This window comes from Nonomuraea sp. NPDC004186 (assembly GCF_053603495.1).
Genome location: NZ_JBSGFQ010000020.1, coordinates 1 through 55,325 on the forward strand (window position 1 = coordinate 1; position 55,325 = coordinate 55,325).

54 protein-coding genes and 1 tRNA gene (1 of these 55 running past the window's edge) are annotated in these 55,325 nt (G+C 70.6%); 31 read left to right on the plus strand and 24 right to left on the minus strand.

All coding sequences use genetic code 11. The features are described 5' to 3' along the window. A partial coding sequence (locus tag ACWEPL_RS18400) for an MBL fold metallo-hydrolase (RefSeq protein WP_452436898.1) occupies window positions 1–710 on the minus strand: 710 nt, incomplete at its 3' end. Next, on the minus strand, window positions 707–1,525 hold the full coding sequence (locus ACWEPL_RS18405; protein WP_452436899.1) for an NUDIX hydrolase: 819 nt from the start codon (window positions 1,523–1,525) through the stop codon (window positions 707–709). The genes ACWEPL_RS18405 and ACWEPL_RS18400, both read right to left, overlap by 4 nt. A gap of 276 nt (window positions 1,526–1,801) precedes the next feature. Between ACWEPL_RS18405 and ACWEPL_RS18410 the strand changes: the two genes are divergently transcribed. Then, window positions 1,802–3,802, plus strand: a complete 2,001-nt coding sequence (locus tag ACWEPL_RS18410; RefSeq protein WP_452436900.1) for a zinc ribbon domain-containing protein — start codon at window positions 1,802–1,804, stop codon at window positions 3,800–3,802. A gap of 7 nt (window positions 3,803–3,809) precedes the next feature. On the opposite strand, the gene ACWEPL_RS18415 is transcribed toward ACWEPL_RS18410, so the two are convergent. Continuing rightward, window positions 3,810–4,271 carry a RidA family protein gene (locus ACWEPL_RS18415; protein WP_350732705.1) on the minus strand — a complete coding sequence of 154 codons (462 nt, stop codon included), beginning with the start codon at window positions 4,269–4,271 and terminating at the stop codon, window positions 3,810–3,812. Next, on the minus strand, window positions 4,268–4,423 hold the full coding sequence (locus ACWEPL_RS18420; RefSeq protein ID WP_217708645.1) for a DUF4177 domain-containing protein: 156 nt from the start codon (window positions 4,421–4,423) through the stop codon (window positions 4,268–4,270). The genes ACWEPL_RS18415 and ACWEPL_RS18420 overlap by 4 nt, the downstream gene beginning before the upstream one ends. A gap of 149 nt (window positions 4,424–4,572) precedes the next feature. Here ACWEPL_RS18420 and ACWEPL_RS18425 point away from each other — a divergent pair, with 149 nt between their 5' ends. Beyond that, complete coding sequence (locus tag ACWEPL_RS18425) at window positions 4,573–5,574, plus strand: ArsA-related P-loop ATPase (RefSeq protein WP_350732703.1); 1,002 nt, start codon at window positions 4,573–4,575, stop codon at window positions 5,572–5,574. Continuing rightward, window positions 5,571–6,698, plus strand: coding sequence for an ArsA family ATPase (locus ACWEPL_RS18430; RefSeq protein WP_363976962.1), 1,128 nt, complete (start codon window positions 5,571–5,573; stop codon window positions 6,696–6,698). The genes ACWEPL_RS18425 and ACWEPL_RS18430 overlap by 4 nt, the downstream gene beginning before the upstream one ends. A gap of 51 nt (window positions 6,699–6,749) precedes the next feature. On the opposite strand, the gene ACWEPL_RS18435 is transcribed toward ACWEPL_RS18430, so the two are convergent. Next, window positions 6,750–7,046, minus strand: a complete 297-nt coding sequence (locus ACWEPL_RS18435; RefSeq protein WP_090771382.1) for a WhiB family transcriptional regulator — start codon at window positions 7,044–7,046, stop codon at window positions 6,750–6,752. A gap of 243 nt (window positions 7,047–7,289) precedes the next feature. Here ACWEPL_RS18435 and ACWEPL_RS18440 point away from each other — a divergent pair, with 243 nt between their 5' ends. Further along, on the plus strand, window positions 7,290–9,536 hold the full coding sequence (locus tag ACWEPL_RS18440; protein ID WP_452436901.1) for a transglycosylase domain-containing protein: 2,247 nt from the start codon (window positions 7,290–7,292) through the stop codon (window positions 9,534–9,536). A 258-nt stretch (window positions 9,537–9,794) separates the two neighbouring features. Here ACWEPL_RS18440 and ACWEPL_RS18445 read toward each other — a convergent pair whose 3' ends face one another. After that, the gene (locus tag ACWEPL_RS18445) at window positions 9,795–10,250 is read right to left on the minus strand and encodes a GatB/YqeY domain-containing protein (RefSeq protein ID WP_363976969.1); all 456 of its coding nucleotides are present in this window, start codon (window positions 10,248–10,250) and stop codon (window positions 9,795–9,797) included. Window positions 10,251–10,348: 98 nt separating this feature from the next. Here ACWEPL_RS18445 and ACWEPL_RS18450 point away from each other — a divergent pair, with 98 nt between their 5' ends. The 5 genes from ACWEPL_RS18450 (at window position 10,349) to ACWEPL_RS18470 (ending at window position 13,932) form a co-directional block, all read left to right on the plus strand. Beyond that, entirely contained in the window at window positions 10,349–11,212 is an 864-nt protein-coding gene (locus ACWEPL_RS18450; RefSeq protein WP_350732739.1) for a metallophosphoesterase, read from the plus strand. 64 nt (window positions 11,213–11,276) lie between these two features. Beyond that, a tRNA-Pro gene (locus ACWEPL_RS18455) sits at window positions 11,277–11,350 on the plus strand. Window positions 11,351–11,468: 118 nt separating this feature from the next. After that, window positions 11,469–12,299: a phosphotransferase family protein gene (locus ACWEPL_RS18460; protein ID WP_452436902.1), complete on the plus strand. Its 831-nt coding sequence runs from the start codon at window positions 11,469–11,471 to the stop codon at window positions 12,297–12,299. A gap of 77 nt (window positions 12,300–12,376) precedes the next feature. Then, window positions 12,377–13,138, plus strand: coding sequence for a GntR family transcriptional regulator (locus tag ACWEPL_RS18465; protein ID WP_363976975.1), 762 nt, complete (start codon window positions 12,377–12,379; stop codon window positions 13,136–13,138). Between the two features lie 38 nt (window positions 13,139–13,176). Continuing rightward, a complete protein-coding gene (locus ACWEPL_RS18470; RefSeq protein ID WP_452436903.1) occupies window positions 13,177–13,932 on the plus strand; it encodes a hypothetical protein in 756 nt (251 codons plus the stop codon). A gap of 129 nt (window positions 13,933–14,061) precedes the next feature. Here the strand turns inward: ACWEPL_RS18470 and ACWEPL_RS18475 are convergent, their stop codons facing one another. From ACWEPL_RS18475 to ACWEPL_RS18490, 4 genes are all read right to left on the minus strand, one after another. Then, window positions 14,062–16,161 (minus strand): hypothetical protein, encoded by a 2,100-nt coding sequence (locus ACWEPL_RS18475; protein WP_452436904.1) that lies wholly within the window; start codon window positions 16,159–16,161, stop codon window positions 14,062–14,064. Further along, entirely contained in the window at window positions 16,158–16,523 is a 366-nt protein-coding gene (locus tag ACWEPL_RS18480) for a hypothetical protein (protein WP_363976984.1), read from the minus strand. Before ACWEPL_RS18480 ends, ACWEPL_RS18475 begins: the two co-directional genes overlap by 4 nt. A 139-nt stretch (window positions 16,524–16,662) precedes the next feature. Further along, window positions 16,663–17,799 carry a 5'-methylthioadenosine/S-adenosylhomocysteine nucleosidase family protein gene (locus ACWEPL_RS18485; protein ID WP_452436905.1) on the minus strand — a complete coding sequence of 379 codons (1,137 nt, stop codon included), beginning with the start codon at window positions 17,797–17,799 and terminating at the stop codon, window positions 16,663–16,665. Beyond that, entirely contained in the window at window positions 17,796–18,554 is a 759-nt protein-coding gene (locus ACWEPL_RS18490; RefSeq protein WP_363976989.1) for an NUDIX hydrolase, read from the minus strand. Before ACWEPL_RS18490 ends, ACWEPL_RS18485 begins: the two co-directional genes overlap by 4 nt. A 160-nt stretch (window positions 18,555–18,714) precedes the next feature. Between ACWEPL_RS18490 and ACWEPL_RS18495 the strand changes: the two genes are divergently transcribed. After that, on the plus strand, window positions 18,715–19,164 hold the full coding sequence (locus tag ACWEPL_RS18495) for a leucine-rich repeat domain-containing protein (protein WP_452436906.1): 450 nt from the start codon (window positions 18,715–18,717) through the stop codon (window positions 19,162–19,164). Here ACWEPL_RS18495 and ACWEPL_RS18500 read toward each other — a convergent pair. Continuing rightward, a complete protein-coding gene (locus ACWEPL_RS18500; protein WP_452436907.1) occupies window positions 19,161–21,416 on the minus strand; it encodes a WD40 repeat domain-containing protein in 2,256 nt (751 codons plus the stop codon). The two genes, ACWEPL_RS18495 and ACWEPL_RS18500, sit on opposite strands and share 4 nt — an antisense overlap. 144 nt (window positions 21,417–21,560) lie before the next feature. Here ACWEPL_RS18500 and ACWEPL_RS18505 point away from each other — a divergent pair, with 144 nt between their 5' ends. The 4 genes from ACWEPL_RS18505 to ACWEPL_RS18520 all read left to right on the plus strand — a co-directional run bounded on the left by ACWEPL_RS18505 (window position 21,561) and on the right by ACWEPL_RS18520 (window position 24,465). Then, window positions 21,561–22,052: a cupin domain-containing protein gene (locus ACWEPL_RS18505; protein WP_350732684.1), complete on the plus strand. Its 492-nt coding sequence runs from the start codon at window positions 21,561–21,563 to the stop codon at window positions 22,050–22,052. Beyond that, a complete protein-coding gene (locus tag ACWEPL_RS18510; protein WP_363977001.1) occupies window positions 22,052–22,681 on the plus strand; it encodes an ArsR/SmtB family transcription factor in 630 nt (209 codons plus the stop codon). The genes ACWEPL_RS18505 and ACWEPL_RS18510 overlap by 1 nt, the downstream gene beginning before the upstream one ends. A gap of 101 nt (window positions 22,682–22,782) precedes the next feature. Further along, on the plus strand, window positions 22,783–23,547 hold the full coding sequence (locus ACWEPL_RS18515) for an SDR family NAD(P)-dependent oxidoreductase (protein ID WP_363977004.1): 765 nt from the start codon (window positions 22,783–22,785) through the stop codon (window positions 23,545–23,547). A gap of 27 nt (window positions 23,548–23,574) precedes the next feature. Beyond that, window positions 23,575–24,465, plus strand: a complete 891-nt coding sequence (locus tag ACWEPL_RS18520) for an alpha/beta fold hydrolase (protein WP_452436908.1) — start codon at window positions 23,575–23,577, stop codon at window positions 24,463–24,465. A gap of 4 nt (window positions 24,466–24,469) precedes the next feature. Here ACWEPL_RS18520 and ACWEPL_RS18525 read toward each other — a convergent pair whose 3' ends face one another. After that, window positions 24,470–24,889, minus strand: a complete 420-nt coding sequence (locus tag ACWEPL_RS18525; RefSeq protein WP_363977010.1) for a hypothetical protein — start codon at window positions 24,887–24,889, stop codon at window positions 24,470–24,472. Window positions 24,890–25,271: 382 nt separating this feature from the next. Continuing rightward, on the minus strand, window positions 25,272–27,185 hold the full coding sequence (locus tag ACWEPL_RS18530; RefSeq protein ID WP_452436909.1) for an amino acid transporter: 1,914 nt from the start codon (window positions 27,183–27,185) through the stop codon (window positions 25,272–25,274). A gap of 252 nt (window positions 27,186–27,437) precedes the next feature. Between ACWEPL_RS18530 and ACWEPL_RS18535 the strand changes: the two genes are divergently transcribed. Both ACWEPL_RS18535 and ACWEPL_RS18540 read left to right on the plus strand, forming a co-directional pair. Continuing rightward, the gene (locus ACWEPL_RS18535; RefSeq protein ID WP_363977019.1) at window positions 27,438–28,454 is read left to right on the plus strand and encodes a hypothetical protein; all 1,017 of its coding nucleotides are present in this window, start codon (window positions 27,438–27,440) and stop codon (window positions 28,452–28,454) included. A 48-nt stretch (window positions 28,455–28,502) separates the two neighbouring features. Further along, entirely contained in the window at window positions 28,503–30,452 is a 1,950-nt protein-coding gene (locus ACWEPL_RS18540; protein WP_452436910.1) for a histidine kinase, read from the plus strand. On the opposite strand, the gene ACWEPL_RS18545 is transcribed toward ACWEPL_RS18540, so the two are convergent. Further along, entirely contained in the window at window positions 30,449–31,057 is a 609-nt protein-coding gene (locus ACWEPL_RS18545) for a response regulator transcription factor (protein ID WP_363977025.1), read from the minus strand. The genes ACWEPL_RS18540 and ACWEPL_RS18545 overlap by 4 nt on opposite strands. A gap of 90 nt (window positions 31,058–31,147) precedes the next feature. On the opposite strand from ACWEPL_RS18545, the gene ACWEPL_RS18550 reads away from it, so the two are divergent. Together ACWEPL_RS18550 and ACWEPL_RS18555 are read left to right on the plus strand one after the other, a co-directional pair. Continuing rightward, complete coding sequence (locus ACWEPL_RS18550; protein ID WP_363977028.1) at window positions 31,148–31,879, plus strand: ABC transporter ATP-binding protein; 732 nt, start codon at window positions 31,148–31,150, stop codon at window positions 31,877–31,879. Beyond that, window positions 31,879–34,212, plus strand: coding sequence for an FtsX-like permease family protein (locus tag ACWEPL_RS18555; protein WP_452436945.1), 2,334 nt, complete (start codon window positions 31,879–31,881; stop codon window positions 34,210–34,212). The genes ACWEPL_RS18550 and ACWEPL_RS18555 overlap by 1 nt, the downstream gene beginning before the upstream one ends. A gap of 10 nt (window positions 34,213–34,222) precedes the next feature. Here ACWEPL_RS18555 and ACWEPL_RS18560 read toward each other — a convergent pair whose 3' ends face one another. Genes ACWEPL_RS18560 through ACWEPL_RS18570 form a run of 3 tightly spaced genes read right to left on the minus strand, consistent with a single transcriptional unit; the run spans window position 34,223 to window position 38,268 of the window. Next, window positions 34,223–35,191, minus strand: a complete 969-nt coding sequence (locus tag ACWEPL_RS18560; RefSeq protein WP_452436911.1) for a DUF2332 domain-containing protein — start codon at window positions 35,189–35,191, stop codon at window positions 34,223–34,225. A 56-nt stretch (window positions 35,192–35,247) separates the two neighbouring features. Then, complete coding sequence (locus ACWEPL_RS18565; protein WP_452436912.1) at window positions 35,248–35,919, minus strand: polysaccharide lyase family 7 protein; 672 nt, start codon at window positions 35,917–35,919, stop codon at window positions 35,248–35,250. 9 nt (window positions 35,920–35,928) lie between these two features. Continuing rightward, window positions 35,929–38,268, minus strand: a complete 2,340-nt coding sequence (locus tag ACWEPL_RS18570) for a polysaccharide lyase 8 family protein (protein WP_452436913.1) — start codon at window positions 38,266–38,268, stop codon at window positions 35,929–35,931. A gap of 128 nt (window positions 38,269–38,396) precedes the next feature. On the opposite strand from ACWEPL_RS18570, the gene ACWEPL_RS18575 reads away from it, so the two are divergent. The 3 genes from ACWEPL_RS18575 (at window position 38,397) to ACWEPL_RS18585 (ending at window position 40,581) form a co-directional block, all read left to right on the plus strand. Beyond that, window positions 38,397–39,416 carry a LacI family DNA-binding transcriptional regulator gene (locus ACWEPL_RS18575; protein ID WP_363977037.1) on the plus strand — a complete coding sequence of 340 codons (1,020 nt, stop codon included), beginning with the start codon at window positions 38,397–38,399 and terminating at the stop codon, window positions 39,414–39,416. A 110-nt stretch (window positions 39,417–39,526) separates the two neighbouring features. Next, on the plus strand, window positions 39,527–39,979 hold the full coding sequence (locus tag ACWEPL_RS18580) for a VOC family protein (RefSeq protein ID WP_363977040.1): 453 nt from the start codon (window positions 39,527–39,529) through the stop codon (window positions 39,977–39,979). An 86-nt stretch (window positions 39,980–40,065) separates the two neighbouring features. Then, complete coding sequence (locus tag ACWEPL_RS18585) at window positions 40,066–40,581, plus strand: DinB family protein (protein WP_363977043.1); 516 nt, start codon at window positions 40,066–40,068, stop codon at window positions 40,579–40,581. On the opposite strand, the gene ACWEPL_RS18590 is transcribed toward ACWEPL_RS18585, so the two are convergent. Together ACWEPL_RS18590 and ACWEPL_RS18595 are read right to left on the minus strand one after the other, a co-directional pair. Further along, a complete protein-coding gene (locus ACWEPL_RS18590) occupies window positions 40,575–41,012 on the minus strand; it encodes a GNAT family N-acetyltransferase (RefSeq protein ID WP_363977046.1) in 438 nt (145 codons plus the stop codon). The two genes, ACWEPL_RS18585 and ACWEPL_RS18590, sit on opposite strands and share 7 nt — an antisense overlap. 23 nt (window positions 41,013–41,035) lie before the next feature. Then, window positions 41,036–42,148 (minus strand): ROK family transcriptional regulator, encoded by a 1,113-nt coding sequence (locus ACWEPL_RS18595; protein WP_363977049.1) that lies wholly within the window; start codon window positions 42,146–42,148, stop codon window positions 41,036–41,038. 90 nt (window positions 42,149–42,238) lie between these two features. Here ACWEPL_RS18595 and xylA point away from each other — a divergent pair, with 90 nt between their 5' ends. The 7 genes from xylA (at window position 42,239) to ACWEPL_RS18630 (ending at window position 49,270) form a co-directional block, all read left to right on the plus strand. Continuing rightward, the gene (xylA, locus tag ACWEPL_RS18600) at window positions 42,239–43,390 is read left to right on the plus strand and encodes a xylose isomerase (RefSeq protein WP_350732653.1); all 1,152 of its coding nucleotides are present in this window, start codon (window positions 42,239–42,241) and stop codon (window positions 43,388–43,390) included. Next, window positions 43,387–44,130, plus strand: coding sequence for a sugar phosphate isomerase/epimerase family protein (locus tag ACWEPL_RS18605; protein ID WP_452436914.1), 744 nt, complete (start codon window positions 43,387–43,389; stop codon window positions 44,128–44,130). The genes xylA and ACWEPL_RS18605 overlap by 4 nt, the downstream gene beginning before the upstream one ends. Continuing rightward, window positions 44,127–45,227 (plus strand): Gfo/Idh/MocA family protein, encoded by a 1,101-nt coding sequence (locus ACWEPL_RS18610; protein WP_452436915.1) that lies wholly within the window; start codon window positions 44,127–44,129, stop codon window positions 45,225–45,227. Before ACWEPL_RS18605 ends, ACWEPL_RS18610 begins: the two co-directional genes overlap by 4 nt. A 127-nt stretch (window positions 45,228–45,354) precedes the next feature. Further along, on the plus strand, window positions 45,355–46,971 hold the full coding sequence (lysS, locus tag ACWEPL_RS18615; protein ID WP_363977057.1) for a lysine--tRNA ligase: 1,617 nt from the start codon (window positions 45,355–45,357) through the stop codon (window positions 46,969–46,971). Then, entirely contained in the window at window positions 46,968–47,498 is a 531-nt protein-coding gene (locus ACWEPL_RS18620) for an AAA family ATPase (RefSeq protein ID WP_452436916.1), read from the plus strand. Before lysS ends, ACWEPL_RS18620 begins: the two co-directional genes overlap by 4 nt. 62 nt (window positions 47,499–47,560) lie before the next feature. Beyond that, window positions 47,561–48,295: a glycosyltransferase family 2 protein gene (locus ACWEPL_RS18625; RefSeq protein ID WP_449962165.1), complete on the plus strand. Its 735-nt coding sequence runs from the start codon at window positions 47,561–47,563 to the stop codon at window positions 48,293–48,295. 12 nt (window positions 48,296–48,307) lie between these two features. Continuing rightward, window positions 48,308–49,270 carry a ketopantoate reductase family protein gene (locus tag ACWEPL_RS18630; protein ID WP_350732643.1) on the plus strand — a complete coding sequence of 321 codons (963 nt, stop codon included), beginning with the start codon at window positions 48,308–48,310 and terminating at the stop codon, window positions 49,268–49,270. Here the strand turns inward: ACWEPL_RS18630 and ACWEPL_RS18635 are convergent. Further along, window positions 49,245–49,772, minus strand: coding sequence for a DUF6886 family protein (locus tag ACWEPL_RS18635; RefSeq protein WP_363977066.1), 528 nt, complete (start codon window positions 49,770–49,772; stop codon window positions 49,245–49,247). The genes ACWEPL_RS18630 and ACWEPL_RS18635 overlap by 26 nt on opposite strands. 74 nt (window positions 49,773–49,846) lie before the next feature. Here ACWEPL_RS18635 and ACWEPL_RS18640 point away from each other — a divergent pair, with 74 nt between their 5' ends. After that, the gene (locus ACWEPL_RS18640) at window positions 49,847–50,203 is read left to right on the plus strand and encodes a hypothetical protein (RefSeq protein ID WP_350732641.1); all 357 of its coding nucleotides are present in this window, start codon (window positions 49,847–49,849) and stop codon (window positions 50,201–50,203) included. A 1-nt stretch (window position 50,204) separates the two neighbouring features. On the opposite strand, the gene ACWEPL_RS18645 is transcribed toward ACWEPL_RS18640, so the two are convergent. Next, a complete protein-coding gene (locus tag ACWEPL_RS18645) occupies window positions 50,205–50,618 on the minus strand; it encodes a hypothetical protein (RefSeq protein WP_313044104.1) in 414 nt (137 codons plus the stop codon). A gap of 62 nt (window positions 50,619–50,680) precedes the next feature. Between ACWEPL_RS18645 and ACWEPL_RS18650 the strand changes: the two genes are divergently transcribed. Next, window positions 50,681–52,582: a sensor histidine kinase gene (locus ACWEPL_RS18650; protein WP_452436917.1), complete on the plus strand. Its 1,902-nt coding sequence runs from the start codon at window positions 50,681–50,683 to the stop codon at window positions 52,580–52,582. A 3-nt stretch (window positions 52,583–52,585) separates the two neighbouring features. On the opposite strand, the gene ACWEPL_RS18655 is transcribed toward ACWEPL_RS18650, so the two are convergent. Genes ACWEPL_RS18655 through ACWEPL_RS18665 form a run of 3 tightly spaced genes read right to left on the minus strand, consistent with a single transcriptional unit; the run spans window position 52,586 to window position 54,437 of the window. Further along, a complete protein-coding gene (locus tag ACWEPL_RS18655; protein ID WP_452436918.1) occupies window positions 52,586–53,509 on the minus strand; it encodes a hypothetical protein in 924 nt (307 codons plus the stop codon). 25 nt (window positions 53,510–53,534) lie between these two features. Further along, window positions 53,535–54,254, minus strand: a complete 720-nt coding sequence (locus tag ACWEPL_RS18660; protein ID WP_363977077.1) for an MBL fold metallo-hydrolase — start codon at window positions 54,252–54,254, stop codon at window positions 53,535–53,537. Window positions 54,255–54,284: 30 nt separating this feature from the next. Continuing rightward, window positions 54,285–54,437 (minus strand): hypothetical protein, encoded by a 153-nt coding sequence (locus ACWEPL_RS18665; RefSeq protein WP_363977080.1) that lies wholly within the window; start codon window positions 54,435–54,437, stop codon window positions 54,285–54,287. Window positions 54,438–54,847: 410 nt separating this feature from the next. Between ACWEPL_RS18665 and rho the strand changes: the two genes are divergently transcribed. Beyond that, on the plus strand, window positions 54,848–55,325 hold the beginning of the coding sequence (gene rho / locus ACWEPL_RS18670) for a transcription termination factor Rho (RefSeq protein WP_452436919.1). Its footprint extends 629 nt past the window's final position; the window shows 478 of its 1,107 coding nt (coding positions 1–478); the start codon lies at window positions 54,848–54,850; its stop codon lies off the right edge, out of view.

The window sequence follows — 55,325 nt, forward strand, 5'->3', positions numbered from 1 at the left end:
AAACAGAGCCCCCCACACCCCCGGCGCGCCCCGCCCCGGGCCGCGCCCCCCGCCCTGATCTGGTCGAGGCGCTGCCGCCGGTGCGCGATGTAGCCGTCGAGCGCGGCGATCGGGTCGGGCAGCACGGGACCGTGGCCGGGCAGCAGCGCCCGCGCCTCCAGGCCCTCCGCGGCCGCCCTGAGCCGGTCGAGGCTGCGGAGATAGTCGGCCAGGCCGCCGTCGCGGGCGATGATCGTGGTGCCCCGGCCGAGCACGGTGTCGCCGGTCAGCATCGCGCGGTCCTGCGGCAGCCAGAAGCAGAGCGAGTCGAACGAGTGGCCCGGCGTGCCGTACACGTGGATCTCCAGGCCCGCCACGCTCACCACGTCGCCGTCGGCCAGCCCCTCCTCGCCCAGCCGGTGCCGCGGATCGAGCGCCCGGACGGGGGCGCCCACCATCTCGGCGAAGCGCCTGGCGCCGCCGCTGTGGTCGAAGTGCCCGTGGGTGAGCAGGATCTCGGTGACGCGCCGCTCCCCGAGGTGATCGCGTACGCGGCGCAGATGCGACTCGTCCTCCGGCCCCGGATCGATCACCACCACCTCGTCCCCGCCGATGACCCAGGTGTTGGTGCCGTCGAGCGTCATGGCGGACGGGTTGGGCGCGAGCAGGTTCTCGGCGTGCTCGGTACGGGAGCCGTCGGGCGTCCCGATCGGGATGTGCAGCCCGCTCACCGGGTCACCAGCCGCATCTCGCCCTGGATCTCCACGGCCTTCGGCATGATCGGCACGATCTCCCTGGACTCGGCCAGGATCCCCGCCATGCCGTCGTGGGCCGCCAGCTCGCTCAGCGTGTGGTACGTCGGCGGCATCAGGAAGATCTCCCCCCGGTGCGCCAGCTCGATCGCCTCCGCGGGGCGCTTCCAGGCCACCTGGTCGGCCTCACCGCCGACGTCACGGGTGCGCTGGCCCTCCGGGAGCACGGCGACGAAGAACCGCGTGTCGAAGCGCCTGTGCTCGATCTCCGGGGTGATCCAGTGGGCCCACGGTTTGAGCAGGTCGGACCGGAGCACCAGGCCGCGCCCGGCGAGGAAGTCGGCGAAGCCCAGGCTCCTGTCGATCAGCGCCAGCCGGTCGGACTCCCAGTCGTCGCCCGTCGTGTCGGCGACCACGGAATCGGGCCCGGGACCCGCCAGCAGCACGCCGGACTCCTCGAACGTCTCGCGTACGGCCGCGCACACCAGCCCGCGCGCGACCTGCTCGCTCGCGTTGAAGACCGTGCCCCACTCGGCCGGTGACGGGCCGGCCCAGGCCACGGCCTGGTCGGTGTCGCGGGCGTCCACCGAGCCGCCGGGGAAGACGTACGCGCCCGCCGCGAAGGCCATCGTGGCCTTCCGCCGCAGCAGGTAGACCTCCGGCGAGGCGCTCCCTCGCAGGATCACCACGGTGGCGGCGTCGCGGGTCGGGACCGGCTCGACCCGCCCCTCGAGGAGGTCCCGCGCCCGCGCGGCTAGCTCGGCTGGAAGCGGCAATCCGGTCACATCGGTCATAGTGCCTCAGGGTATGAACTGTTTCTCATATTCGCCATGCAGGTCTGTAGTTCTGCCGCAATCCTTTGCCGCCCTCTTTGAGTCGGCGACGCAGGCGCATGGGGCGCGGTGCGTCGAGAGACGCGTTGGGTGTCCGGCAAATAAGCATCGCTCATACGTTCGACAGCGTACAAACTCTTGGTAGTATTGCGGTCACAAATTGTGGCGATGGGGTGGGTGAGGTGCAGGTCTCGCAATACACAGGTCGGTGCCGCCTCTCAGCCCAAGGAGCGGTGCATGAGTAAGCTCACCGCGACCGCGCCGTGCACCGCTCATACCGCGATGGTGGAGAAGACCGGCGAGGTCGTTGCTCAGCCGCTGCTGGTACGACGAGTGGCCTGGCTGACCTGCCTGGCGCGGGAGTTGGCCGCGCGTCTTGTCGCGGCCCGATGGAACGGGCCGGATCTGGATGCCCTGGCTTGCGGGGTTGGGCTGGACGGGCGGGCATTGCCGGCGAAGGGCTGGATGGCCGTGCGGAGGCTCGGCTGGGCGGTGGCTCCGGCTGTCGGCGTGTACGTCTGCGATCGGGTGCTGCGGTGCGCACAAGAGCAGGCCGCACGGGCGTTGCGGCTGGCGCTGCACCGGCGTCGCCTGGTGGCGGCGATCGTGACCACCTGGCCGCAGGATCCGCCGGAGCGTACCAGCGCCGAATGGGACGCGCTGCGCATGGCGTTGCCTGACGGGGTGAGCGCGGCGGAGGTGCGTAATCGGACCAGGCAGATCCGCGTCTACCACGGCGAGCACGGCGCACTGCCGGCCGATCTCACCGATCTGGAGGAGCCGCCGAAAGTCGCGGCGCAGATCGTGCTCGCCGCGGCCGATCGGCAACTGGTCACCCTGGAACGCGCCGGCAGCCGAGGCGCCCGTTTGCGGGTGCGGCTTCCCCTGGTCGCATCTCCCACTTCCGCCAAGGACTGGGCCTGGCACCTGCTGCCGATCTCTTTGCCACCGACCGTCCCGCCGCAAGGGACGTTGTGCACGCCCACTCTGCGGGTGGTCAAGGGCCGGGTGCGCGTCGATCTGCCGTTCCAGATCCCCGTCGATGTCGCACCCGCCACCGGTCATACGATCGGCTGCGGGTTCGACTGGGGCGTCAACACGCTGCTGACCGGCACCGCCGCGCGGCTGGCGGACGGCCGGGTCCTGTCCGACGGACGGCCATTGACCTACGACGCAACCGGCATCTCCGCCAAGCTGCACCGGCTGCGGGCCGAACGTGCGCATCTGGCCACCAAACACCAGCACCAGCAGCGGCTCCTGGCCGGGATCACGCTCGCCGACCCCCGCCACGAGAAGCTGGCGGCGGCCTACCGTCGCATCGGTGTCGAGCACGAGCGGGTGTGCGCACGCATCCGCAATCTGAACCGGGCGCTGGCCTGGTCGGCGGCACGCTGGGCGGTCGACCAGGCCAGAGCCGCCAAAGCTACGGTCATCTACCTGGAAGACCTGGCCACCCTGCAAGCGCGTGGGCGCAGAGGACGAGCGAACGCGAGGCTGTCGGGACAGGTGCGCGGGCAGATCGTTGCAGCGATCCGGCACCTGGCGGCCAAGCACACCATCGCCGTGGTCACCGTCCCAGCCCGCGGCACCTCCAAATACTGCCCCCGGTGCGGGAACGGCTCGTCGGTGCTCCGGCACTGCCCGGCCCCCGACCGGCTCACCGAGAAGGGCTGGACATGGGCGTACTGCCCGGCCTGCGGTCTTTCCTGTGATCGGGATTGGGGGGCGGCTGAGCGGATCGCCTCCCGTGGCCTGCTCGGCCAGCACGCCACCCGCACCCACCGCACCACCGGCGCCCGCACGATCCCCACGGCGGTGGAGGGCAACGTGGCCCGCGCCCGCCGGCCGCGCCGGCCCACTCGGGCGGCCCGGCGCGCCCGCCGCACCCAAACCGATCTGCACCCCCGACCGGCGGCACGCGACAGATCCAAGAACCGTCCCACCCCGAAACGGCCCAGACGCGCCCCGAACAACTCGGGGAACGATGCGATGGCCTCCAGCCGTGTGCCCGACCGGCGCACGGTGCCCGCCCCAACCCCCACAGGGAACGGACAGCGTCCGGCGGGCCGTGCACCTCAGCCGGAACGGCACCAGCCGTACCCGGCAGGGCATGTCAGGAATTCTCACCACCGGACCGGCTTCCACCACACCAAAGCCACCCCTGTGCTCGCACTTGCCGAACACGGGAGCGGCTCATGCTACGCCCGTCCGAGTTGCCTGATTCCTTCAGGGAGCTAAAGGGAATTCAAGACGCTACTTCGGCGATCAGCTCCACTTCCACAGGTGCGTCCAGCGGGAGGACGGCCACGCCCACGGCGCTGCGGGCATGCCTGCCCGGCTCACCCAGCACCTCGGCGAGCAGCTCGCTGGCGCCGTTGCCGACCTTGGGCTGCTCGGTGAAGGACGGATCGCTGGCCACGAACACCACGACCTTGACGATCCGCACGACCTTCTGCAGGTCACCGACCTCGGCCTTCAGGGCGGCAAGCGCGTTGAGCGCGCAGATGCGGGCCTGCTCCGCGCCCTCCTCGGTGGTCAGGTCGGCCCCGAGCTTGCCGGTCCGCAGCAGCTTGCCGTCCACGAACGGCACCTGGCCGGAGGTGTAGACGAGGTTGCCCGTGCGCACGGCCGGCACGTAGGCGCCCGCCGGCGCCGCCACCTCGGGCAGCGTCAGGCCGAGATCCGCGATCTTCTGCTCGGGGGTCACTGCTTCTCCCTCTTGAAGTAGGCGACGAGCTGCTCCGGCGAGGCACCCTGAACGATCTGGACCAGCTCCCAGCCGTCGGCGCCGAAGTTGTCCAGGATCATCTTGGTGTTGTGGATCAACACCGGGGCGGTGAGGTACTCCCATTTCTTCATGAAGGTCAGCTTCTCATAAGAAACCCGCCCGCCGGCCTGCCTTGTGCCTGCTCAAGACCGTGGTCGCCGTCAAGTTCCCGTCTGGGTGTGAGCAATCTCAAACGGTGGTCGTCGGCCTCCGGCAAGTGACCCTTCGGTAGCCTCGAATAGTGGACTCTCCGGACACGGATTGGGCCGGTGTGCGGCTGCACGTCGTCACCGGCAAGGGCGGCACCGGCAAGACGACCGTGGCCGCCGCTCTCGCGCTCGCGCTGGCCGCGGGCGGTCGCAAGGTGCTCCTCGTCGAGGTCGAGGGCAGGCAGGGCATCGCGCAGATCTTCGACCTGCCGCCGCTGCCCTACGAGGAGCGCAAGATCGCCGTGGCGCCCTCCGGCGGCGACGTGTACGCGCTGGCCGTCGATCCCGAGGAGGCCATGCTCGAGTACATGGAGATGTTCTACGGGATGCGCCGCGCGGGCCGGGCGCTGACCAAGATGGGCGTCGTCGACTTCGCCACCACCGTGGCCCCCGGCTTCCGCGACGTGCTCGTCACGGGCAAGACGACCGAGGCCGTGCGCAGGCGGGGCAAGAACGGCCGCAGGATCTACGACGCGGTCGTGCTCGACGCGCCGCCCACGGGCCGCATCACGCGCTTCCTGAACGTCACCCAGGAGGTGGCGGGCCTGGCCAAGGTCGGGCCGATCAAGAACCACTCCGACCTGGTCAACGGGGTCGTGAAATCTCCTGAGACGGCGGTGCACTTCGTGACGCTGCTGGAGGAGATGCCCGTGCAGGAGACGCTCGACGGCATCACCGAATTGCGTTCGGCCGGGCTCCCCGCAGGGGGAATTTTCGTCAATATGGTGCGCGAATCACTGATCCCGCAGGCCGCTCTTGACACAGCTGTCAAGGGCCGCTTCGACCCCGGGGAGCTGGTGCTCGGGCTGAAGGCCGCCGGGGTGGCCGACGGGGCGGAGGCCTCGGCGATCGCCGAGGCGCTCGCCGAGGAGATCTCCGAGCACGCCCACCGCACCGAGCTGGAGCGCGCCGAGCGCGAGTCGCTGGGCGAGGCCGGGCTGAAGAGCTACGAGCTGCCGCTGCTGGCCGACGGCGTCGACCTGGCCGGCCTGTACGAGCTGGCAGAGAGCATGCGCACCCAAGGAGCAGCGTGAAGAAGCCCGCCGCACTCGACATCGACGCGATACTCGACGACCCCGGCACCAGGATCATCGTCTGCTGCGGAGCCGGCGGGGTGGGCAAGACCACGACCGCCGCGGCGCTCGGGCTGCGGGCCGCCGAACGCGGCAGGTGCGCCGTCGTGCTCACCGTGGACCCCGCGCGCCGGCTGGCCCAGTCGATGGGACTGACCGAGCTCGACAACACCCCGCGCCTGGTCAGCTCGCCCGAGGGCGGCGGCCAGCTCTACGCGATGATGCTCGACATGAAGCGCACGTTCGACGAGATCATCGAGGCGCACGCCGATCCCGTGCGGGCCCGCCAGATCCTGTCGAACCCCTTCTACCAGTCCCTCTCCTCCAGCTTCGCCGGCACGCAGGAGTACATGGCCATGGAGAAGCTGGGCCAGCTGCGCCGGTCGGACGAGTGGGACCTGATCATCGTGGACACGCCGCCGTCGCGGTCCGCGCTCGACTTCCTCGACGCGCCCGAGCGGCTCGGGCGCTTCCTCGACGGACGGTTCATCCGGCTGCTGACGGCACCGGCCAAGGCCGGCGGACGCAGCGCCTTCCGGCTCCTCAACGCCGGGTTCGGGTTGATGGCCGGAGCGATGACCAAGCTGCTCGGCGCGCAGGTGATCAAGGATCTGCAGACGTTCGTGTCCGCGCTCGACGCCGTCTTCGGCGGCTTCAGGCAGCGGGCCGAGATGACGTACCAGCTGCTGCAGGCCCCCGGCACGGCCTTCCTCGTGGTGGCCGCGCCCGAGCGGGACGCCATGCGGGAGGCGTCCTACTTCGTCGAAAGGCTCGCCGAAGAGCGCATGCCACTGGCCGGCCTTGTGGTCAACCGTGTGCACATGTCACCCGCCTCGGTCCTCTCGGCCGCCCGTAGCGCCGCGGCCGCCGAAGACCTGGAGGCGCGGGGCGAGCATGAGCTGACCGCCGCCGTGCTGCGGCTGCACGCCGGGCGAATGCAGCTCACCGCTCGCGAGCATCGCGAGCAGGAGCATTTCGTCTCGGCCCACCCCACGGTGCCCGTGGTGCAGGTTCGCGCCATGTCCGAGGACGTCCACGATCTCACTGGTCTGCGGCAGATCGGGGACTTGCTGGCGAGCGCATGAAAGTACGGCCGGCGGACGGCGCCGGCCGTACTACGGCTCGCCGGGCTTGGATCAGCCCGCGATCAGCTCGTTGGTTCGTTCGTACTCTTCCTTGGCCGACTCGAGCAGGTCTCGCCACGAGTCCACGTCAGGCCGCCGTCGAAGCAGCGCACGCCGTTCGCGCTCGGTCATACCGCCCCACACCCCGAACTCGATGCGGTTGTCCAGCGCATCGGCGAGGCATTCAGTACGAACCGGGCAACCCCGGCAGATGAGCTTGGCCCTGTTCTGCGCGGCGCCCTGCACGAACAGGGCATCCGGATCCGCACCCTTACAGGCGGCACGGGAGGTCCAATCCGTGATCCACATTGTTCGACCCCACTCCCCTTAGGTGGTCAGTCGTCATTTGGGGCCGACGGGCGCGGGCGCCGAGCCTCCGTATTCAGTTGCCGCAGAGGAGAACGTACGCAACTTCACGTTCGGGCCGACAGACCCCAGAGGACCAATTTCTCGCGGCCATCTTGACCGGGAATGACTAGTCACCCCCATCAGTCAAGGCGAAATGGTGTCGCGCTACCGATTCGGTCAGTCTTTCCACGTACTCTTGGTAGCGTGCAAGCGCAGCGCAAAGATCGCTCCAACCCCGTCCTCGCCATCCTGCGTCTGATCATCGCCGGATCGGTCGCCGGGGTGCTGGCCGCAGCCGTGGCCCTGCCTGCGGTCGGAGGGGCGGGGATCTCCACGAAGAGCGCTGTGGAAAGCCTCAACCTCAAGCCTGAAGAGCTCGACGAACCCCCTCTTCCTGAGCGCACCATCCTGAAGGACGCCAACGGCAAGCAGTTCGCGCAGTTCTACTTTGAAAACCGGCAGTCTGTCCGCCTTGACCAGGTCGCCCCGATCATGCAAACGGCGCTGATCGCGATCGAGGACTTCCGTTTCTACCAGCACGGGCCGATCGATGTTGAGGGAACGGCCAGAGCGCTCGTGAAGAATTTGTCGGGCGGCGGCGTGATGCAGGGCGGCTCGTCGATCACCCAGCAGTACGTCAAGCAGGTGCTGGTCAACGCGGCCGAGACTCCCGAGGAGCAGGCGGCGGCCATCGCCCCGACGCTCTCCCGCAAGCTGTCCGAGTTGCGTAACGCGATGGCGATCGAGAAGAAGTACTCGAAAGACCAGATTCTCGAGAAATATCTGAACATCGCCTACTTCGGCGCGGGCGCCCACGGCATCCAGGCCGCGGCCCGGCGCTTCTTCGACAAGCCCGCATCCGAGCTCAGCCTCGTCGAGAGCGCCACCCTGGCCGGCGCCGTCCAGAACCCCGCCCGCACCGACCCGAGCGTCGGCCCCGAGTCGCGGGCGCGGCTGCTGCAGCGGCGCAACATCGTGCTCGACCGGATGGCCGAGATCGGCAAGGTCTCGCGGCAGGAGGCCGACGAGGCCAAGGCGAAGAAGCTGGGCTGGAAGAACATCAAGGCGCCCGGCGGCTGCGAAGCCAGCAAATATCCGTACTTCTGCCTCTACGTCCAGTACGAGATCCTCAACAACGAGGACTTCGGCAAGAACCAGGACGAGCGCAAGAAGCTGCTCCAGCGGGGCGGTCTGACGATCAAGACCACGATCGACCCGAAGATGCAGGCCGCCGCCGACAAGGCGATCAAGAAGTACGTCTCCAAGAAGGACAAGCCCGTGGCCTCGCAGGCCATGGTCGTTCCCGGCACCGGCGAGATCAAGGCCATGGCCGCCTCGCGGAAGTTCGGCGGGAGCAAGAAGAAGAACGAGATGAGCTACAACATCGTGGCCGACGCGGCGCACGGTGGCGGTCGCGGGTTCCAGCAGGGCTCGACGGCCAAGGTCTACACGCTGGCCGCGGCGCTGGAGGAGGGCCTGAAGTACGGCGACGGCTTCCCGGCGCCGGCGGGCTACCAGGCCGGCGGCTACAGCACGTTCAAGAACTGCAAGGGCGACAACGTCGGCGACCCGTCCCACACCGTGCACAACTCCAGCGAGGGCGGCGGCGGCTTCAAGACGCTGCAGACCGGCACCTGGGGCTCGGTCAACACGTTCTTCCTCAAGCTCGAGGAGAAGGTCGGGCTCTGCAGCGTGGTCAAGATGGCCAAGAAGCTCGGGGTCAAGCGGGCCGACGGGCAGAAGCTGTCGGAGGTGGAGACGTTCACGCTGGGGGTCAACGAGGTCGACCCCGTGACGATCGCCAGCTCGTACGCCGTCTTCGCCTCGCGCGGGCAGTACTGCAAGCCGCTGGCGATCACGGAGATCAAGGACAGGAACGGCAAGGCGAAGCAGTACAAGCCGAAGTGCTCCCAGGTCCTGGAGGAGGAGGTCGCCGACGCGGTCAGCGGCATCCTGTCCGGCGTGTTCACCAAGGGCACGATGACGGAGGTGGGCGGCATCGGGCGCGACGCGGCCGGCAAGACCGGCACGACCGACAACTACGCGTCGGCCTGGTTCGCCGGTTACACCCCCAACATGTCGTCGGCCGTCAGCCTGGGCGACCCGCGCGGCACCAGGGGCAACGAGCTGATCGGGGTCACGATCGGGGGCCGCTACTACTCGTACGTGTACGGGGCCTCCATCTCCGGGCGGATCTGGAAGGACGCGATGCTGACCGCCCTGAAGGGGGTCGAGGCCGCGGAGTTCATGCCGGTGGACCAGTCGCGATTCGGCGGGTGCACGGAGAACTGCGCGCCGAAGAAGCCCGAGAAGAAGGACAAGGACGAGGAAGGGCCGCCCACCGGGGACGGCGACCCGTTCGACATCTTCGACCCGCCGAACGGGGACCGTGGGGACGGGCCCGGCAACGGTCGCGGCGGCGACGGCCCGGGCAACGGCCGCGGCCGCTGACTCCACCACTTCGGGTCCCCGCCGTGTGACGGGCCTGAGGCTCGCTCCGGGCCCCGCCGCCTACCCGTGCGGCGGGGACCCGCCGCACGGCCCGCTGAGACCGCCTACAGGCCCTTCTGAGGGCCCAGCGGTCCGATGGCCCTCCAGGACCCCACGCAAGCCGCCAAGCCAAGCCCTGAGCCCTCTGGGGCGCCACGGGCCCCGGCGCCGAGCGGCGCGACGCCCGGCGGCGGGCGATGGAACACCCGGGAGGCTGCTCTACCCCGCCAGTCGGGCGCGGACGATGGCGGCCACGCGGCCACCCTCGGCCCGCCCGGCGATCTTCGGGTTGACCACCTTCATGACCTGCCCCATGGCCTGCGGCCCGGCGGCGCCCGTCTCCGCGATGGCGGCGTCGACGATGACGCCCAGCTCCTCGTCGCTGAGCTGCGCCGGCAGGTACTCCTCCAGCACCGCCTGCTCGTCCAGCTCGGCCTGCGCCTGCTCGGCCCGCCCCGCGTTACCGAACGCCTCGGCGGCCTCCTTGCGCTTCTTGGCCTCCTTGGTCAGCACCTTGATGACCTCGTCGTCGGTCAGCTGCCTGGCCTCCTTGCCGGAGACCTCCTCGACGTTCACCGCGGCCAGTGCCATCCGAATCGTCCGGAGACGCAGCTCGTCCCGGCTCTTAAGCGAGGCCGTCAGATCGGCCTTCAGCTTGTCCTTCAATGCGCTCATGCGCTCCATCTTGCCGTCTGCGCGGACTGTCCGGACGCCGCGCACCCGATGTCGGGCATCATGAGTAGGTGAGGAAAGCCGTCGCAGTGCCATTGTCCATGCTCGGTCTCGGCCTGGCCGGGCTGGGTTACGCCTCTGTGGTGGAGCGCAACTGGTTCCGCCTGCGCCGCTTCGACGTGCCGGTGCTGGAGCGCGGTCAGCGTCCCGTACGCATTCTCCATCTGTCGGACCTGCACCTGACGCCGCGCCGTACGATGCTGATCAACTGGGTCCGCTCCCTGGGCTCGCTGAAGCCGGACCTGGTGGTCAACACCGGCGACTCGATCGCGCACCTGGACGCCGTCCCCTCGCTCCTGCACGCCCTGGAGCCCCTGCTGTCCCGCCCGGGCCTGTTCGTCTACGGCTCCAACGACCTGTACGCGCCCAAGCCCAAAAACCCGGCCCGCTACCTCTGGCGCACCTCCAAGAACGACCGCCGCCAGCACGTGCCCTCCCTGCCCTGGGAGGAGCTGGGGGCCGGCATGGCGGCCGAGGGCTGGCTCGACATGAACAACACCACGGCCCGCATCAAGGTGGGCGACCTCGACGTGGCGGTGGCGGGCATCCACGACTCCCACATCAACCGCGACCGCTACGACCTCGTCGCCGGCCCGGCCCCCGCCGACGCCGACCTCCGGCTGGGCGTCATGCACTCCCCCGAGCCCCGCAACATGACCCGCTTCGCCGCGGACGGCTACCAGTTCCTTCTGGCCGGCCACACCCACGGCGGCCAGCTCTGCATCCCGTTCTACGGCGCCCTGGTGACCAACTGCGGCATCGACCGGGCCCGCGTGAAGGGTCTGAGCCGCCACGACAACGCCTGGCTCCACGTCTCGGCCGGCCTCGGCACCTCCCCTTACGCCCCCGCCCGCTTCGCCTGCTTCCCGGAGGCGTCACTGCTTACCCTTGTTCCTCGCCGTTGAGGCGGTCACAACTACCTCTGGAGTCCGCTAGACTTTTCCAAGCACGCGCAAGACCGGCGTGCACCGGGGTGTAGCGCAGCTTGGCAGCGCGCTTCGTTCGGGACGAAGAGGTCGTGGGTTCAAATCCCGCCACCCCGACCCAGGTAGAAGGCCGCTTCCGATTTTCGGAAGCGGCCTTTCTCGTTGGCCGGGTGCCTGGAGAGACATCCGGCCCTTTCTCTGGACGGCCTCGCCGCGACACGGATGTTGGTGAAACATGACCGAAAGCCCCATGTCCGCCGGCGAGCTGCTGGAGATCGCCGACGCCCTCCTCCCCGGCCGCTCCCTCGACTCCGCCCGGGTCACCGAGGGCAATCTCCATCACGTCGTGCTCCTGCCGGGAACCGCGGCCGTACGGGTGAGCAAGCGACCGTCGTCGGCGGAGGCGATGCCGCGCCGCATGGAGGTGTTGCGGGAGATCGCCGGCGCCGGGCTGCCCTTCGCGATGCCGGAGCCGCTCACACCCGTGACCCGGTTCGGTGAGCGCGCGGCGGTCGCCGTTTCGTGGATCGACGGGGAGGAGCAGCCCGAGGGACAGGGCGACCCGGATCAGATCGGAAAGTTGCTGCGCGCCGTGCGGGAGGTGCCCGTCACGCCGCGGCTGAGGCAACTGCTCTACGCCCCCAGGGAGCAGGGCTGGGCCGAGGTTCTGGCGCAGCAGGTGGTGCCGCGCCTGCCGGACAGGTGGCGGGATGAGTGCCGCAGGCGCCTGGAGGCGGCATCGGCCCTGGAACCCGTACCGGATGCGCTGGTCCACGGCGACCTGGGCGGCGCCAACGTGCACTGGGGCCGGGACGGCAGGTTGGTCGGCGTCCTCGACTGGGACCAGGCCCATCTGTTCGACCCCGCCATCGACGCGGCCCTGATGGCCTGGCACGGCTGGGACACGATCCGGCTGGCCGTGGACCCCGAGACCTACCGGCGCGCCCGCGCCTACGACGCCCTGTTCGGGGTCGGGCATCTCGTCGGGATCCTTGACGGCCGTCCGCTGGTGAACGTCGACGGGTACGTACGCAGCATCGTCGCCTGGCTCGAGGCGTCATCATAACGTTCTGTTATTTTGCGGTCACCATAGGGTCTCTTGGTACGGTGAGTACGTACAAATCGTCCCCAAGGAGAACTCAAGTGCCGGCCGGATCCGACCCCCGCGCGTTGTACGAACGCGTCGCGGACACCCTGCGCACGTCGATAGAGCGAGGCGAACTGGCGCCAGGAGACACGGTGCCGCCAGAGCAGGAATTGGCAGAGAGACATGGTGTGTCGCGTCAGACGGTGCGACAGGCGTTGCAGCAGCTCACCAACGAGGGGCTGCTCAGCAGCGGGCGGGGCCGCGGCCGTACCGTGCGCTCGCAGGCGCGCCTGCGCTGGCACCTGTCCCACTTCGAGCACCGGGGAGGCCACAGTGCCGACGCGGACGCGTGGGCGACCGAGGTCCAGGACCAGGGCCGCGTCCCCCTGCAGGAGGTGAGCGTCGGCCTGGAGATCCCGCCGAAAGAGGTGGCCGAACGCCTCAGACTCGACGCCGAGAAGGACATCGTGGTGGTCCGGCGCAGGGTGCGGTACGTGGACGACGTTCCCTTCCAGGTGGCCGACAGCTACTTCCCGGAGGACCTGGCCAGGGGGACGGCGCTGATGCAGCCGAAGAGCGTGAGCGCCCCCGGTGGCCTGCTCGCGTCCATCGGTCACCCTCAGCAGCGGCTGGTGGACGAGATCCAGGTCCGGATGCCCACCAAGGACGAGTCCGCCCGGCTGGGGCTGCCTGCGGGCACGCCGGTGGCCGAGCACATGCGTACCGGCTACGACGCCGAAGGCCGGCCGGTGCGGGTGATGGTCACGGTCGCACCGGGAGACCGGCACACGCTCGTCTACGAACTCGATGCTTCATGACCGTGGCCGAGGCCGTGGACCTTTTCCACAGTGACCCCATGACGCAGCCGCTGACCTACCCGGGACACACCCCCACCACCTCCGGCGTGCTGGTGGACGACACGTACCTGCAGCTGCGCTTAGAGGAGGCCGCCCCGGCGGACGACTGGCAGGCCGGAGACGAGACGCTGGGCGAGCTCCTGGCGCGGCTCGACCGCTCCCCGATGTCGGAGCGCCATCCGGTCGTCGCCGTGGGCTCCAATGCCTCGCCCGGTCAGATGCGCCGCAAGTTCGCCGGCCATGGGATCCCGCCGGTCATCCCCATGACACTCGCCGAGGTGGACGGCATCGCTCCGGGCTTCTCCGCGCACGTCAACCGGTGGGGTTACGTGCCGGCCGTGCCGGTGGAGGCCCAGGGCGAGACCTCGCGGCTCTTCGTGCTCTGGCTCGACGAACGCGAGCTCGCCGCGCTCGACCTCACCGAACCGAACTACTGGCGCCGCCGCCTGCCCGCCGAGCGCCATCCCGTGACGCTCGAATCCGGAGCTCTGCTCCCGCACTGCTTCGTCTACGTCGGTCGGCACGGGTGTCTGGTGGACGGGACCGGTGCGGCCAGACGGCTCGCGGATCAGCGGGCGCTCATCCAGTGCCTTCTGGACGAGTCCCCTGAGCTGCGTCGTCTGTGCGGGAGCACGGCTGAGGAGTTCGTCGCGTCCGTACGGGACGAGGCGCTCCGTGACACGCTCTACCGGCTCTTCCCGGCAGAGCGACGCACGATGTCCCAGCCTGCCCTGGTGGACCTGCCGTCACGTTAGCCAGGAGGTGGTCTGTGCCCGAGCACTGTCGCCGCGACGGAGCCCGCCTTGGACATCGCCCCGGCCGCCACGGCGCTCAATGCCTACGCCGTGGCCGAACTTCGACGTACCCGTTCAGCGGTATGGGGTTCAGTCCTCCGGGGGGACCTCGTCGCGCATGCCGGGCAGGATCATCGGCAGCTGCTGCGTGCCGACGGCGCCAGGGAGTTTCTGGCTTTCTCGGAAGTCGCGCAGTCTGCGCCGGCGACGGTCGCGTTCGTGGGCGAGCCACTCCCTGCCCTCCGCGGACACCGCCTCCAGGATCCTGAGCGCTCCTGTCACGCCCGAGACGTCGAGCGCCAGGGCGTAGAGGTAGTTGATGTTCTCCTGCACACGGTCGATCAGGCCTTCCTCGTAGTTGTCCACGAGGACCTCGATGGAGGAGGCATTGACAAGCGAGAGCTGGAAAGCCCGTCTGAAGACCAGGTTCGGCTGTTCGTACGGGCGGATCTTGTCTCGGACCAGCACGTGCCGGCGGCCGTGTTCGAAGCGCACGCTCGCCTCTACGACCCTTGCCGAGGCGATCATCTCGTACCTGAACGTGGTGCGCTCCTCGTTGTGCGTGGTGGCCGTGGCGAAGTCAAGTCTGACGGTGACCTGCCGCACGCCGCCCGCGGTAAGCAGGAAGAGCAGCACCTTGTAGGCCGAGTAGCGGGGTGGGCCGTATCGTACTCGAGCGCGCAGGCAGGGGTCGTCGGCCTCGGTCAGTGTGAGGTGCGCGATGACATCGCGGTTGCTCAGACCGTAGTCCTTCAGGGCCTGCGACTTGATCATCATCTTGTCGTAATCCAGCCACGCGGCCATCTCAATGTCGGTGGGCCGGTCGGCGAGCACGCCGGACCAGCGTTCGTACTCCTGCTGCTCGGCGATGAACCGCCGGTGCGACTCCTCGTTGTCACGCGGATGGCGGATGACCGCCGCAAGATAGTCGAACGTGTCGGACCAGGCCGTAGCCGCGGCCAGGCCCAGCAGAAGACCGACTCCGAGCATGCCGAGGAAGCTGGCGGTCGCCGTGCCGACGAGCGCGATCAGCCCGGCGAGCACCAGTGCTGCGTTGCCGGCCACGACGGCGGCCGGTGGGCCGCTGGGAGTCAGCTGGACGCCGGTGCGGAATTGTTGCGCGGCGTTACTGGCGTACCACCTGATGAGCCACCTGATCGGCCCCACCGACTGCTGGTCGCCGCCGTACAGGTGAAGCAGGTCGGCCTTCAGCGCCGCCCGTACCGGTGTGCTGGCCCACTGCCACTGCCGTGCCGCAACAGGATCGGACGGCCCTGACTTGTCGAACCAGTGGTCGACGCTGGCCGAGACCGCCTCGCCGAAGCCTGCGTGCCGCCACGTCGGCTGTGGACGCTTGTCCGTGGAGCGCTGCGGCAGGCCGATCTTGAAGGTGGCGATCAACCAGGCCCCGACCAGCACGAGCACGACGGCCAGGGCGATCGGGCTGTCCGCTGCCATGAGGCCGACCATCCAGAGAGCTCCCAGCCCGCCGAGCACTACGCCGGTGATGACCTTGAACCGCTTGCTGGGATCCAGGACGGGCCTGGGCCGCATGGTCTTCCTGGGCGGCTCGGGGACGGGTTCGAAGAACTTCCAGACACGGTGCCGGCGATTACCGCTGACGCGCATCTCCTTCACATGGTCTCTCTCCAGGGCCTCGATCCGGTCCTGGATCCACCCTCCCATGATCATTTCGAGGTGGCGGTGAATCTCGTCCTGCCGTTCCCTCGGCAGGGCCTGATACGCCTCGATCGCGGCAGCCATGCGCTTGTCGTCGAGCGCCTCGGAATCGTCCTCGGCGATACAGTGGGTGAGTTCCATCACCGCCTCGAACGCCTGCCGCCATGGGTCGCGCGGGAACCTCGCGGCCATCGCACCGGCCGCCGCCAGGTGGGCGAACTCGGTCTCCCCGAGATGGTCGAGCGTGCGATCGCTCAGCGTCGCCAGGACCCAGTAATAGGCAACTTCATTGGACTCGTGGCCGCACATCGCCGCTTCCTCGATCAGCTGCTCTGCCCTCCGGGGCATGTCTCCGTTGAGATACGCGAGCCCGACCTCGTATTTACGCTGTGGAGGATCACTGGAAGCCACGGTATATATGGTGACATTTCCATTTAAATAGCCTATTTGCGCATCAACATGCGCGTCGTCCATGGCGACGTTGGTGGCGCCGTGCCAGCCGCCGTTCATCGGTTCAGCCCCTGACCCGCCGCGAGGACGACGGCGGCGATCGACGCGACGTCGGCGACGTCGCCGAGCAGGCCCCGCACTTTCTTCAGCGCGAGCACCATTTTCCCGCGGCGTTCATCGCCACCGCTCTTGAGATAGGAGTCGACCTCGGCCAATTCGGCCTCCGCCGCTCTGTGGACCTCGGCCTCGAGCGCTCCCGACGCGACCGATCGGCGCATCGCCGCACGCAGCTCGGCCACCCGGGCCCGCAGATCATCCTCACGGGGTGGCGCGGATCCGACGGTGACGTTCCCCACGACCTTGCCGATCTGTGCGCCGACGCGAGCGTTGCCCTCGGCGACATTCTTATACCGCTCCGACATCGGCTACCTCCCAGCCTCGTTCATCGACTCTGTATGTCGATGAACCCATCAAACAAAAGGAGCTGTACGGGGCCTTGCACACTAGTTACGAGGAATCCCAGCCACTTGTTCATGGCGTCAGAGGCACTCGTCGGAGGCCTCAAAGCGCGGCGATGACGGACGACACGTGCGAGGCCAGATCAGACACGTCCGCCAGCAAACCGCGCAGTCTCTTGAGCGCGATCGTTGCTTTTCGCGTGCCGTGTCCGGTGCGCTCTGACAGAAATGCGGTGGCGATGGCGATCTCTTCCTCCGCCGCGGCGAAGGTGACCTCGTCCAACTCGTGGGTCTTCAATGCCCTTCTGAGCTTGTCGCGAAGCTCCATGAGCTGGGCCGCAGGATCGAGAACACCCCCTGACGCCTGCGGTATCAAGATGTCGCCGTAGATGTTCGCTGCCTGCACGCCCACGTGCGCATGGCCGCGGGCGATGATCCGCACGCTCTCGGCCCTCCCGTTCCCCGCCGCATCGGCAGATCGCCCGTGGTGCGGCTCCAGAGCCAATTCCTGCGCGAGGGCGATGGCGAACGCCGCCGCGTTGGCCACCGCCCTCACCTGCCAGTCGGCTCCGTCGCTGGTCACTTTGGTGCCGTCCGCCCGATCACTGATGCCCCGCACCACGACCGTCGGCAGCGACCTGTTGAGGTGGCCGGCCTGCGACACACCGGCGGCTTCCATCTCGATGGCGAGCGCGTCGTTGTACGTCTGGCGAACCCAGTGGGCGTGCGCGGAGATCCTGGAGTCCTGCACGACCTCGCCGGCCGCGATGGGCCCGAAGCGCACCTTCGGCACGGCTGCCCCTTCGGGCAGGCGCCGGCTCCAGGATCCGCTCCTGTAGAGATGGCGGGCGATCTGATCCGGCTCGTGGGAGATCTCCCAGACGCGCGGGCGCGCTTTGAACCCGTCGTCCTCGCTGGTGCCACCGTGATAGGCGTACACGTGGGTCGCAACCACCACGTCGCCCAGGCCGATGTCGGGCCAGAGGGCCCCGGCCACGCCCACGAACAGTAGGGCGTACGGGGCAAACTCCGCGATCGCCCGCTCGGCGAGCACCGCGGCGGGATGGTTTCCCTTGCCGACCAGTCCCAAGGCCACCCGGCATCCGCCATCCGCGATCCTGCCGACCTCGAACCGCGTGCCAGCGGAATGGCGATGCGGCCGCGGATCGGCCACGTGCTTCAGGACGGCCTGATACTCCAGGTCCAGTGCGGTGAGGATCACGATGGGACGCTCGTTCATGCCTGCCCGCCTTCCTCGGCTGCGGTCTGAACCGCCGATCCGCTCTGCGGCATGACATGGACCGAACGGACCATGGGGGGATTCAGCATCTGGACCGGACCCGCTCTGAAGAGCCGGGCGGGGCGGCCGTTCGCCGTGCGCCGCATCGGGCCGTCCGCGACGATGAAGCCACGTGAGCCCTGCACCTTGCGGTAGAAGTTCCGGGGATCCAGCCGGACCCCCCACACTGCCTCGTACACCTGCTGGAGCTCCGAGATGGTGAACGTCTCGCCGCAGAACGCGGTGGCGAGCGCGGTGTACTCGAGCTTGGTGCGCGCGCGTTCGACGCCGTCGGCGATGATCCGCCTGTGGTCGAACGCCAGTTCCACGCCGGAGGACAAGGCGTCCTCCACCGGAGTCCAGCAGGCGCCGGCCGCGTCGGTCCCGGCGACGGGCTCCGGCAGGCGCGGCGCGATGGCCAGGTGGGCGACGGACACGACGCGACCTCTGGGATCGCGCCCCGGCTCGCCGTACACCCCCAGCGTCTCCAGATGCACGTCGACCAGCCCGGCCTCCTCGGACAGCTCCCGCCGCGCCGCCGCCTCGATGCCCTCGTGCTCGTCGCGGAGAAATCCTCCCGGCAGGGCGAGCGCGCCCCTGTAGGGCTCGATCCCGCGTTCGACGAGCAGTACGTGCAGGCGTGCGTCACGGAGGGTCAAGATCACCAGATCGACCGCGAGCAGGACGGCCGGCGGTTCCCATTGGTCGGCGCGCATGAGGACACCATAGCTTTTTGTCAGATCGACAGGAAGCCTCGGAAACCTCCGGCTCGAACGGGTTCCGGAGTCCGTGAGGGAGCTGACCGGCATCACTCGGCTGCGCTTACCCTTCAATCAGATCGCGGAAGTCCCGGATTGGCTGGGAGAGCTGCGCTCCTTGCGCGAGCTCAACCTGACCGGAAACCGGCTCCGCGACCTTCCCGAACCACTCGCGAGCCTCGCCTCCCTGCGAGAGCCCAGTCTGGCCGGGAACGCCTTCGCATCCGTCCCGCCCTGCCTGCGGAGCTTCGGCTCGCTCAACGTGCTCGACCTGAGCGACAACCACATCACCCTGGTTCCTGAATGGCTCGGCGAGTATCCGTCCCTCACGCTTCTCGACCTCCACGGGAACCTCCTGGAAAGCCTCCCGGCCTCCCTCGGCGACCTGGCGACGCTGACGCGCCTGGACGTCGCGGACAACGAGCTGGGGGAACTGCCGGAAAGCCTGGCGGGCCTGACGTCGCTGGAGGAGTTGGACGCCTCCGGCAACAACCTGGACGAGGTCCCGGAATGGGCGCTGCACCTGGTCGGGGACGACTGGGACGAGGACGGCGAAGAGGAGGACTAGGGAGCGTCGACTCGCCAGGCGAGCACGCGGCCGTAGTGGGACTGGCCGTACACGTGCAGGCTCCCCCGGATGGTCGTCGCCGCGACGGAGCGGACCGGGCGGGCGAACGCGCCCAGGACAGCGAGGTGGCGCTGGGAGGCGGCGTCCCAGAGGGTCACCGTGCCGTCCTCGGTCCCGGTCACCAGCAGGCGCCGGTCCCCGTGCTCGGCGAGGCTCAGGCAGGTGACGGTCGAGGTGTGCGATATCCACTCGCGGCGTTCCCAGGCGGTGGTGTCCCACAGGTGCACGTACCTGCCGCTGGCGACGGCGAGCACGTCGCGGTCGGCGATCCGGCCCATGGCCAGCCCCTCGCCGGTGTCGTCCACGTCGAGCACCTGGAGGTGGCGGCCGGTCAGCGGGTTCCAGAGGTCCACCTCGCTGTCGCGCCGGGTGGCCAGCACCGGCTGGTCCCCGGCCCTGCCGAAGGCGCTCTCGCTCAGCGCGAACCCCCACCTGGGCAGCCTGGCCACGCACTCCTGCGTGACCGGGTCCCACACCTCGGCCCCGGCTGCGAGCAGCACGCGGCCGTCGACCTCGCCGAAGGCGAGAGCGGTGGGTGAGGCGTGGTCGCCGGTGCCGAAGGTGACCCGGCCGCCCGTGGCGTCGTCCTTCCGCGCGATCCCGCGGATCTTGCTCAGCGGCTGCCACAGCATGGTGCCGTACGCGGCGCAGCCGCTGCTCGCGAGGTACGGCCGACCGGCCGCGTTCCCGGCCGCGAGCCCTCGGCAGCAGTGGTCGTACGGCGAGAGGTCGCAGTCGTGGCCGCGGCCGCTCTGGCGGCAGCCCACCGAGCCGATCTTCTCTCCGCTCACCGCGTCCACGACGAGCACGGTGTCACTGTGCGTGCCGACGGCCAGGGCGGGCGCGCCCTGCGCCGTGGTGAACAGCGCCAGCCCCGACCCGCCGTAGCCGATCCGCCGGTGCCGGTGCGGCGTCTGCGCGTCCCAGAGCTGCACCGTTCCATCGAGCCCGGCCGTGGCCAGGCAGAGGCCGCCCTCCAGGCTCCCGAACGCGGCGGCCGTGATCAGGCGGGTGTCGGCGTCCAGATGGACGTCCGTCCCGTCGCCCAGGTACGTGATCACTGCCTTCGCGGGCCGTTCCCACGCCCGGCCGGTGTCGGTGTGGTTCGCCACGAGCATCACGTTCTGCCTGGCGTGGGTCGTCATGGCCACCGGACCCTGGTCGCGGTCGAACCCCCGGCCGCGGGCCCGATCGCCGAGGTTCTCCAGTTTCAGGTAGACCGACTCGCGGCTCTGCACCGTGTAGTCCGGCGGGTGTTCGATCCGGACCACCACGCCGATCTCGGGCCGCCCGTTCCGCATGCCCACGAGCAGGGGCGGAGCGAACCCGTCGTTCTCCAGGTCCGGCCAGACATCGTTCAGTCCGGCGGTGCCCAACCGCTCGCCGGTGGCCGGGTCCCACACGTACAGCGTGTCGTAGCCCAGGGAGGCCAGCACCGTACGCTCTCCCAGCTTCGCCACCGCGAGGTCGAGCACCGTTTCGTCCCACTCCGCACGCAGCTCGCGTACGAGCTCGCCGGTGACGGGGTCCAGCAGGTCGACGCGCCCGTCATGGTCGGCGGCCAGGATCTCGTCATCGTCGTACCCGATCGCCACGGCGAGCAGCACCCGCCCGCCCTCGGCGGCGACGAAGGCCAGGGCCGACGGGTGGCCCGCGGTCGTCTCTCGGGCGAACCCGCGCGCTCCGGTGAGCGGGTCCCACGTGCGTATGGTGCCGTCGTGATCGCCGCCGGCCAGCACCGGGCTGCCGTTCACCACGCCGAACGCCAAGGCGCGGACGCTCGCCGTAAGGCCCTCCAGGTCCGGCCCCGACTGGTCGAACGCGTCGCGCAGCCGCACCACGTGGTCGTCGCCGCCACTGGCCACGAACGTACGGCCCCCGAACTCGCCCACCGCCACCGCCCGGACCGGGCCGTCGTGCCGGGCCGGGCACACGTGGAAGGCCGTGGGCCGCTCGCCGGTCTCCCATGCCAGGGCCCACGTCCCCGGCCCTGCCGCGTCCAGTGCCGCCAGGGCCTCCGGCTCCTCGGCCGCGGCGATCGCGCGCAGGAACTCGAGCCGTTCGGGGCCGGTGAGAGCGAGGAGGCGCGGGAGCGCCCGGCGGCAGGCGCGGAGGACGGCCGGTGGCCATGGCCCGCGGAGCGCGCCGCGCAGGAGCTCCGCCTCGTGCAGTGCGGTGAGATCGAGCGGCATCGGGCGCTGTTCCTCTCCTCGCGCTCGGTCAGAAACTAGTGATCGTGATCACTGAGGCGCGGCGCGCTTCGCCAAATCGTGATCTGGCCGGCCGGGAGCGAAGGGGATATTCTAAAATTCCTTAGAACATGAGAAGGAGCGGACATGTCTTACCCCGAGCCCCGATACCTGGCAGAGTCCGGCGAGCACAGTGGTGTCCTGCGCACGGCGGACACCCCGCCCGACCTGTCGATGGCCAGCGGCACGCAGGTGCACTACCTCGGCACGGGCGGCTCGACGAACGGCGCGTTCGGCCTGTACCGGTGGGAGATGGGCCCGCGCCCGTCCGGTCCCGGCGCGCACTTCCACCGCACGATGACCGAGTCGTTCTACGTGTTGTCCGGCACCATCAGGCTCTTCAACGGCGAGAAGTGGGCCGAGGGGAAGCCCGGCGACTTCCTGTACGTGCCTGAGGGCGGCGTGCACGCATTCCGCAACGAATCGGGCGAGCCGGCCTCCATGTTGATCCTCTTCACCCCGGGCGCGCCCCGCGAGGCGTACTTCGAGGAGCTCGCCGACATCTCCAACACCGGCCGCGAGCTCGGCCCCGAGGAGTGGACCGAGCTGTACCTGCGTCACGACCAGTACATGGTCTGATGTCCGAGTCCCCGGAGGAGCCGATCTACCAGCAGCTGGCCCGCATCGGCAAGGCCCTGGCCAGCCCGGTGCGGCTGCGCCTGCTGGACGTGCTCGGCCAGCGCGAGCACACGGTCGAGGAGCTGGCCCAGGCGGCGGGGGTGGCGCTCAAGAACACCTCCGCCCAGCTCCAGCAGCTGCGGGCCGTCCATCTGGTGACCAGCAGGAAGGACGGCCAGCGGGTCTACTACCGGCTGGCGGACGAGCGGGTGTCGCGGTTCCTGGCGGAGTTGCGGGGGTTCGCGGAGGGGCGGCTGGCCGAGCTGCGCGACGCCGTACGGACCCGGCTCGGGCCCCTTGAGGGGGTGACCGCCGACGAGCTGGCCTCCCGCCTGGCCGACCCCGGCACGCTGGTCGTGGACGTGCGCCCGGCCGCCGACTACGCGGCCGGGCACGTGCCGGGGGCGATCTCCCTGCCCATGGCCGAGCTGCGCGAACGCCTGGACGAGCTGCCCAGGGAGAGGGAGATCGTGGCGTACTGCGGCGGGCCGTACTGCGCGGTGTCCTCGGAGGCCGTACGCGTCCTGAGCGAGCACGGCTACGCGGCCCGCGCCCTCGACGGCGGCTACCCCAGCTGGCAATGGCGGTGAGGCGTGGTGAGCGTGTGGTGAGTACGCGGTGAGGCGGTGCCGCCAGGGTTGAGCCATCGCCGGATCCGCACCGAGGACCGGCCGCTGGCAAGGAGCAGAGGATGGGCGTTCTGGCGGGCAAGACGGCGCTGGTCACGGGCGGGTCGCGAGGCATCGGGCGGGCGGTGGCGCTGCGGCTGGCCGCCGAGGGCGCTCTGATCGCCGTCCACTACGGCGGGAACGACGTGGCCGCCAAGGAGACCGTGGGCCGGATCGAGGAGGCGGGCGGCCAGGCGTTCGCCGTCCGCGCCCGGTTCGGCGAGGCGGGCGCGGTGGACGAGCTGTTCGAGGGGCTGGCCGCCGGGCTCGCGGGACGGGGGCTGGACGTCCTGGTCAACAACGCGGGCATCGGCTCGGCCAAGCCGATCTCGCAGACCACCCCGGAGGAGCTGGACCGGGTGCTGGCGATCAACGTCAGCACGCCGTTCTTCGTGATCCAGCGCGCGCTGCCGCTGCTGAACGACGGCGGCCGCATCATCAACATGGGCTCGACGGCCAGCCGCTTCGCGGTCACCACGCAGATCGGCTACACCATCAGCAAGGCGGCGCTCGCGTCGATGGCCCCGACCCTGGCCAACGAGCTCGGCAGGCGCGGGATCACGGTGAACACGGTCGCCCCCGGCGCGGTGCGGACCGACATGACCGCGGGCTACACCTCGATCCCCGAGGTGGTGGCCGGGCTGGAGTCGATCACGGCGCTCGGGCGGCTCGGCGAGCCGGAGGACGTCGCCGACGTCGTCGGCTTCCTGGCGGGGCCGCAGGGCCGGTGGGTGACCGGCCAGACCATCGACGTGTCCGGCGGCACGTACCTCGGCCCTCTCACCTGACCTGGCGTTTCAACCACAGGAGTTCTCATGAGCCAGAACATCACGCCCCCGCTGGGCCGCCGCTACGAGGTCGGAGGCAGGCGGCTGTTCCTCGACCGCGCCGGCGCCGGCGGTCCCGCCGTCGTCATCCTGCCCGGCGCGGCCGCCATGGGCCTGGACTACCTCAACCTCCACCAGCAGGTCAGCACGTTCACCACCAGCGTGATCTACGACCGCGGCGGCACCGGCTGGAGCGACCCCACCCGGCTGCCGCGCACCGCCGCCGAGGCCGCCGACGAGCTGTACGACCTGCTGCGGGTCGCCGGCGTTCCGGGGCCGTACGTGCTGGTGGGGCATTCCCTGGGCGGGCTGCACGCGCGCCGCTTCGCCCAGCTCCACCCCGACGAGGTGGCCGGGCTGGTCGCCCTGGACATCCTTTACGAGGAGTGGGACGCCTACGTGCCCGAGCCGTTCCGGCTCACGCAGGCGCAGGCGCTCGACGAGACCGTCACCGAGATCCCGGCCGAGCTGGTCGAAGGCGCGCGGGCCCTGCTCAACGGCATGTTCGCGAGCTGGCCTTCTGACATCCGCGAGGCCCTCGTCGCCCGGCACCTGGACCCCGCCGCGTTCGCCGACGGCATGCGGGAGCGCGCGAACCTCGCCGAGCTGGCCGAGGAGGTCAGGAACGGCGGCCAGGTGCCCGACGTGCCGCTGATCGCCTTCACCGCCCAGGGCATCGACCCCGGCCAGGAGCTGTACCTGCCGGCCGAGATGCTGCACCGCCAGAACGAGGCCAAGCGCGCCATGTACACCGACCTGGCCGCCTCGGTCTCCCGCGGCGAGAACCGCGTGCTGGAGAACGCCTCGCACAGCTGGATCCACATCGAAGGGGCCGACGCCGTCCTGAAGGGCATCCAGGACCTGATCGAGAAGGTCTGAACCGTCACTGCGCCTCGTGCGGCAGCTCCTCGGGACGCCCGTGTAATCGCCCGAGGATCACGGGGGCACGACGGAGGTCCGCCCGCATCAGGCGGTGCCGGCGGCGGGCACCGCACACGTATCCCCAGGCGCAGCCCACGAGCGCCACGGCGGTGAACGCGGCCAGCCGGAGCAGGTCGTCGGTTCCGAAGGCCAATTGGCCTTGGGGATGCGCCAGAAAGCCCGTTGCGAAACACCACGACATCGCGCCCGTCGCCAGTGCGGCGAAATAGCGCCGCACCCAGGCACCGAACACGCCGACCGCCACCGCCATGACGACGATGCGTGCCGTGGCCTCGGAGAAAGCCAGCGCGGCGACGACGCAAGCGCCGACCGCCCACACGAACCCGGCCGGAAGCAGCATCTCCACAGGACGCCCGCGCATCGACCATCCTTTCTGTGGGAGCAATTTCATAAAACCCGCCCGGGCCCGCGGGGGCGATATCTTCTACGGCATTACTTCGCGCACGCCACGGCTGTTGACGCGTTATTCACGCGGTGCGGCGGCCGGTCAGGCCACGCGCTTCGCGGGCCTGGACAGCGTGCCCGCCGGGTCGATGACCCCCGCGGACAGCGGTCTTGTACTGCTTGTGCACGGTGCGCCGGGAAGTCTGGTCGGCATGAGCGACGGCTGGGCGCGACTCGCGCGCCGAGTACGTACGCGGGCGCCGCAAGCCGGCGAGTACGTACGCGGGCGCCGCAAGCCGGCCGAGCCGGCCGTGACGTACCTGGACGAGCTGGCGGACCTGGAGGCCGCCGCCCCATGGTCAGCCCACGTGGACGCGCGGCCGCCGCTCCGGGTCCGGCTCGGCCTGGCGCAGCACCTCCCTGGTCACCGGCGGCACGTCACCGCCGCCGAAGACCAGGTACCGCAGCATCGCAACGGCCGGATTGCCCTCGGTCCAGTGGAAGTAGATGTGCGGCACGGAGCCGGTCCGGTCGCGCAGATGCAGCAGCAGCGCGGCCAGCGCGTTCGGCACCGCGGAGGTCTCGACCGACAGGATCTTGTGGCCGTACCGCTCCTCCCCCTTGACGTGCAGCTCCGACTCGAACTCGGAGGCGTCCGGCACCGTCGCCTCCACGAACAGGACAGGCTCCGCGGGACGCAGCCGGTGGGTGACCCACGCCTCGCGCAACTTGTCGTTGTACTCGGCCTGGTCCCGCTCGTGCGGCTCGTTGGCGATCACGTGGATCTCGCCGCACGCCGCCTCGTTGACGAACTGCTCGGCCAGCGGGTCCAGGTGGACCGCCGTGACCCGCAGCTCGGTGGAGCGGGTGGCGCGGGAGATCAGCGAGAGGCCGACGATGCTCGCGATGAAGAACGAGGCGATCTTGACGCCGTCCGGCCGCTCGAAGACGTTGTCGATCAGGGTGTAGGCCAGGACGAACGAGATGAGCGCGAACCCGGCCATGGCCCTGTGCTGGCCCTGCTTCCCGGCCGACAGCGTCACCGCGACCGCGGCCGAGAGCATGAGTACGAGCACGCCGGTGGCGTACGCGCCGCCCTGGGCGTCCACGTCGGCGTCGAAGATGATCGTGATGGCGAACGCGATGACCGAGAACACCAGCACCAGCGGCCGGATCGCGCCCGTCCACTCCGGCGCCATGCCGTACCGGGGCAGGTAGCGCGGCACCAGGTTGATCAGCCCGGCCATCGCCGAGGCCCCGGCGAACCACAGGATCGCGATCGTGGAGATGTCGTACACGGTGCCGAACCAGTTGCCCAGATATTCGTGCGCCAGGTAGGCCAGCGCCCGGCCGTTCGCCTTGCCGCCGGGCTCGAACTCCTGGTGCGGGATGAGCACGGTGGTGACGAAGCTGGAGAAGATCAGGAAGACGCTCATGATCAGCGCGGCGGTGGTGAGCATCCGCCTGGTGCCCTTGATCCGCTCCTGGATCTCGCCCTTGACCACCGGCATCACCGCCACACCGGTCTCGAACCCGGACAGGCCCAGCGCCAGCTTCGGCATGACCACGAGAGACAGGCCGATCATGGCCAGCGGGCTGGAGAAGTCCAGGCTCAGCGCGCGTTTCCAGTCGACGACCACCTGAGGGGCCTCCAGCACGTGCACGATGGCCGTCGAGACCACGACCGCGTTCAGGGCCAGGTAGACGAAGACGAGCACCACGGCGATGCCGATGGCCTCGGTGAAGCCCATCAGGAACACGCCGCCGAGCAGGGCCAGCAGCACGAGCGTCACGATGACCCGCTCCCCGGCCAGGAAGCCCGGCACGAACGGGTTCTCCAGGATGTGGGCGGTCGCGTCCGCCGCCGACAGCGTCATCGTGATCACGAAGTCGGTGGCCGCGAAGCCGAGCAGGACCAGCACGAACAGCTTGCCCCACCACTGCGGCGCCAGCTTCTCCAGCATCGCGATCGAGCCCTGCCCGTACGGGCTCTCGACCGCGACCCGGCGGTAGACCGGCAGCGCGCCCAGCAACGTGAGCGCCACCAGGAACAACGTGGCCAGCGGCGAGAGCAGCCCGGCCGCCAGCGCCGCGATGCCCGGCTGGTAGCCCAGCGTGGAGAAGTAGTCCACGCCGGTCAGGCACATCACCCGCCACCACGGGTGCTTCACATGAGGACCGTGCTCGATCTGCTTCCGGTCGGTCTGCAAACCCTCCAGCAACCAGGAACGCAGCGTCCCTTCCGTGGGGGCCGGCCTTTTCGCCAGCACCATAACGGTCACCCCTCCGAAATGGCCGCATAAATACGCATCGCACACTATCCAGGCCAAAGAGGTGATTAGCCTGGTCAGGGCGTCAAGAAAACGTATAAATCGGAGACTGACCAGTACAGTCTCGGCACTATCGGCCCGGCCGTAACAAGATGCCCGGTTCGTGACGAGGTCATGCCTGGCCGGTGATCACGTCTCTGGTTGGGCAGGCCGCTGACCAGCAGAGTTGCACTCAGTCGATGTGAAGGAGTCGTCATGGGTGCCCTGCTGCAGCGCCGGGACTTTCGCAAGGCCACGTCCGCGTGGCATGGTCCGCTCAGCTACTGCGCGGCGGCGATGGCGGTGCTGGCCGTCGGCTGCGCGATCGGGCTCGCGGTGGACGGGCGGACGCTGATGGGCCAGGGGGTGTGGCTCAAGCCGATCAAGTTCGCGATCTCCCTCGGGCTCTACGCGCTCACGCTGGCCTGGATGATCGGCCAGGCCCGGCGGTGGCGGCGGACGTTGTGGTGGCTGGGCACGGTGACCGTGGGCGGCTTCCTCCTCCCGGAGATCACGGCCATCACCTTCCAGGCGGCACGGGGCGTGCGCAGCCACTTCAACTTCGCCACCGGGCCGGACGAGACGGTGTTCATGATCATGGGTGGCGCCGCGTATCTGGGCTGGCTGCTGACCTTCGCGATGGGGATCCTCCTGATGGCGCAGCGCCGCCTGGACCGGGCGATGGCGTGGGCGATCCCGCTGGGGCTGGCCATCTCGCTCGCGGGCATGTCCGTCGGCTACCTGATGACCGCTCCCACCCCCGGCCAGGCGGAGGGGCTGGCCAGGGGGCTGAGCCTGACCACGATCGGCGCGCACAGCGTCGGCGCGCCCGACGGCGGCGCCGGCATGGCGGTCACCGGGTGGGAGACCGGCGCGGGCGACCTGCGGGTGGCGCACTTCGTCGGCCTGCACGCCCTGCAGGTGCTCCCGCTGGTCGCGATCGGCCTGCGCCTGCTCGCCCGGCGCTTCCCGGTCCTCGCGGGCGCCGGCACCCGTACCGCGCTGGTGGTCGTCGCCGCGCTCGGGTACGCGGGGCTCACGGGGCTGGTGCTGTGGCAGGCGCAGCGCGGGCAGGCTCTCGTCCACCCCGACGCGTCGACGCTCGGCGCCGCCGCCGCTCTCGCCGGGCTGGTCTCGGTCTGCGCGGCCGCCGTCCTGGCCGTCTCCGCCCGCAGGCCAAGGGCGTCGGCCGGGCGGCGCGTCCCCGCCGCCGCGGTCGGGACCTCCGCCTGATCCCCGGCACCCGGCGTCTCCTAGGCTGCTCGGGTGCACAAGCGGGCGATGCTGATCGTTGTCGTGGTGTTCGCGGGCTTCGCGAGCATCTACGTGGCCGCCGGTTCGCCCCTGGCGCTGGCCGTGTTCGGGGTGCAGGTCGCCTTCGCCCGGTGGCGGTCGTGGTGGCTGGTCCCCCTCCAGGCCGTCCTGGCGTACGGGTCGGTCCTGCTGTCCGGCTCCTCCGTCGGCGTGCTCGGCTTCGTCGGCGGGACGTTGCTGCTGACCCGGCTGTGGCCGCTCGCCCTGGCGGTGGCGGCGAGCGCCGCGCTGCTCGGCCCCGCCGACCCGGTGATCAGCATGGTGCTGATCTCCCTGGTCGTCTACGGCCTGACGAAGATGATCGACCGGATCGACGAGGTGAACGCGGCCAGGCTCGCGCTGGCGGTGACGGCGGCGGCCGAGGAGCGGCTGCGCATCGCCGCCGAGCTGAGCGCGGGCCTGGGCAGGGCGCTGGCCGCGATCGCCGACGGTGCCCGGACGGGCGAGCCCGACGTGGAGACCGCCCGCCGCTCGCTGGCCGAGGCCAGGGCCGCGGCGGCGAGCTACCGGGCCATGTCCCTGGCCCCCGAGACCACCACCGCAAAGGCCATGCTGACCGCCGCGGGCGTCACCGTGGACGTGCGCGTCGGGCACGCCGAGCCGCTGGGTCCCGCGGGAGCGCTCCTGGCGGCGGTGCTCCGGGAGGCCGTGACGGAGATCGTACGGCGGCGCACGGCCACCACCTGCCGCATCGAGACCTTCACGGAGGCGGGCACGGTACGGCTGCGCGTCTCCCACGACGGCGCGCGCACGGCCGGCGACGAGAGCCTGGGCGACCTGCCGGCCCAGGTCGAGGAGGCAGGCGGCACGCTCACCGTCGGGCTCACCGACGAGGCCCTGGTGACGGTGGAGGCGAGGCTGCCCGCCACGGTCACCGAGCCCGTGCCCGACCCGGGTGGCAGCGTGCTGCCGATGGCGCTGCTGGCGGCCGTGCTGGTGGGGTTCTCGGCCAAGGCGCTGCTGGTGGCCGGCTCGCCGTGGCCGGCGATCCCGCTGGCCGTCATCGTCTTCATGCAGCTGCGATCGGTCGAGGGGCGGCACCCGGTGGCGCTGTCGATCATGGCGGTGCTGACGTTCGCGCCGATCCCGCTGTTCGGGCAGGCGTGGCTGGGTGTGGCGGGGTTCCTGGCGGGGCCGATCCTGCTGGCCTTCCCGTGGGCGGCGGCGCTGCCGCTGGTGGCGGGCATCGTCGCGGTGGTCGCGGCGGCCGGCGTGCTGCTCGGCCTGCCGGTCCCGCTGATCGTCAACTACCCGATCAGCACGGTCGTGACCGGCCTGGTCGTGTACGGGCTGCTCAAGCTCGCCCAGCTGGCCAGGGAACTGCACGAGTCGCGGGACGGCCCGGCCCGCGCGGCCGTCGTCGAGGAACGCCTGCGCGCCGCCCGTGACCTGCACGACCTCCTCGGGCACACCCTGGCGGCGATCCTGCTCAAGTGCGAGCTCGCCCGCCGCCTCGACGCCGAGCGGGCACGCAAGGAGCTGGACGACGTCCTGTCGATGACCGAGCAGGCGATGCGGGACCTGCGGACGGTGTCGGGCGGGCACCGGGAGCTGTCCCTGGCCACCGAGGCGGAGTCGGCCCGTTCGCTGCTGGCGACCGCGGGCATCGACGTCCTGCTCGACCTGGGCCACGACACCCTCGCCGGGGAGGCCGACACCACGCTCGGCATCGTGCTCAGGGAGGCCGTCACCAACGTCCTGCGGCACAGTTCGGCCCGCCGGTGCACGATCACGACGTCCGTACGGGACGGCGCCGTACGGCTGAGCGTGCGCAACGACGGGGCACGGGCCGCGGAGGGACGCCGCGGCTCGGCCGGGATCGGCAACCTCACCACCCGGCTGACGGCCCTCGACGGGCGGCTGGCCGTGTCCCAGGAGGACGGCTGCTTCGAGCTGACCGCCACGGTCCCGATCTAGATCCAGCCCGCCTCGGTGGCGATGCGTACGGCGTCGGTGCGGTTGCGGGCGTTGAGCTTGGCGACGATCGCGGTGATGTAGTTGCGGACGGTCCCCGCGGTCAGGAAGAGCTGGCCCGCGATCTCGGTCGCCTCGGCGCCCGCCGCGACCAGCCGCAGGACGTCGGCCTCGCGCGAGGTGAGCGGGTTGTCGGCCAGGTTCCACGCGGTGCTGGCGAGCGACGGGTCGAGGACCCGTTCGCCCCGCGCCACCTTCCTGATCGCGCCCGTCAGCTCCTCCGGCGAGGCGGTCTTCAGGATGAAGCCGTCCACCTGGGAGGCGAGCGCGCGGCGGAGGTGGCCCGGCTTGCCGTGGCCGGTGAGCATGAGCGTGCGGCAGCCCGGCAGCTTCGCGCGCAGCTCGCCGGCGGCGTCGAGGCCGTCGATCGCGCCGGGCATGTCGACGTCCAGGACGGCCACGTCCGGCTTGTGGACCAGGGCGGCGGAGACCACCGCGTCCCCGGACTCGACCGCCTGGACCACCTCGATGTCGGGCTCGATGCTGATCAGGGCCACGAGCGCCTCCCTGATGACGTGCTGGTCCTCGGCCAGGAGAATGCGGATCACCTGACCATTATGTCCGGATCATGATGAGGTCATGGCGGGGTGGTGACCGGCTCTCTGGTGGCTGAAAGCGCAGATCAGCAGGCTTGAGGCATGACAGAGGCAGTGCGGTTGGACGCGGTGAGCAAGGTGTACGGCAGGGGCCGGAGCGCGGTGGCGGCCCTGCGCGAGGTGTCGATCGCCATCCCCCGGGGCACCTTCACAGCCGTCATGGGCCCTTCGGGCTCGGGCAAGAGCACGTTCCTGCACTGTGCGGCCGGGCTCGACGTCCCCAGCTCGGGATCGGTACGGCTGGGCGGCACCGACCTGGCGGGCATGGACGAGAACGCGCTGACCGAGCTCCGGCGGCAGCGCGTCGGCTTCGTGTTCCAGGCCTTCAACCTGGTCTCCGCGCTGACCGTGACGGAGAACATCACGTTGCCGCTCATGCTGGCCGGCGCCCGGGTCGACCAGGGCTGGCTGCGGGAGGTCGTGCACCGGGTGGGCCTCGACGGCCGTGCCGGGCACCGCCCGGCCGAGCTCTCCGGCGGCCAGCAGCAGCGCGTGGCGATCGCCAGGGCGCTGGTGACCAGGCCGGAGGTGGTGTTCGGCGACGAGCCGACCGGCGCGCTGGACACGATGACCGCCCGCGACGTGCTGACCCTCCTGCGGGAGGTGGTCTCCGGGCTGGGCCAGACCGTGGTGATGGTCACCCACGACCCGGTGGCGGCCTCGTACGCCGACAACGTGCTGTTCCTGGCCGACGGCCGGATCGTGGACGCGATGGCGGCTCCCACCGCCGAGAAGGTGGCCGGGCGCATGACCGGGCTGGGGGCGTGGAACTGATGATCTCCTTCGCGTTGAGGATGCTCCGCCACCGCAAGGCCGGGTTCGCCGGCGCGTTCGTGGCCCTGCTGTGCGCGGCGGCTCTGGTGACGGCGTGCGGGATGCTGCTGGACACGGGCCTGCGCGGCGGGGTGGCGCCCGAGCGGTACGCCGGCGCCCCCGTGATCGTGGCGGGCGACCAGTATGTCCGGCAGGCCAAGGAGAGCGGCAAGGAGAAGGCCAAGCTCCTGTCCGAGCGCAGGTGGATCCCGGCCTCCCTGGCGCAGGATCTCGCCCGCGAGCCCGGAGTGACGAAGGTGGTCACCGAGGTGACCTTCCCCTACGCCGGGTTCACCGCCCACGGCTGGGAGTCGGCCGCGCTCACCCCGTTCACGCTCGCCGAGGGGCGCGCCCCCAAGGCCGCGGACGAGGTGGTCGTGGACGCCCGCCACGCCGGCCGGGCGATCCCCGGCCACCGCGTGGTGGGGGTGACCGCGCAGGCGCTGCCCGGCCAGGACACGATCTTCTTCGCCACCGGCGAGGCCCGCCGCCTGGCCGGACGTGAGGGCCTGGTGACGGCGATCGGCGTCTGGCCCGGGGTCGAGGTCGCCGTCAAGGGCGCCGTGGCCTACACCGGCGACGAGCGCGGCGCGGTCGAGTTCCCCGAGGCGGAGAACGCCCGGGTCAAGCTCATCAGCCTGGGCGGCGCGCTCGGCGGCACCTCGCTGCTGGTGGCGATCCTCGTCGTGGTGGGCACGTTCGCGCTGTCCATGCAGCAGCGCCGGCGTGAGATCGCCCTGCTGCGGGCCGTCGGCGCCCTCCCCGGGCAGGTCAGAAGGCTCGTCGGCGGCGAGGCACTGCTCATCGGCGCGGTCGCCGGGGCGCTCGGCTCCGGGGCCGGGATCCTGCTCGGGTTCTGGCTGCGGTCCAGGTTCGTCGACCTGGGCGCGATGCCGGCGAACCTGCGGCTGGTGGTCAGCCCGTTCCCCCCGATCGTCGCGGTCCTGACCACGCTGGTGGCCGCGTGGGTGGCCGCGCGCGTCTCCGCCCGCCGTACGGCGCGGATCAGGCCGGTGGAGGCGCTGGGAGAGACGGCGATGCCCGCCGCCGGGATCCCGCCGGTGCGGCTGGTCGCGGGCCTGCTCGCTCTGGCCGGCGGCGTGGTCCTGACGATCGTGCTGTCCGGCCTGAACACGGAGGCGGCCTCCAGCCCGGTCACCATGCTGACCGCGCTGGTGTGGACGATCGCGGTCGCCCTGCTCGGGCCGCTGGTCGCGCGGGCGGTGACGGCGCTGCCGCTGCGCGCGCCCGGCGTGGCCGGCTACCTCGCGCGCAAGAGCCTGCGCGCCGGCACCGGACGGCTGGCCTCGGTGATCGTGCCGTTGACCCTGATGACGGCGATGACGTGCACGATCCTGTTCGTGCAGACCACCATGGGACACGCCGCGCAGGGCGAGCTGAGCGCGGGCGTCAGGGCCGACGCCGTGCTCGGGCCCGGCGCCTCGGCCGCCGCCGCGCGCCAGGTGCCCGGCGTGCGTGCCGTCACGGAGGTGCTGCGCACGTCGGTCAGGATCGACCTCGAGAAGTACGCCGTCCAGGCCGTCACGCCCGTCGGCCTGGACTGGACGATGGACCTGGGCGTGGTGGCGGGCTCGCTCGACGGGCTCGGCGACGCGTCGGCGGCGATCAGCCGCACCGCCGCCGACCGCCTGGACGCCGGCCTGGGAGACCGGCTGAAGCTGGTGCTCGGCGACGGCACCCCCGCCGAGGTGCGGGTCGTCGCGATCTACGCCCGCGGTCTCGGCTTCGGCGACCTGACCCTTTCCCGGGAGCTCGTCGCGGGCCACGTGGACGACCCGCGGGGCACCGTCCTGGTCTCCGGCGGGGACCGGGAAGCGCTCCGGCGGGCGTCCGGCGTGCCGGTGCTCGACGGGGCCGGGGCGGCGCAGGTGGAGAGCCCCAACGCGGCGGTCACGTACGTCGCCATGGGCCTGATCATCGCCTTCTGCGCGATCGCCGTGGTCAACACGCTGGCCATGTCCACCCTGGCCAGGTCCAGGGAGCTCGCCCTGCTGCGGGTGGTGGGCACGACGCGGCGGCAGGCGGCGCGGATGCTGCGCGCGGAGACGCTGACGGCGACGGTCGTGGCGGTGGCCCTCGGGACGGCGATCTCGCTGGTGACGCTGGCCGCCTTCAGCGCGGGGATGACGGGCTCGGCGCTGCCGTACGTGCCGCCGGTCGCGTACCTCGCGGTGGTCGCCGCCGTGGCGGCCCTGGCGCTGGTGGCCACGGCCGTCCCGGGCAGGTTCGCGCTGAGCTCCCGCCCGGCGGACACGCTCGCGTCGCGCGAGTGAGGGCCAGGTCTCAGGCGGGCAGCCAGCGGAGCCAGCCGCCGTGCATCGCGGAGAACGCGACGGGACGCCCGTCGAGCGCGAGCGCGTAGGTGAGGACGTCCGCCGGCGGCCGCTCGCGGAGCTGGGCGTCCACGCCGGGTAGGACGCCCGGGTCCTCCTGGGCGATCCAGTGGCCGGCGAGCCGCCGGACCTGCTCCACGAACGTGGCGCGCCCGTCGTCCGGCACGTAGTAGAGGACCGCGGTGTGGTAGACGACGAGCGTGGCGTGTGCGGGCGCCTGGGCGGCCACCTCGCCGACCAGCGCGTTGAGGTCTCCCCGCACGATGCGGGGCGGATCCCGGCGCGCCACGTCGAGGGCGGTGTCCAGGCGCCGCAGGCGGTCGTCCTGGCCGGGCCAGACCAGCGTCCGGAGCCACCGGACGTCGTCGGGGTCGGTGACGTCGAGGGGGTTGAGGTCGATGCCGGCCCGCCAGGCGACGGTCACCTCGCCGAGCGGATCGGCGAAGGGCGACTCGCCCTCGGTGTGGCAGCGCAGCCGCAACGGGCTGTCCACGTCCCCCGCCAGGCGTCCGTCGTAGTCGTAGCCGTAGCGGTCGGGCAGCAGGCACAGCCCGGCCGACGCGCCGACCTCCAGCAGCGCCAGCGGCTGCGGGAGCGAGGCGAGCAGCGGGTAGAGACCGGCGCACCGGGCCGCCTCGTTGGTCTGGGTACGGCGGGCGAGCATCGTGGCGACGACCGCGTCGCGGTGGTCGAGCACGGACCGGCGGAACTCCTGGTAGCCGGCGGGCGTCCCCGCGACGTACCGGGCGGCGGCGAACAGCAGGTTGGGCTGCCGCTTGGCGGGCGGGAGGCCGGACAGCAGCGCGATCAGGTCGGGGTCGCCGGCCACCCCGGAGGCGAGCTGCTCGTACAGCGGCGACGAGCCGCGGGCCTCCCTCGATGCGAAGCGCCGGTACTGTTCCACGGTCGTCGGCTCCATGATCGGCACTCTAACGAGGCGGCCCGCCCCTGGGAACGGAGCGGGCCGACCGGGTGTCACTTGCGATAGATGTGGATGTTCTTGAGGTAGTTGTCGCTGCGCGCCGACATCCCTGCCCGGCCGTAGAGGCCGGCCTTGAAGTAGTGGGTGGCCGCCCCGCGGTCGTTGAAGCTGGTGCGGTACTGGCGGTTGACGAAGATGTGGATCTTGCCGATGCCGGTCTCGTGGACGACGTTGAGCCGGATGTACTTGTCGTACACGGGGGCGTAGATCTGCGTCGTGGAGTCGTAGTAGTTGATGCTGTCGGTGTTCATGGCCAGCGTCATGAACGCCGTCGCCGACGTCGCGCCGCCGAAGACCTGCATGACGCACATCCGGTGCGTGCCCGCCCCGATCTTCATGTCGCACTCGAACTGCGCGTCCCCCGAGGTGTAGTCGTTGTGGAAGCGCAGCTCGCTACGCGGGCCCGAGTCCTGGCCGGGGAAGGTGCTGGGGTCGGTGTCGTACACCCAGAAGTGGTGCTCGCCGGTGGCGGCGTCGTACGTGTGGCGGGTCCTGTCGGGCGGCTGGTGGACGGAGTAGCTGGGGAAGATCTCCGTCCAGCCGGAGCCGATGGGGCCCGCCGCCTGGGCGGCGGCGGCCCGGGCCGGGGCGCCGCCGAGGAGCGGGACGGCGAGGCCGGCCATCGTGCCGCCGAGCAGCGCGCGGCGGCTGGGTGCGTGATCCATGCGTTCCTCCTAGGTGTGGAGCCGGAGTACGGCGGAGTGGGTGTGACCGCGGGTGCCGCCGACCGCGACCGAGACGGCCCACCGGGCGGGCCCGTCGGCCGTCCGGATCAGCCGCACGGTGCCGTCGCCGCTCTCGACCGACTTGACCGGCCAGGGCAGCGTGACGGACACGGTCTGCGCGGTGCGCGAGGGGTCGGACAGCGCGACGCGCAGGGTCGGGCCGTGGCGGCGGATCAGCAGCGAGCACGGGCCGTCCGCGGTGATCGGGCCGTCGGGGGTCCGGACCGTGCCCGCCTGCCAGAAGTTGACCGCGTGCAGCCGCAGTCGCCCGCACCGGACGGCCTGCGCCTGAGCGGTGTTGGCCAGCACCTCGACGGCCGGCCCGGCGGCGTAGCGGGCGGTGGCGGCGGCCGAGGCGCCCGGCAGCACCGCGTAGGCGTAGCCGGCGTCCACCGGGTTCGTGCCGTGGTCGAGGAGGATGGTCGTGTACGTGCGGGTCCGCGGCGTGGTGTCGCCCTTGGTGGTCGGCCCCTGGTCGATGTCCCACCAGGTCCCGGTGCGCGTCTCACGCAGCACCTCGGCCCTGGCGCGGTCGAGCAGCACGTAGCCGCCGGTCCCGCCGAGATGCGCCCAGCCCCTGCCCTGGGCGGGCGTGGCCTCGGTGTTGCGGTTCTCCACGACCGTCTCGATCCGCCTCCCGTCGGAGGCGGTGATGCCGGCGCCGAGCGCGATCACCGAGTCGTCCAGCAGGAACCAGGACTTCTTCGCCCGCAGCGTGCTCCCGTCGGCGACCAGGTCCATGCCCGCGGCGCCGAGGCCGTCGAGCGCCACGCCGCCGGTCCATTTGGCGGGCGGCAGGTAGTTCTTGCCGTGCGGGATGTCCTCGCGCCGCCGGGTGTCGACGGTGGTGCCGGGCATCCGGTACGGATCGACCGTCGGCCAGTGGTCGGCGTTCCAGTGCGACAGGTCCTCGGTGTAGAGGTAGGTCATGCCGTCGCCGGTGTACCAGCCGTGCAGGTTCTCCAGGTTGATCCCCTCGGCGGCGCCGATCCGCTCCGAGCACATCGAGATCGCGTACGCCCAGGTGGGCCGCCGGTGCACGACGCGGTCCATGTCGGCGAAGACGTACGTGCCCTCCGTGCGCGGCCCCGTCGGGACGGCGGCGTCGCCCAGGATGGCCTTGGCCTGCCGCACGGCGGGCAGTCCCGCCCTGGCCAGGAACGGGTGCACGGTGTTGCGCGTCACCCAGCCCTTGATGACCGGCCGCCACCGCTCGGCGTAGGCGCGCGGGGCGCCCTCCAGCAGGATCAGGATGCCTTCCAGCGCCTTCTGCCCGGCGTCCGTGTCGCGCCAGCCCTGCACGCTGATCTGCCGGCCGCGGACCATGTCCATCATCAGCCCGTCGTAGATCACCGGGATGAACGACCGGTCCACGATGTCGAAGACGTTGACCACGTCGGGGTCGGCGATGTCCCACGGGGAGCCGGCGTAGAGGGTGATCAGCCGGGCGACGCCGTCGAGGTGGTCGGTGCCGTACGCGCCGGTGTACGGGTAGAACTCGTGCTGGATGAACGAGCCGTCGCGGTAGAAACCGTCCCGCGGGCCCTCGGTCAGCTTGAGCAGGCTCCACCTGCCGCCGCCGAGCTTGTCCGAGATGCCGCCCCTGGCCAGCTCGATCGCGGTCGCGTCCCTGGTGAGCACGCCGCGCATGGCCACGGCCATGGCCTTGTTCGTGCGGTTCGCCCCGGTCTCGGTGATCGTCGCGTTGCTGATGCGGTGGTCGGCGTCCGGGCACCAGCGCAGCAGCGGCCTGAACCAGACGTCCAGCCGGCCGGCCGGGATGCCCTCGTGGAGGAGCGCGCAGGTGTCGGTCAGCGAGCGCGGCACGCCGATCTCCCACCAGAACCAGTTGCTGTTCTGCCGTTCGAGCCGCTCGTTGTAGGCGTGCTCGTACAGGAAGTCCAGCGCGCTCACCACGTCGGCGGCGAACGCGGGATCGCGGTGCATCCGCGTGCCGGGCGTCGCCCAGCCCAGTGCCATGCCGCGCACCTGGCTGTAGGCCCGGCTGAAGTTCCCGGTACGCGGGTCGTCGAGCGGCAGGCCCGGCCACAGGCTCGGGCGGGCCGGATCCGGGCTCATCGACGCCCGCAGCGAGGCGGCGGCCGAGTCGACGGCGGCCACCTTCGCGGCGAAGTCGGGGTCGCCCGGGTCGAACGCGCCTCCCGCGATCATGCCGGTCCACCGCAGGCGGGCCGCGTCGAAGGCGTCCTCCGCGCGTGCCGGGGCCGCCAGGCCCAGGGTGGCCGCGGCAGTGGCGGCGGTGAGGAAGGTGCGGCGGGTGAGGGCCATGTAGAGTCCCCCAAAGGGATTTGCGAAACCTTGCGAAACATCAATCTGCCGGAAACGTAGGCGAAACGTCGGATGTCGTCAAGGGCTTGCCGGAGACGGCAGACTTAGGGGACGGGAGGATGTGAACAGTGGACGACATCACGACGGAGCGGCGGAGCACGATGGCCGACATCGCGGCTCAGGCCGGCGTCTCGGTCTCGACCGTGTCCAAGGTGCTGCACGGGAGGTCGGATGTCTCCGCGAAGACCAGGGGCAAGGTCCAGCGGCTGCTCGGCCAGCACGGCTACACGCTGCCCGGCCGCTACGAGCACCCCGGCGGCCTGATCGAGTTCGTCATCAACGAGCTGGACAACCCCTGGGCGGTGGAGCTGATCCGCGGCGCCGAGGAGGCGCTGCAGGCCGAGGGCATGGGCCTGGTCGTCTCGGCCGTGCACAAGCGGAGCAACCTGGCCCGCCAGTGGCTCGACGACCTCGGCACGCGCGGCTCGCTCGGCGCGATCCTGGTCATCTCCGAGCTCTCGGCCGACCAGGAGCGCGAGCTGCGGCGGCTGGGCATCCCGTTCGTGGTGGTGCAGCCGTCCGTGGACGAGGGCCCCGACGTGCCGTCGGTCGGCTCGACCAGCTGGAACGGCGGCTTCACCGCGACCAGGCACCTGATCGAGCTCGGCCACCGGCGGATCGCGATGATCACCGGTCCCGCGCACCGGCTGACCTCGCGGGCCCGGCTCGACGGCTACCGCGCCGCGCTCGACCAGGTGGGCATCGAGGTCGACCCCGCCCTGATCCGGCACGGCGACTACAGCCACGAGCCGGCCTACCACCACGCCATGGAGCTGCTGGACCTGCCCGACCGCCCCACGGCCGTCTTCGCGGGCAACGACATCCAGGCGCTGGCGACGTACCGGGCGGCCCACGCGCGCGGCCTGCGCGTGCCGGAGGACCTGAGCGTGGTCGGGTTCGACGACCTGTCCTTCGCGCAGTGGATCGCCCCCACGCTCACCACCGTGCGCCAGCCCCTGGCCAACATGGCGGCCATGGCCGCCCGCATGCTGATCCAGCTCATCAACGGCCAGGAGCCCGACACGCCGCGGGTCGAGCTGGCGACCAGCCTGGTGATCCGCGAGAGCACCGCGCCGGCGCCTGGTTAGCGGCCTGCGGGTGGCGCGTCAGAAAAAAGCGAAAATCCGGTGTCCGGTCTGTCGATCCGGCCCAGGGGAGTTCGACGCGTTGGCGAGAGACCTCGTAGGAAGGAAACGCCATGCAGAAGATCACCACGTTCCTCTGGTTCCACGACCAGGCCGAGGAGGCCGCCGGGTTCTACACCTCGCTCTTCAAGGACTCGCGCGTCCTCGAGGTCACGCCCGGGCCCACCGGGGCGGCCATGGTGGTGACGTTCGAGCTGGCCGGGCAGCGGTTCATCGCGCTGAACGGCGGCCCGGAGTTCACGTTCACCGAGGCCGTCTCGCTCTACGTCGACTGCGACTCGCAGGAGGAGGTCGACGAGCTGTGGGCGAAGCTCACCGAGGGCGGCGAGGAGTCGCAGTGCGGCTGGCTCAAGGACAAGTACGGCCTGTCCTGGCAGATCATCCCGCGCCGCCTCCAGGAGCTGATCGGCGACCCCGACCCGGAGCGGGCGCAGCGCGCCGCCAAGGCCATGATGGGCATGAGGAAGATCGACGTCCAGGGCCTGGAGGACGCGGCCAACGGCTAGGCGCGGATGGGCGGGCCGTCCCGGCCCGCCCATCGCCGGGAAAATGCCGTGCGGGCAGGGCGATCACTGAAGTAGCGTCGGCGGCCATGAGCCTCCCGCGCGTACGCCCTCCCGCCGTCGCAGACGAACGTACCCAGCTCATCGGCTGGCTCGACCTGCAGCGCGCGCTCGTGCGGTGGAAATGCGAGGGCCTGTCGGAGGAGGACGCCCACCGGCCGGTCCTGCCGACCTCGCCGCTCATGACGGTGGCGGGCCTGGTCTCCCACATGCGCTGGACCGAGCACTGCTGGTTCGAGGTCCTCTTCCTGGGCCGCGACTCGGCCCCCAATCCGCAGTTCGACGAGACGGCGGAGGACCTCGACATGCGGGTCGAGGGCGTCCCGCTGGCCCGGCTCCTCGACGAGTTCGAGCAGCAGTGCGCGGTCTCCAACGAGATCGTCGCCGCCCACTCGTTCGACGACGTGGGCGAGTTCCCCGGCTTCAGCTCCAACGCCGCCACCCTGCGCTGGATCCTGATCCACATGGTCGAGGAGACCGCCAGGCACGTCGGCCACCTCGACACGGTCAGGGAGCTGCTCGACGGCGCCAAGGGCTACTACTGAGCCAGCGGCTTCTCGTAGCAGCGGGTCAGCGGGGCGTCCACGTACTTCCCGTACGGCTCGATCGGCCGGTACGCGCACCGCTCGTACAGCGCGATGGCCTCGGGCTGCCGCAGCCCGGTCGCCAGCCGCAGCCGCCGGTAGCCCAGGTCCCAGGCCAGCCCCTCCAGCGCGCCCAGGATCGACGTGGCGATGCCGCGCCCGCGATACTCGGGCAGCACGAACATCCGCTTGAGCTCCCCGGTGAGGTCGTCCACGGGCTGCACGGCGCCGCAGCCGACGGCCCGGCCGTCCACCGACGCCACGAGGAACCTCGCGCCGTCCTTGACCTGCGAGCGCCCCTCGGGCCCGTAACGCGCCACCAGCTCCGCGAACGCCGCGTCGAGCAGTTCGGTCAGCTCGCCGTCCTCGGCGGCCCGCTCTTCGATCAGCATGCCGATATGGTAGAGATCGCCCCTTACAGGCCGAGCATCTGGGCGGGCTCGGCGATGACCTGCTGGATGATCAGCCCCGCCGCGCCCAGCACGGCGGCGTCCGCGCCGATGCCGGAGACCACGAGAGCGGGCGGCGTGCCCCGCATGTGGCCCAGCCGGGTGCCCAACCCCTCCGCCACCGGCCCTTCGAGCCAGGGGAAGAGCGGCGCGTAGATCCCGCCGAGCACGATCCGGCCCGGGTCGAGCAGGTGCACGGCCGAGGTGAGCGCCACGCCGAGCGCGTGCCCGGCCCGCCCGCACGCCTCCAGCGCCCGGCGCTCCCCCGACTCCAGCCGCGTGACCAGCTCGGACACCGAAGGAAGTGGCCCCAGCAGGGCGTCCTGACCGGCGTACACCTCCAGGCAGCCCCGCCCGCCGCACCTGCAGGCGGGCCCGTCGGGCACCACGACCACGTGGCCGAGCTCGCCCGCCAGCCCGAACGTCCCCCTGAACACGGTGCCGTCCACCACGAGCCCGGCCCCGATGCCGATCTCGCCGGACACGTAGAGGAAGTCCGTCTCCCGCGAGCCGAACCACAGCTCGCCGAGCGCCGCCAGGTTCGCCTCGTTGTCGATGACGAAGGGCAGGTCGACGAGGTCCGGCACGCGTACGTCCCGCCAGCCCAGATGCGGCGCGTTGCGCAGCACCTCGCCCTCGACCGTCCCGGGCACGGCCAGGGCGGCGCCGATGACCCGCAGCCCGGCCAGCTCGGCCTCGGCCGTGGTCTCCTTCACCAGGTCGCGCAGGCTCCCGAGGATGTCCACGGGGTCGGAGTTGCGGTTGTCGGCCGGCCGGGTACGGCGCAGCCGCACCTCCCGGGTCAGATCGACGACGCACGCGGCCAGGTAATCGATGTTGATCTCCAGCCCCAGCGTGGCGACCCGGTCGCCGCTCAGGCTCACGGCCACGCCCGGCCGCCCCCGCTCGCCGCCCCGCACGGCCCCGCCCTCGGCCACCGCTCCCGCCTCGATCAGGTCGGACACGAGGCTGGACACGGTGGTCTTGGTGAGCCCCGTCATCTCGGCGAGCGCGGCCCGGGTGTGCGGTCCTGATCGGTGGATGGCGCCCAGGACTACGGCCAGGTTACGGGCGCGCATGGAATCATGCCGGACCCCTCTTGACGCCGCCATGCCTGCCTCCTCAGGATTATGTACAGATTATGGACTAATCCCGAGGAGCGCACACAAATGACTGATTTCATCCCAACCCCGACCGACCAGTTCACCTTCGGCCTCTGGACGGTCGGCTGGCAGGCGCGCGACCCCTTCGGCGACGCCTCGCGGGCGCCGCTCGACCCGGTGGAGACCGTCCACAAGCTCTCGGAGCTGGGCGCGTACGGCGTCACGTTCCACGACGACGACCTGCTCGCCGTCGAGCCCGACCGGGACAAGGCCATCGCCGCGTTCAGGAAGGCCCTGGACGAGACCGGCATGAAGGTCCCGATGGCCACCACGAACCTCTTCACCCACCCGGTCTTCAAGGACGGCGCGTTCACCAGCAACGACCGCGACGTCCGCCGGTACGCGCTGCGCAAGGTGATCAGGAACATCGACCTGGCCGCCTCGCTCGGCGCCAAGACGTACGTGTGCTGGGGCGGCCGCGAGGGCTCGGAATCGGACTCGGCCAAGGACGTCAAGGCCGCGCTCGACCGCTACAAGGAGGGCCTGGACATGCTGTGCTCGTACGTACGCGAGCGCGGCTACGACCTCCGCTTCGCCCTCGAGCCCAAGCCGAACGAGCCCCGCGGCGACATCCTCCTGCCCACGATCGGCCACGCCCTGGCGCTGATCAACGAGCTGGAGCACCCTGAGATGGTGGGCCTCAACCCCGAGGTCGGCCACGAGCAGATGGCCGGGCTCAACTTCGTGCACGGCATCGCCCAGGCGCTGTGGCACGGCAAGCTCTTCCACATCGACCTCAACGGCCAGCACGGCCCCAAGTACGACCAGGACCTGATCTTCGGCCACGGCGACCTCAAGAGCGCCTTCTTCCTGGTCGACCTGCTGGAGAACGGCGGCTACGACGGCCCCCGCCACTTCGACTACAAGCCGCTGCGCACCGAGGACGCCCAGGACGTGTGGGACTCGGCGGCCGCGAACATGCGCACCTACCTGATCCTCAAGGAGAAGTCGCGGGCCTTCCGCGCCGACCCCGAAGTGCAGGAGGCCCTGAGTGCCTCCCGCGTGGACGAACTCGCCCAGCCCACGCTTGCGCCGGGCGAGACCTGGGCAGACCTGGCCAAGGACGACTTCGACCCCGAGGTGGCCGCCGCCCGCGGCTTCCACTTCACCCGGCTCAACCAGCTCGCACTCGAGCACCTCCTGGGGGTACGCGGATGACGAAACCGATCAGTGTCCAGCTCTACACCGTCAGGGACGCGCTGGCGGCCGACCGCGACACGGTGCTGAGCCGGATCGCGGAGATCGGCTACCGGTCCGTCGAGCCCTACGACCCCACGACGGACCCCAAGGGCTTCCGCGAGGTCGTGGACGACCTGGGGCTGACGGTGTCGAGCACGCACGCGTACGCGCTGCTCAGCAAGGACCCGTCGGAGGTCTTCGACGCCATCGCCACGGTCGGCACCGACCTGGTGATCATCCCCGGCGGCATCGAGCACGAGGAGTTCACCACGCGCGACGGCCTGTCGCGCACGGCCGATCTGCTGAACGGCTTCGCCGAGCAGGCGGCCCGGTACGGGATGCGGATCGGCTACCACAACCACTGGTGGGAGATCGAGCCCGAGATCGACGGCCGGCACGCCATCGAGGCGCTGGCCGACCTGCTCGCTCCCGAGGTGTTCCTGGAGATCGACACCTACTGGGCGGCGGTGGGCGGCGCGGATGTGCCGGCGCTGCTCGGCCGCCTCTCCGAGCGCGTCCTGGCGCTGCACGTCAAGGACGGCCCGGTGGTCAAGGGCGAGCCGCACACCGCGGTGGGCCGCGGCGTCATGGCGGTGCCCGAGATCCTCGACGCCGCACCCGACGCCTGGCGCATCGTCGAGCTCGACGAGTGCGCGACCGACATCTTCGCCGCTCTCGCGGACAGCCACGCCTACCTCACCTCCCTGGAGGGCTCTTGAGCAACGGCCCCATCGGCGTCGCCCTCATCGGCGCCGGGAACATCAGTGGCCAATACCTTCGAAACCTCACCTCCTTCCCCGACGTCCGCGTGCTGGGCCTCGCGGACATCGACACCGAGCGGGCCGCCGCGGTCGCGGCCGAGTACGGCGTCCCCGTGTCAGGCACCCTCGCCACCGTCCTGGCGGTGCCCGAGGTCGAGATCGTCGTCAACCTCACCGTCCCGTCGGCGCACGCGGCCGTCGCGCTGGAGTCGCTGCGCGCCGGCAAGCACGTGTACGGCGAGAAGCCGCTGGCCATGAGCGTGGACGAGGCCGCCAAGGTCGTGGCCGAGGCCGACAACCTGGGCCTGCGGGTCGGCGGCGCCCCCGACACGTTCCTGGGCGCCGGGCTCCAGTCGGCCCTGCACGCCCTACGCTCCGGCCTCATCGGCGAGCCGGTCGCCGTCACGTCCGCCATCCAGAACCTGGGGCCGGAGTCCTGGCACCCCAACCCCGAGTTCTTCTACCAGCCGGGCGGCGGCCCGCTCTTCGACCTCGGCCCCTACTACCTGACGGCCCTGGTGTCGCTGCTCGGGCCCGTCACCCGGGTGGCGGCCGACACCCGCAAGGCGCGGCCGCACCGCGTCGTCGGCTCGGGGCCCAAGGAGGGCCTGGTCTTCCCCGTGGACGTCCCGACGCACGTCAACGCGCTGCTCGACTTCCCGGGGACGGCGACGGCCGCGGCCACGTTCAGCTTCGACTCGCCGGTCCCCCGCCGGATGATCGAGATCATCGGCACCGAGGGCGCGCTGTCGCTCCCCGACCCCAACACCTTCGAGGGCCCGTTACTGGCCCGGGGACCGCGCGATGCGGACTGGCGCGAGCTGCCGGTGTCGGGCACCACGGCCGGGCGCGGCATCGGCGTGCTCGACCTGGCCAGGTCGCTCCGGGCGGGCACGGGGCACCGGGCGTCGGGGGAGCTGGCGTACCACGTGCTCGAGCTCATGTGCGCCATCTCGGAGTCGGGCGAGCGCGGTGAGTTCCTGCCCATCACCTCCACCTTGACCGCTCCGGACCCGCTCCCCGCCGACTGGGATCCGCACGCGGCGACCCTCTAGCGACCCTGCCCACCCGCCGCCCCGCCGCTCGCCGGCGGTGGGGCGCGGGCCGTCCGGGACTGGCGACACGGAGGGTTTGGATGGTAACGCGTTGGCTTGGGTGACGCGGAGCCGCAAGAATGGCGCGATGGCGGAAAGTGCCGAGACCGACTGGGTCTCCAGGTTCGCGGACGAGGTCATCACCGAGGCGGAGCGGCGCGCGCCCGGCAAACCGATCGTCTGCGCCTCGGGCCTGAGCCCGTCGGGCCCCATCCATCTGGGCAACCTGCGCGAGGTCATGACCCCCCACCTGGTCGCCGACGAGATCCGGCGGCGCGGGGTCGAGTGCGTGCACCTGCTGTCCTGGGACGACTACGACCGCTTCCGCAGGGTGCCCGCGGGCGTCGACCCGTCGTGGGCCGAGCACATCGGCAAGCCGCTGACCTCGGTGCCCGCCCCTCCCGGGAGCTCGTACGCCAACTGGGCCGAGCACTTCAAGGCACCCATGATCCAGGCCTTGGAGGAGCTGGGCGTCGAATACCGCGGCATCAGCCAGACCGAGCAGTACACGCGCGGGGCCTACCGCGAGCAGATCCTGCTGGCCGTGCGCGAGCGCGCGAAGATCGACGCCGTGCTCTCCCGCTACCGGTCGAAGCAGGTGGAGTCGAAGCAGGTGGAGGAGTACTTCCCGTACAAGCCGTACTGCGACCTGTGCGAGCGCGACCTGACGACGGTCACCGCGTACGACGACGCGACCACCGAGCTGGCCTACACCTGCGAGTGCGGCTTCGGCGAGACCGTGCGCCTGGCCGAGCACGACCGCGGCAAGCTCGTCTGGAAGGTCGACTGGCCGATGCGCTGGGCCTACGAGGGCGTGGTCTTCGAGCCGTCCGGGGTCGATCACCACTCTCCCGGCTCGGCGTGGATCGTCGGCGACCAGATCGTGGGCGAGGTGTTCGGCGGCCGGCAGCCGATCGGCCCCATGTACGCGTTCGTCGGCATCACCGGCATGGCCAAGATGAGCAGCTCCAAGGGCGACGTGCCGACTCCCGCCGACGCGCTGGAGATCATGGAGGCGCCGGTGCTGCGCTGGCTGTACGCCCGCCGCAAGCCCGCCCAGTCCTTCAAGATCGCCTTCGACCAGGAGATCCAGCGGCTCTACGACGAGTGGGACGCCCTGGGCCGCAAGATCGCGGATGGTCAGGGGCAGCCCGCCGAGCTGGCCGCGTACAGGAGGGCGGTGGGCACGGCCGCGGGCCCGCTGCCCGCCACCCCACACCCGGTCCCGTACCGGACGCTGGCCTCCATCGTGGATGTCACGACCGGCGACGCCGAGCAGACCCTGCGGATCCTGCGCGATCTCGACGCGATCGAGACGCTCGACGAGGCCCGCCCCCGCCTGGACCGGGCGCAGCGCTGGGTCGATGCCCACGTGCCCGCCGGCGAGCGCACGCGCGTGCGCGAGGAGCCGGACGAGGAGCTGCTCGACTCGCTCGGCCAGACCGAGCGCGAGTCGCTGCGGCTGCTGTCCGACGGCCTGGACGACTGGTCGCTGGACAGCCTCACCACGCTCGTGTACGGCGTGCCGAAGCTCCAGGCGGGCCTGCCGGCCGACGCCAAGGCGACACCCGAGCTGAAGGCGGCGCAGCGGGCCTTCTTCGCCCTGCTCTACAGGCTGCTGGTCGGCCGCGACACCGGCCCCAGGCTGCCCACGCTGCTGCTGTCCATAGGCGCCGACCGGGTGCGGAAGCTCGTCGGCACGTGAACGGCGCCGTCCTGATCACCGGCGTCTCGGCCGCCGGCAAGTCCACCGTGGCGCAGGCACTGGCGGAGCGGCTGCCGCGCTCCGCCCACGTGCGCGGCGACACCTTCCGGCGCATGGTCGTGGGCGGCCGCGCCGAGATGACCCCCGACCTCGACGGCGAGGCGCTCCGCCAGCTGCACCTGCGTCACCGGATAGCGGCGAACACCGCGGACCTGTATTTCGATGCCGGATACACGCCAATAGTCCAGGACGTTATTCTTGGCCCGGACTTGGAACGGTTTACGAAATTGATTCATACTCGTCCTCTTCATGTAATCGTCCTGGCACCCGATCCGGATGAAGTGGATCGCCGCGAACGTGCCCGCCCCAAGGTCGGGTACGGCTCCGACTGGACGATTGCCCAGCTAGACGAGTCGCTGCGGACCGAGACCCCGCGCATTGGTCTATGGTTGGACACCACGCGCCAGACCCCCGGGGAGACCGTCGACGAGATCATCGAGAGGGCCGCGGAGGCGCAGGTCCGATAAATGACGGACCAATGCAAGGCAGTGTCAAGTGACTTGCATGCGTGGGGAGTCATCTTGATTCCATGAACAAGCAGCCTTTCGCCGCCAGCGTCAGTGTCAGTGTCATCGTCCCCGCGATGAACGAGGCCGAGAACCTTCCCCACGTCTTCGCGACGCTGCCCGACTGGATCGACGAGGTGATCCTGGTCGACGGCAACTCGACCGACGACACCATCGCCGTAGCGCGCAGGCTGCGCCCCGACCTCCGGGTCGTCGTGCAGAGCCGGCGCGGTAAGGGCAACGCCCTCATCGAGGGCTTCCAGGCCGCCCGCGGCGACATCATCGTCATGATCGACGCCGACGGCTCGACCGACGGCCGGGAGATCCACTCCTTCGTCTCCACCCTCCTCAACGGCGCCGACTTCGCCAAGGGCTCCAGGTACGCCCCTGGTGGCGGCTCGGACGACCTCAGTCCGATCCGCTCGCTCGGCAACAAGGTCCTCACCGGGATGACCAACCTGCTCTACGGCACCCGCTACACGGACCTCTGCTACGGCTACAACGCCTTCTGGGCCCGTCACCTCGACTCCCTCGAGCTCGACTGCGACGGCTTCGAGATCGAGACCCTGATGAACGTCCGCGCCGCCCAGGCCGGCCTCATCATCCACGAGGTCCCCAGCCACGAGCGCTCCCGCATCCACGGCGTGAGCAACCTGAACGCGGTGCGCGACGGCTGGCGCGTGCTCAAGACGATCATGCGGGAGCGTATGCGGGGGGCCGGCGTGCCGGCGCAGACCCAGGTCGCCCTCGCAAAGTGACATCCTTGGACAATGCGCTACATAGTGATCGGGGCCGGAGCAGTCGGCGGAACCATCGGTGCCCGCCTCCACCAAGGCGGGCACGACGTTCTCCTCGTCGCGAGAGGTGCCCACTACGAGGCACTCAAGCGTGACGGCCTGCGCCTGATCACCCCCGAATCCACCGAGACCCTCGACATCCCCGTCGCCGACGGCCCTGTCCCCGCGCGTGACGACGACGTGCTGATCCTGGCCACCAAGTCCCAGGACACCGTCTCCGCGCTGGCCGGCTGGCCCTCCGACCTGCCCGTGGCCTGCGCCCAGAACGGCGTCGCCAACGAGCGCATGGTCCTGCGGCGGTTCGACCGCGTTTACGGCATCTGCGTGTGGCTGCCGGCCCAGCATCTGGAGCCCGGCGTCGTCGCCGCCCACGGGCACCCGTACTCGGGCCTGCTCCACGTCGGACGTTATCCCCAGGGTGTGGACGACCTCGCCGAGCGGATCGCCGGCGACCTCGGCAAGCACGGCCTGGTGGGCCTGACCCAGACCGACGTCATGCGCTGGAAGCACGGCAAGCTGCTCAGCAACCTGGGCAACGCCGTGGAGGCGCTCGTGGGCCACGTTCCCGGCAGGGACAAGGTCGTCGAGGCGGCCAGGACCGAGGCCAAAGCCTTGCTCGACCGGGCCGGGATCACGTACTCCACGCCGGAGGAAGAGGCGAGCTTGCGCGGCCACCAGGTGGACGTCCGGCCCATCGAGGGCATCGTCCGCGGCGGCGGGTCGTCGTGGCAGAGCCTGGCCAGGAGCAGCGGCTCCATCGAGGCCGACTACCTCAACGGCGAGATCGTGCTGCTCGGCCGCCTGCACGGCGTGCCCACCCCGGTCAACGAGGTGCTGCGGCGCGAGGCCAACAAGTTCGCGCAGGAGAAGCGGCCGCCCGGCTCGATGCCGCTGGAGACCCTGCAGGCCCTCATCGACGGGCGTTGCGCAGCCTGATCCCGCTGAACTCCAGCGTGCTGGCGATCACCTCGTCCCAGAACGGCCACAGGCTGGGCAGCACCCTGAGCTGGATCCCCGCCTCCTCGTGCAGCTCGAACAGGTCGCCCACGCGTTCCGGCGGGCCGAGCGGCGTCACGGCGACCGTGGACACCACGGCGGTCGGCGGGTCGCCGATGGGCGCGAAGCCGTCCGCCGGCAGCCGGTACGCGTACAGCCGGACGTCTTTGACCGCCTGGAGCCAGCCGTACTCGATGGCGTGCACGCGATCGCCGCACCCCGCGCCGACGATCCGGGCCGTGTCCTCCTCGGTGGTGCGCGGCCCGACCCAGGCCATGGCCCGCGGGCAGGCGCGCGGGAACCAGTAGTCGGGGCAGCGGTCGCGATCGACGGCCCACACGTACGACTCCGTAAAGATCGAGGTCGGCGCCACATGCGGGACGAACCGCTCGATCGTCGGGTCCTCGGAGAAGTGGAGCACCTGCCCCGGCTCGGGTCTCATGATTGCAATCTTGGCGCATACCTCATCCCCGACAGGGCAGTGGAAACGGGCTCTTACGACAAGGGGTGAGTTGGATGATTCTGCTTGGAGTGCTCTTGGTCCTCCTCGCCGGCAGCGCCGTGGCCCTCGTCCTGACCGAGGAGAGCGCCAGGTACATCCTGTTCGGGTACACCTTCGAGCCCAATCAGGTGGAGATGTTCCTCGCCGGGGCGGCGGCCATGGCCGTCCTGGCGCTGGGCCTCTGGCTGATCGGCTCGGGCTCGCGCAGGTCCGCCAGGCGCCGCCGCCGGTTGCAGGGCGCCAGGGCCGAGGCCTCCGACCGGGTGGCCCGGCTGGAGGACGAGAAGCGCGAGCTGGAGAAGCGCCTGCGACACTCCCCCGAGCCGGGCGACCGACTGGTCGCGCGCGACTCGGAGGAGGCCAGGCCGTGAGTCACTGGCGCGAGGGCACCAGCTTGCCCTCGCGCCAGAGCGCGAACCCCGTGATGAGCGCGCCGAGCCCTTCCCAGAGCCCGACGCCGAAGAACTTGGCCGGCGCGGCCCCGGTCAGCACCAGCGTGGTGAAGACCGCGAACGTCACGAGCCTGAACGGCACCGTCCACCGGAAAAACGGCGTGTAGTCGTGAGAAGCCGCGAAAACGTAATAAACGCCCATGTTCACCGCCGCCATTGACGAGGCGGCCATATAGACCAGCGTGTAGTCACCGGCGGGACGGACATCGAGCACCTCGAAACCCAGCATGGCCAGCAGCGAGTCGGGTGAGACCAACCCGAGCAGGCCGAGCGCGAAGGCGAGGAATCCGAAGACCGCGATGGTCCAGCCGGAGAAAGAACGCGGAAGACGCACAGAAATCCTTCCAAAAGGGGGTGTACTCTGCGAGGCGATCTCATCTTGCACCCGGAGGTCGCATGCCCCCCACGCGTGGCCGCCCCATCGCCGTGAAACTTCTCGTCCTCCTGTTCGTCCCGCTGCTGTCCCTCGTGGGCCTGTGGGCGTTCGCCGCGGGCCTGACCGGCGGCGATGGCATGCGCCTGCTGTCGATCAAGGACTTGGCGACCAACCTGGCCGACCCGTCCGAGCGCGTCAACATCGAGTTGCAGGACGAGCGGCTGGTCTCCGTGGAGTTCCTGGTCAGCGGGCAGGGCGCCGCCAAGATGGCCAAGCAGCGCGGCGAGACGGACCAGGCCGTGACCTCGTTCCGTACGCTCGCCAAGAACCAGCGTGACCTGTCACCGGAGATGACCGCGCAGCTCGTCACGCTCAACACCAAGCTCGACCAGCTCGCGGAGGTCCGCCGCGAGGTGGACGGCACGACCGTGGCGCCGCTCGACGTGATCGACGGCTACAGCCAGATCGTGGACGCGTCCTTCCGCATGTACGACGCCATGGTGCTGGTGCCCGACATGGCCCTCTACAAGCAGGCCAGGGCGGTGACCATGCTGGGCGAGGCCAAGGACGTGCTGTCCAGGGAGCGGGCCATGGTCGCGATCGTGCTGGCCAGGGGCCGGGTCGAGCCCGCGGAGCACGAGGCGTTCACGGGGATGGTGGCCACCAGGCGGCTGCTGTTCTCGCAGGCGCTCTCGCACCTCGACCGCGACCTGCGCGGCCCGTACGCGCGGCTGGCCGAGTCACCGGTCTACAAGGAGTTCCTGGACGCCGAGGACGCCATCCGGGGCCAGGCGGCCACGAACGGCCTGCCCGTCACGGCCGCCACCTGGCCCGTCGACGGCCAGAACCTGTGGGCGGCGGTCGAGCGCAACCAGGCCCAGGCCGTCAAGAGCCTCGTGAGCCGGGTGACCCCGGCGGCCATCGGCATGCTGATCAAGATCGGGGTCGCGGGCGGCCTCGGCCTGATCGCCGTCATCGCGTCGATCATGCTCTCGCTGCGCTTCCGCAAGCGGCTGGTGCGCGAGCTGGCCGGGCTCCGCGACGCCGCCACGGAGCTGGCCGAGGTGCGGCTGTCCGGCCTGGTCAAGCGGCTGCGCACGAACACCGCCCCGCCCACCGCCGACGAGGTCGCCCCGATCGAGGTCAAGTCCCGCACCTCCGAGGTACGCGACATCGTCCAGGCGTTCAACGACGTGCAGTCCACGGCCGTCGCGGCCGCGATGAGCCAGGCCCGGCTCCGGCACGGCGTCAGCCAGGTCTTCGTGAACCTGGCCAGGCGCAACCAGTCGCTGCTGCACCGGCAGCTGCTCCAGCTCGACAGCATGGAGCGGGCGACGGAGGAGCCCGAGGCCCTGGCGGACCTGTTCAAGCTCGACCACCTCACCACGCGCATGCGCAGGCACGCCGAGAGCCTCATCATCCTGTCGGACCAGGCGCCCGGGCGCGGCTGGCGCAACCCGGTGCCGATCCTCGACGTGCTGCGCGCGGCCGTCGCGGAGGTCGAGGAGTACGAGCGGGTCGAGATCCTCCAGCCGCCGCCGGTCGCGCTGCACGGCGCGGTGGTCACGGACGTGGCCCACCTGATGGCCGAGCTGATCGAGAACGCCACCCTCTTCTCGCCGCCCCAGACCAGGGTGGACCTGCGGACCTCGACCACCCCGCACGGTCTGATGATCGAGGTCGAGGACCGCGGTCTCGGCCTGGTCAGGGCCGAGCTGGACGAGCTCAACGAGCGGCTGGCGAAGATGCCGGAGTTCGACCTGGCGCAGAGCGACCGGCTCGGCCTGTTCGTGGTGAGCAGGCTCGCGGCCAGACACGGCATCAAGGTCACTCTCGCGCCCTCCCCGTACGGCGGCCTGACCGCGATCGCCTCCCTGCCCTCGTCGCTCCTGGCGGATCAGCCGGTCATGAGCGGGCGGTAGCCCCTACGACACGACCTGGAGCAGCGCCTGGTTCTTGGCCTTGGCCGGCTCGGCCAGCCGCTGGATCTCGTTGCCCGCGCTGTCGAACACGACCAGCGTGTTGTGGGCGTGGCCGGCCGCGTGGGCGGCCGTGTGGCCGCCCGCGTGTCCCGGCTGCGCGGGCGCGGCGGCCATCCGCATCACGAGACGGCCGTCCGGCAGGTAGTACGCGCCGATCGCGTTGCCCTTGGCCGGCAGCTTCAGCCTCTTGCCCGTCGGGACCTCGACGATGACCGGCTTGAACGTGGTGGGCCAGGTCCTGGTGCCGGACGCCTGCGCGCCCTCCGGGAACGCCACGACCGCCTTGCTGCCGTCGGGCGACAGGCTCTGCACGTGGTTGATGGACTTGACGTTCTTGACCATGGCGGTCTTGCCCGTCTTGGTGTCGAGCCGGTAGAGGGCGTCGCCGGTGCTGGTGTAGCCGGCGAGATAGCGCCCGTTCCCCGCCCAGGCGAGGTGGCAGACGCCCTTGGACACGCCCAGCTTGTGCGGGGCGTTGCTGCCGTCGGCCCGGACGGCGTTGATCGTGCCGTTCGCGCTCGGGTAGGCCACCTTGGTCGAGTCGGCGGACCAGACCGGAGTGAGGCACGGCGTACTGCCCTGGAGACCGCTGACGATCGTGCTGGTCTTGCCGCGCTGCCTGATGTTGAGGTTGCCGCTCTCAGTGATCCAGGCGGCCTTCGTGCCGTCGGGCGACGCGGCGAACTGCGTGGCTCCGAAGCTGGCGAGCTGGTGCCACTCGCCGGCGGCCGTGTATCGGCTGAGCTGGTTGCCTGCCGCCGCGTAGACGGCGGCCCCGGACAGATCAGGCGTGGGCGCCGCCCACGCCGCCGACGGGACGACCAGAGCGGCGCCGAGTGCGGCACCAGTCACAATGCGTATCTTCATGATTACACATCGTGCCTGGAAAACGTCACAAACGCAGGAACGGCTCGCCGAAGTGAGCGGTCGCGAGAATCGCGCGCTCGGCCCTGAGCGCCGCGAGCACCTCCGTCCGCGTGCGCGCGGCCGTCTCCTGATCGTCGTCGTAGGCGTACCGGACGGCCGGGTCGTCGAGCTGCACCGGGTGGAGCACGAGGTCGCCGGTCATGGCCACGTCGCCGACCCTGGCGATCTGGTGGCCCGGCGTGTGCCCGGGCGCGTGATGCACGTGGACGCCCGGTGAGACCTCGGCGTGGCCCTCTACGACGTGCAACTGCCCCTTGATCGGGGTGAGGAGCCGGTCGAGCACGAGGCCCTGCGCGGCGTCCACCTCGGCCTGCTGGAGGACGTACCGGGCGTTCTCGAACGCGGGCCTGCCGTCGGTCACCACGCCGCTGGCGTGGTCGCTGTGCAGGTGCGTCAGGACGACGGTGCCGATCTCGGCGGGCGAGACGCCCGCGGCGGCCAGCTCGCCGGCCAGGGTGCCGGGAACGGGGGCCCAGCTCGCGGCCGGTGAGTCTTCGTCACCGATGCCGGTGTCGACGAGGGTCAGCCGACCGGCCGCGTCGCGGATCAGATAGCAGTGGAAGTGCAGGACCCAAGGCTCGTCCTGGAGCCCGGAATCGGGGAACATCTCGGCGAGCGGGCGGCGGATCGCCGCTCCCATGGGACCTACGGCGTCGCAGAGCGGCGTCACCTCGACGCCGGACACTGTTATAGATGTATGCGGCACTCGCCCAGATTAGGCGGCTACGGCTACCTGCTGCTGACGCGGAACGAACTCGTTCTCGATGTCGGCCGCGTAGACGGCGCGGCAGCAGTGCGCGCACCTGTACACGATCGGGCCCTCGTCGAGCTCGTGGTGGCACCGCGGGCAGTGGTTGACGGTCTTCATGGTGCTCCCCCAAGGAGTTTTCTGTTGGTCCTATGGAACCCTCACCGAGTTGCAGGGGTCCTGCATGTCACTTGACACGATGGCGCTGCTTCGACGGGGGCCCTATGCCCTCCGGCACACCGGGTGCGGTAATTTTCCTCGCAGTACGGTGCCGAGAAGAACATTGTCATGCCCCCCTGCCCGCGTCCGTGGGAGAAACTCCGAGAACGGTCCGGGAATAGCCCAAGAGGGCTAGGCGTTGACTGGACCAGATGGTGTGGTATCTTGCCACCAGGCGTCGAGCTTCGGCTCCGCTGATCTTCATCTGAGTCTCGCCCCGGTTCTCTCGAGGGGCCCGGCTTCCTTTCTTTTCGCACCGCGCCCGACCGCTTTCGGGCTGGTCCGGCGCATTCCCCCAAAGGGGTTTCACCATGTCTGTACACATTCCTGAGCAGCGTGCGGACGTGCCCGTCCGCCAGGTCGAGGGCCTCCTGGACGTACGCGAGAAATCCGCGTTCCTCCGGGCCGGGCACCTCCCCGGACCCGGCGACGTGCGCCTCACGCCCGACAAGGTACGGCAGTTCGACCTGCGGCCCGGCGACCACGTCGTCGCGTCGTTCGCCGGCAACAAACTCGTCGGCGTCACCTCGGTCAACGGCGCCGCGCAGTGGCGCGACCGGCCCGGGTTCGCCGAGCTGACACCCGTACATCCGACCGAGCGGCTCCGCATCGAGACCGAGTCGCTCAGCACGCGCGTCATCGACCTCTTCGCGCCCATCGGCAAGGGGCAGCGCGGCCTCATCGTCGCCCCGCCCAAGGCCGGCAAGACCATGGTCCTGCAGGCGCTGGCCGCCGCGATCACCCGCAACCACCCCGAGGTGCACCTCATGGTCCTCCTCGTGGGCGAGC

Coding starts and splice junctions, on each gene's coding strand:
- ACWEPL_RS18405 (WP_452436899.1), bottom strand. CDS start 1,525: ATGACCGATGTGACCGGATTGCCGCTTCCAGCCGAGCTAGCCGCGCGG.
- ACWEPL_RS18410 (WP_452436900.1), top strand. CDS start 1,802: ATGAGTAAGCTCACCGCGACCGCGCCGTGCACCGCTCATACCGCGATG.
- ACWEPL_RS18420 (WP_217708645.1), bottom strand. CDS start 4,423: ATGAAGAAATGGGAGTACCTCACCGCCCCGGTGTTGATCCACAACACC.
- ACWEPL_RS18435 (WP_090771382.1), bottom strand. CDS start 7,046: ATGTGGATCACGGATTGGACCTCCCGTGCCGCCTGTAAGGGTGCGGAT.
- ACWEPL_RS18445 (WP_363976969.1), bottom strand. CDS start 10,250: ATGAGCGCATTGAAGGACAAGCTGAAGGCCGATCTGACGGCCTCGCTT.
- ACWEPL_RS18450 (WP_350732739.1), top strand. CDS start 10,349: ATGCTCGGTCTCGGCCTGGCCGGGCTGGGTTACGCCTCTGTGGTGGAG.
- ACWEPL_RS18460 (WP_452436902.1), top strand. CDS start 11,469: ATGACCGAAAGCCCCATGTCCGCCGGCGAGCTGCTGGAGATCGCCGAC.
- ACWEPL_RS18470 (WP_452436903.1), top strand. CDS start 13,177: ATGACGCAGCCGCTGACCTACCCGGGACACACCCCCACCACCTCCGGC.
- ACWEPL_RS18475 (WP_452436904.1), bottom strand. CDS start 16,161: ATGAACGGCGGCTGGCACGGCGCCACCAACGTCGCCATGGACGACGCG.
- ACWEPL_RS18480 (WP_363976984.1), bottom strand. CDS start 16,523: ATGTCGGAGCGGTATAAGAATGTCGCCGAGGGCAACGCTCGCGTCGGC.
- ACWEPL_RS18485 (WP_452436905.1), bottom strand. CDS start 17,799: ATGAACGAGCGTCCCATCGTGATCCTCACCGCACTGGACCTGGAGTAT.
- ACWEPL_RS18490 (WP_363976989.1), bottom strand. CDS start 18,554: ATGCGCGCCGACCAATGGGAACCGCCGGCCGTCCTGCTCGCGGTCGAT.
- ACWEPL_RS18500 (WP_452436907.1), bottom strand. CDS start 21,416: ATGCCGCTCGATCTCACCGCACTGCACGAGGCGGAGCTCCTGCGCGGC.
- ACWEPL_RS18505 (WP_350732684.1), top strand. CDS start 21,561: ATGTCTTACCCCGAGCCCCGATACCTGGCAGAGTCCGGCGAGCACAGT.
- ACWEPL_RS18510 (WP_363977001.1), top strand. CDS start 22,052: ATGTCCGAGTCCCCGGAGGAGCCGATCTACCAGCAGCTGGCCCGCATC.
- ACWEPL_RS18515 (WP_363977004.1), top strand. CDS start 22,783: ATGGGCGTTCTGGCGGGCAAGACGGCGCTGGTCACGGGCGGGTCGCGA.
- ACWEPL_RS18520 (WP_452436908.1), top strand. CDS start 23,575: ATGAGCCAGAACATCACGCCCCCGCTGGGCCGCCGCTACGAGGTCGGA.
- ACWEPL_RS18525 (WP_363977010.1), bottom strand. CDS start 24,889: ATGCGCGGGCGTCCTGTGGAGATGCTGCTTCCGGCCGGGTTCGTGTGG.
- ACWEPL_RS18530 (WP_452436909.1), bottom strand. CDS start 27,185: ATGGTGCTGGCGAAAAGGCCGGCCCCCACGGAAGGGACGCTGCGTTCC.
- ACWEPL_RS18535 (WP_363977019.1), top strand. CDS start 27,438: ATGGGTGCCCTGCTGCAGCGCCGGGACTTTCGCAAGGCCACGTCCGCG.
- ACWEPL_RS18540 (WP_452436910.1), top strand. CDS start 28,503: ATGCTGATCGTTGTCGTGGTGTTCGCGGGCTTCGCGAGCATCTACGTG.
- ACWEPL_RS18550 (WP_363977028.1), top strand. CDS start 31,148: ATGACAGAGGCAGTGCGGTTGGACGCGGTGAGCAAGGTGTACGGCAGG.
- ACWEPL_RS18555 (WP_452436945.1), top strand. CDS start 31,879: ATGATCTCCTTCGCGTTGAGGATGCTCCGCCACCGCAAGGCCGGGTTC.
- ACWEPL_RS18560 (WP_452436911.1), bottom strand. CDS start 35,191: ATGGAGCCGACGACCGTGGAACAGTACCGGCGCTTCGCATCGAGGGAG.
- ACWEPL_RS18565 (WP_452436912.1), bottom strand. CDS start 35,919: ATGGATCACGCACCCAGCCGCCGCGCGCTGCTCGGCGGCACGATGGCC.
- ACWEPL_RS18570 (WP_452436913.1), bottom strand. CDS start 38,268: ATGGCCCTCACCCGCCGCACCTTCCTCACCGCCGCCACTGCCGCGGCC.
- ACWEPL_RS18580 (WP_363977040.1), top strand. CDS start 39,527: ATGCAGAAGATCACCACGTTCCTCTGGTTCCACGACCAGGCCGAGGAG.
- ACWEPL_RS18585 (WP_363977043.1), top strand. CDS start 40,066: ATGAGCCTCCCGCGCGTACGCCCTCCCGCCGTCGCAGACGAACGTACC.
- ACWEPL_RS18590 (WP_363977046.1), bottom strand. CDS start 41,012: ATGCTGATCGAAGAGCGGGCCGCCGAGGACGGCGAGCTGACCGAACTG.
- ACWEPL_RS18595 (WP_363977049.1), bottom strand. CDS start 42,148: ATGCGCGCCCGTAACCTGGCCGTAGTCCTGGGCGCCATCCACCGATCA.
- xylA (WP_350732653.1), top strand. CDS start 42,239: ATGACTGATTTCATCCCAACCCCGACCGACCAGTTCACCTTCGGCCTC.
- ACWEPL_RS18605 (WP_452436914.1), top strand. CDS start 43,387: ATGACGAAACCGATCAGTGTCCAGCTCTACACCGTCAGGGACGCGCTG.
- lysS (WP_363977057.1), top strand. CDS start 45,355: ATGGCGGAAAGTGCCGAGACCGACTGGGTCTCCAGGTTCGCGGACGAG.
- ACWEPL_RS18625 (WP_449962165.1), top strand. CDS start 47,561: ATGAACAAGCAGCCTTTCGCCGCCAGCGTCAGTGTCAGTGTCATCGTC.
- ACWEPL_RS18630 (WP_350732643.1), top strand. CDS start 48,308: ATGCGCTACATAGTGATCGGGGCCGGAGCAGTCGGCGGAACCATCGGT.
- ACWEPL_RS18635 (WP_363977066.1), bottom strand. CDS start 49,772: ATGAGACCCGAGCCGGGGCAGGTGCTCCACTTCTCCGAGGACCCGACG.
- ACWEPL_RS18640 (WP_350732641.1), top strand. CDS start 49,847: ATGATTCTGCTTGGAGTGCTCTTGGTCCTCCTCGCCGGCAGCGCCGTG.
- ACWEPL_RS18650 (WP_452436917.1), top strand. CDS start 50,681: ATGCCCCCCACGCGTGGCCGCCCCATCGCCGTGAAACTTCTCGTCCTC.
- ACWEPL_RS18655 (WP_452436918.1), bottom strand. CDS start 53,509: ATGAAGATACGCATTGTGACTGGTGCCGCACTCGGCGCCGCTCTGGTC.
- ACWEPL_RS18665 (WP_363977080.1), bottom strand. CDS start 54,437: ATGAAGACCGTCAACCACTGCCCGCGGTGCCACCACGAGCTCGACGAG.